The organism is Sphingomonas sp. (assembly GCF_036731925.1).
In the GTDB taxonomy this organism is placed as follows: Bacteria; Pseudomonadota; Alphaproteobacteria; order Sphingomonadales; family Sphingomonadaceae; genus Sphingomonas.
Genome location: NZ_DAINDJ010000004.1, coordinates 1 through 57,531, shown reverse-complemented (window position 1 = coordinate 57,531; position 57,531 = coordinate 1). Strand labels below are relative to the sequence as shown.

The window sequence follows — 57,531 nt, the reverse complement described above, 5'->3', positions numbered from 1 at the left end:
CCTCGCCGCCGCCCTCCAGGCAGAAGCGCCATTGCCCCAGGTCGACGCGCTCGACGCCCTCGATGCACGGCGCGTCGATATGCGCGAGATAAAAGCTTTCGACATGGGGTATCAGCCGCCCGGCGGACGGTTGAAAAAGGATGTCGAATGGTCGGCGTGCCCCGGCGCGACTGCGCGCTGCAACCGCCACCTGGCCCTCGTCGGCGCCACGCATGCGAAGCTGTTCCCCTGTGCTTCGGTTCGTCGCACAGCGAGAGCATGGCCGCGCGAAAAGCGCAACGGAAAAGAGGCCCGGCCGGTTGCCCGGCCGGGCCAAAAGGAAAGGGTTCCCCCCGTTAAGCGGAACCCCTCGGGTCGCAGGGATGCTCTACCCGATTCGGGAGCCCCGGTATTGTACGGAATCGACATTCCGGCCTTTGACGACGTTTGCCTAGCGATGCATGAGCGGATCCATGGGCAAGATTTTTCGCGGCGCGGTCTATTCTCTCGATCCGGAGCAGGCGCATCGCGCGGCGATTCGCGCGCTCGCGTTGTGGGGCAGCATTGGCACCCCACTGGGCGGCGGACCCGAGTCGGCGGCGCCGGTCACGTTTGCAGGTGTCACCTTCCCCAATCGTGTCGGGCTGGCTGCAGGGCTCGACAAGGATGCCGAGGCGATCGCCGGCCTGTTCGGGCTGGGCTTCGGCGCGGTCGAGGTCGGCACGCTCACCCCGCGCCCGCAGCCGGGCAATCCCCGGCCCCGCCTGTTCCGGCTGGTCGAAGACGAAGCGGTGATCAATCGCATGGGCTTCAACAACGGCGGGATCGATGCGGCGCTGGCCCGCATCGCGGCATTGAAGAAGCGGCCCGGCGTGCTCGGCATCAATGTCGGCGCGAACAAGGATTCGACCGATCGCGTCGCCGATTATGCGCTGGGGGTGACCAAGGCGTCACGCCACGCGGACTATATCACGATCAACGTCAGCTCGCCCAACACCCCGGGCCTGCGCGACCTGCAATCGCGGCCCGCGCTCGACGAGCTGCTTGCGGCATCGCACGAGGCCCGGGGGAGCATCCCGTTGTTCCTGAAGGTCGCGCCTGACCTCGATCGCGCCGGGCTGGAGGGCGCGGTGCGCGCCGCGATCGACCATCATGTCGATGCGCTGATCGTCTCGAACACCACGATTTCGCGACCGCCGCTCAGGTCTCCCCACGCAAGCGAGGTGGGCGGCCTGTCGGGCAAGCCGCTCAAGGAACTGGCGCGCGCCAAGCTGATCGAGGCGGGCGAGATCTCCGGTGGGCAGCTGCCGCTGATTTCGGCCGGTGGAATCGACGGGCCGGACGAAGCGAAGCGACGCATCGACGCCGGCGCGGTGCTGGTGCAGGTCTATTCGGCGCTGGTCTATCGCGGCCCCGGCCTGGCACGCAGCATCGCAAGGGCGCTCGCCTGATCGCTTGCCTATGGGGCAAAGCGCGCTACCCCTAGGCGCATGAAGAAAACGGTCGCGCTGCTCCTCCTGCTGTTCACGCCGCTGCTCGCCCATGCCCAGGGCATGGTGAGCGCGGCCGATCCCCGCGCCGCCGCCGCCGGCGTCGAGATCCTGCGCGAAGGCGGCAGCGCCACCGACGCGGCGATCGCGACGATGCTGGCGCTAGGCGTGGTCGAGCCGCAGAGCTCGGGGCTGGGCGGCGGCAGCTTCCTGGTGCTGTACGACGCCAAGACCAAGGCAATGACGACGGTGGATGGCCGCGAGACCGCGCCGATGGCCGCCGACGATCACTGGTTCTACGATGCGGCGGGCAAGCCGCTCAGCCATTTCGCGGCGGTTCCGGGCGGGCGCAGCGTCGGCGTGCCGGGCGCGGTACGCGCGATGGCACTGGCGCACCGCACCTCGGGCAAGCTCGCCTGGGCGAGGCTGTTCGCCCCCGCGATTCGCCTTGCCCGCGACGGATTCGAGGTGACGCCGCGGCTCAACAATTCGCTTGCCCGCTTCTCCGGCCATGTCGATCCCGCCTATCGCGCGCTGTTCTTCGGCGCCGATGGCGCGCCGCTGCCGGCGGGGGCCAAGGTCCGAAACCCGGAGCAGGCGGCGCTGCTGGAGCGTCTCGCCACCCAGGGGCCGGACAGTTTCTATGTCGGCCCACAGGCGGCGAAGCTGGTCGCCACGGTCAACGGCGCAGCACGCAACCCGTCGAAGATGACCACGGGTGACCTCGCCGCCTATGATGCCAAGGCGCGGCCGGTGCTGTGCGGGCACTATCGCAGCTACAAGGTCTGCTCGATGGGGCCGCCCTCCTCCGGCGGGATCACGGTTCTGATGATCCTGGCGCAGCTCGAACGCTTCGACATGGCCAAGCTCGGCAAGGACTCGGCGACGGCCTGGCATCTCTTCGCCGAAAGCTCACGCTTGGCTTATGCCGATCGCGACCTCTATCTTGGCGACCCGGATTTCGTAGCCGTACCACTGAAGGGCCTGCTCGACCGCCGCTATCTGGCCAGCCGCTCGGCGCTGATCCATCCGGCGCGGACGATGGCGAGCATCGCCGCGGGCACGCCGCCGGGCGCACCGAAGCGCGTGCCCGCCAGGGTGCAGGAAGTCGCCGGCACCACCGATCTCGCCGTGGCGGACGGCGCCGGCAATGTGGTCGAAGTGACCACGACGGTGGAGGGGCCGTTCGGCTCCGGCCTGACCGTGGACGGCATGATCCTCAACAACCAGCTGACCGATTTCGACATCGTGCCGGTGAAGGACGGCAATCTCGTCGCCAACCGAGTCGAAGGCGGCAAGCGGCCGCGAAGCTCGATGGCGCCGACAATAGTGTTCGGGCCCGACGGCAAGGTGCGCCTCGCGGTGGGCGCGGCGGGCGGGTCGACGATCATCGCACAGGTGGCAAAGGCGATCGTCGGGGTGATCGACTGGAAGCTTTCGGCGCAGGACGCAATCGGCCTCGGCCTGCTCTATGCTCCGGGCAAGACCGGCATTGCCGAACAAGGCACCCAGCTCGATACCCTGCTGCCGGCATTGCGAGCGCTGGGCGAGGACGTTCGCTCGGCCCCGCTCGGCCTCAAGGCCAATGCGATCGAGCGGATCGGCGGTCGCTGGGTCGGCGCCGCGGATCCGCGCAGCGAAGGCGTGGCCATGGAGCAGGACGGCTCGACAACGGTTATACGGCGGGTGGGCGCGACGCCCAACCGCCCCTCGGAATGACGCGGGACGCTCGCAGGATAGAACGCGGCGCTCGCTGGGGAGAGAGAATGCGCAAGCTCGAACGTTTCGATAATCTGGTGGCGATGTTCTTCACGCGAGCCGCGGAGAAGGGCAATGCGCCGTTCCTGTGGCACAAGGCCGGCGGGACATGGCACCCGACCAGTTGGGCGGAAGCCGCGCGGCAGGTGGCGAGCCTCGCCTCCGCACTCAAGGCACTGGGCCTCAAGCCGGGCGACCGGGTGATGTTGGTCAGCGAGAACCGGCCCGAATTCTGCATCAGCGACCTGGCGATCATGGCGGCGGGCTGCGTGACGGTGCCGACCTACACCACCAACACCGAACGCGACCACCAGCACATCTTGGAGAATTCGGGCGCCTGTGCGGTGATCGTCTCGAACACCAAGCTCGCCAAGACGCTGCTGCCGGCGATGCTCCGCTCCTCCGCGGGGCGGATCGTGATCGGCATCGACGACGTCCGTCTCGGCCAGCAGGGCACGCTGGAGGTCCACGACTTCCGCGAACTGATCGCCGCGCACCCCACCGATGCCGCAACCGCCGCGGCCCAGGCGACGTTCCGACGCGAGGACCTCGCCTGCATCATCTACACCAGCGGCACCGGTGGATCGCCGCGCGGGGTGATGCAGCATCACGGCGCGATCCTGCACAATTGCCAGGGCTGCACCACGATCATCTCAGAGGATTTCGGCTGGGAGGACGAGGTGTTCCTATCCTTCCTCCCGCTCTCCCACGCCTATGAGCATACCGGCGGCCAGTTCTTCCCGATCGCGCTGGGCGGGCAGATCTATTATGCCGAAGGGCTGGAGAAGCTCGCCTCGAACATCGAGGAAGTGCGTCCGACGATCATGGTCGTGGTGCCCCGTTTGTTCGAGGTGCTGCGCACCCGCATCACCAAGCAGGTGGAGAAGCAGGGGAGCTTCGCCAGCTATCTGCTGGAGAAGGCGGTGGCGATCGGCGGGCGCAAGGCGGCGGGCAAGTCCGGCATTGCCGACGCACCGATGAACCTGCTGCTGAACGCCACACTGCGCCCCAAGCTCGCCAAGCGCTTCGGGGGCCGAATCAAGGCACTGGTCTCGGGCGGCGCGCCGCTCAACCCGGAAGTCGGCATCTTCTTCGAATCGCTCGGCCTCACTTTCCTTCAGGGCTATGGCCAGACCGAATCCGCGCCGGTCATCTCGTGCAACCGCCCCAAGGTCGGCCTCAAGATGGACACCGTTGGCCCGCCGATGGAAGACGTCGAGGTCCGCATTGCCGAGGACGGCGAGATCCTGGTGCGCGGCGAACTGGTGATGCACGGCTATTGGCGCAACGAGGCCGAAACCGAGCGCGTGCTGAAGGACGGCTGGCTACACACCGGTGACATTGGCGAGATCGACGCCAAGGGTCGCATCAAGATCACCGATCGCAAGAAGGACATCATCGTCAACGACAAGGGGGACAATGTCTCCCCCCAGAAAATCGAGGGCATGCTGACGCTGCAGCCGGAGATCCTGCAGGCAATGCTCTATGGCGATAAGCGCCCCTATATGACCGCGGTGATCGTCCCCGATCCCGAATGGGTGCAGGAATTCTGCGCCAAGACCGCGACGCCCTGCAAGTTCCGCAACCTCTCCCGCGACGCCGATTTCAAGGCAACGATCGGCGCGGCGGTGGAACGGGTGAACCGCGACCTTTCGGTGATCGAACGCGTGCGCAAGTTCATCCTCGCCGACGAGGCGTTCACCATCGAGAACGAGCAGCTGACGCCGAGCATGAAGATCCGGCGGCACGTGTTGAAGGCCGTCTATGCGGAGCGGCTGGACGGGCTGTACTGAGCGCCGTCCCGATTTGGGTATAGATTGGTATTTCATCAAACGGTCTTGATGTTGTCGCCGCGGCGTCATTGCGAACGTTTAGCCGCCCGGCCTGAGAAGCGTCCGCAGGACGCCCCGGCCACCAAGGGGGAAACCGATGAAGTTCCGCACCGGCAGCGCGCTGATCGCGCTGCAGCTCGCCTGCATGCCCGCCGCCTTCGCCCAGGCGCAGATGGACACCGCCACCACGCCGGATAGCGACGAGCAGATCGTCGTCACCGGCACCCGCGAGCGCGCACGCACCCAGTTCGACACGCTCGCCCCTGTCGACGTGCTGTCGAACGCGATGCTCGAATCGAGCGTCTCGGGGGACCTCAACGATACGCTGGCGCAGCTGCTGCCCTCGTTCAACGTCCAGCGCCTCCCCGCCGCCGACGGCCAGGCCTTCGTCCGCCCGGCGACGCTGCGCGGCCTGTCTGCCGACCAGACGCTGGTGCTGGTCAACGGCAAGCGCTTCCACCGCTCGGCGCTGCTCGGCACGCGCGGCGCGCAGGCGCCTGACCTGGCCGCGATCCCCGCCCACGGTATCGGCCGGGTCGAGGTGCTCCGCGACGGCGCCTCGGCGCAGTACGGCTCGGATGCGATCGCGGGCGTGATCAACATGCTGCTCGACGACAAGCCCGGCATGTCCGCCTATGGCCAGGCCTCGAGCTATTATGCCGGCGACGGCAACGAATATCAGGGCGGCCTGCGCGGCGGCATCGCGCTGGGCGATCGCGGCAGCATCGTCTTCACCGGCCAGTATGATCATGCCGAGGCGACCTCGCGCACCCGCCAGCGTCCCGACGCGATCGCCTTCCAGGCCGCCAACCCGCAGCTCGCTTTGCCCAACCCGGTGCAGCGCTGGGGCCAGCCCGATCAGGAGCGGATCGCCGGATCAGTCAACGCGCATGTCGACCTGGTCGAGGGCGCGACGCTCTACGCCTTCGGCACCGCGCAGAGCGGCGAGGGCGTGACCGACTTCAACTGGCGCAATCCCGCAGGCACCGCCTCGGTCTATGGCGCGAGCAGCGCGTTCCCGGGCTTCTCCTTCGCCAAGCTCTATCCCGCAGGCTTCACCCCGCGCTTCGGCACCCGCTTCGCCGATCATCAGGCGGTGGGCGGCGTACGCGGCGACGCCAGCGACCGCTTCCACTACGACCTCAGTGTCTCGCAGGGCAAAAGCCGGATCGACTATACGCTGGGCGAGAGCCTCAACGCCTCGCTGGGGCCCAACAGCCCGACCAGCTTCTATCTTGGCCGCCTGACCCAGCGCGAGTTCAACCTCAACGCGGATTTCGTCTACCGCCTGCCGGTGGGCCTCGGCGATCCGGTGAACGTCGCGTTCGGCGGTGAGCGGCGCGTCGAGACCTATCGCGTCGGCACCGGCGACCCCGCCTCCTACGCGGTCGGCCCGGGCGCGGCGACCGGCCTCGCCCCCAACTCCAACGGCTTCCCCGGCTTCAGCCCGGCACAGGCCGGCCAGTGGAGCCAGCGCAGCGTTGCCGGCTATGTCGATCTCGAATGGGCGCCGATCCAGAAGGTGACGCTCGGCGCCGCCGGCCGCTACGAGGATTTCTCGGCGTTTGGCGACACCTTCACCTACAAGCTGGCCGGCCGCTTCGAGCCGGTGCACGGCCTCGCCGCGCGACTGACCTATTCCACCGGCTTCCGCGCGCCCACCCCGGCGCAGCTCAACACCCGCCAGGTGACGCAGGGCCTCGACACCAAGACGCTGCAGGTGTTCAACCAGGGCCGCCTGTCGCCGACCGATCCGATCGCGGTGGCGCTGGGCGCCAAGCCGCTCAAGCCTGAAAAGTCCCGCACGCTGACCGCCGGCCTGGTCGGCCAGACCGATTTCGGCCTGGGCGCGACGGTGGACCTCTACCAGATCGACGTCGACGATCGCTTCGGCCAGTCGGCCACCTTTGCGGTGCCGGCGACCTTCGCCAACCCGGACCGGTTCACCTCGGTCAGCTATTTCACCAACGACTTCAACACCCGCACCCGCGGCGTCGACGTGGTGGTGAGCTATGCGCGCCAGGTCGGCCCGGGCAAGGCGAACGTCAGCCTCGCCTACAACTATAACCGCACGGAGGTGCGCGGCGGCAACAGCGCGTCGATCGCCAACGATACCCAGCGCCGCATCTTCCAGGAGCGCCTGCCGCAGCACAACGCGACCGGCACGCTCGGCTATGATCTCGGCAAGGTCGGCGTGATGCTGCGCGGCCGCTATTACGGCGCCTGGACCGACGTGACCGGCAATGCGACCGGCGAGCTGTTCCAGCGCTTCGGCGGCATCGCGCTCTTCGATGCCTCGGTGAGCGTCCACGTCACCAAGGCGCTGACGCTGCGCGCCGGCGCCGAGAATCTGTTCGACACCTATCCGGCGGAGGCGACCAACCAGGCCAATCGCGGCCTGATCTACTCGCGCAACGCCCCCTATGATACCGATGGCGGCCAGTATTATGGCCGGCTGGAGCTGCGCTTCTGATGCACCGCGTGGATCGTCGTTCGATATTGGCGGGGAGCCTAGTGCTCCCCGCCCTCGGCCTTTCCAGCGGAGCATGGGCAATGGACGACGACCCCTTTTGGCGCAGCATCGCGGCGCAGTTCACGCCGCCCACGGACGTGATCCAGCTGGAGAACGGCAATTGGGGAATGATGCCCCGGCCGGTGTTCGAGGCCTATCAGGCGCAGCTCGCCCGGGTGAACCGCGACACCAGCTTCTATGCCCGCCGGGGGCTGACCAAGGATCTGATGGCGGTACGCGACCGGGCTGCGGCGTCCATGGGCGTGGCGCCGGACGAACTGGTCCTCACGCGCAACGCCACCGAGGCACTGGAGACGTTGATCCTCGGCTACAACCGGCTCCAGCCGGGCGATGCGGTGCTGATCGCCGACCTTGATTACGACAGCGCCCAGGCATGCATGGCGAGCCTCGTCCGCACGCGTGGGGTGCAGCTGGTCAAGATCGACCTGCCCGAACCCGCGACCCGCCAGGCGGTGATCGACGCCTATGCGGCCGCGCTCGCCGCGAATCCTCGGCTGAAGCTGATCCTGCTGACGCATCTCAGCCACCGCACCGGGCTGGTGCTGCCGGTGCGCGAGATCGCCGCGCTGGCACGGGCGAAGGGCGCGGACGTGATCGTCGATGCCGCGCACAGCTGGTGCCAGCTCGACTTCGCGGTGCCCGATCTCGATTGCGACTTCGTTGCGGTCAACGGGCATAAATGGCTCGGCGCGCCGCTGGGCGTCGGCTTTCTCCACGTCCGCAAGGCGGCGCTCGGCAAGATCGACCGCCACCCCGCCAATGCGGCGGGCGGGCCGGACACGCTGTTCTCCAAGGTGCATCTCGGCACCTATGACTTCGCTGCAAGCATGACCGTACCGACCGCACTGGCGTTCCAGCAGGCGATCGGCAGCACCCGCCGGGCCGAGCGGCTGCGCGCCTTGCGGGACCGCTGGGTGATGCGCGCGCGGCAGATCGACGGGATCGAGGTGCTGACGCCTGACGATCCGGCATCGCACGGCGCGATCACTTCGTTCCGGGTGCGCGGCGTGGTGACGAGCGAAGCCAATGCCAGGCTCGCGGCACGCCTGCTCGACCAGCACAGGATCTTCACCGTCCACCGCGACGGGATCGCCGGCGGCGCCTGCGTGCGCGTCACGCCCGCACTGTTCAACAGCATGGCCGACATGGACCGCCTCGCCGAGGCGCTGCCCGACCTCGTCCGCTTCGCGCGCGGCTGACACGAAAAAGGCCGGAGGCGATCCGCTCGCCCCCGGCCTCTCTTCGTATTGTCGGTGTTACTTCGCGGCCTTTTCCGGCACCACCACCATGGTCCAGTCCTTGTCCGGCCGCAGATACTTGGCGGCCAGCGCCTGCAGTTCGGCGGGCATGGTTGCCGCATAGTCCTTCGCCAGGCTGCGCATGCCCGCGATCCGCGCCGGATCCTGGGTGCCGCCCTCGACCAGGCTCATCCAGAACATGTTGCCGCTCGACATGCGCAGCAGCTGCTGCTTGAGCGGGCTTAGCGCGCGGTTGAGCTCGTCGGCATCGATCGGCTTCGCCACCAGGTCCGCCGCGATGTCGCGGGCGAGCTTGAAGAAGAAGTCGGTCTTGTCCGGCGGCACCATGCCCAAAGCGGCCAGCTTGCCGCCGCTCGGCAGGCCCAGCGGCCAGTCGCTCATCACATTGGGCGAATAGCTCACGCCCGCCTGGATGCGCAGCTGCTCGATCAGCCGGTCGCGGAACACCGCGGTCAGAATCTCGAGCTTGCGGCTCTCGGCAAGACCCGAAGTGCCGCCGCCGGTGGGCCAGGCGATCACTGCCGCGGCCTGGTCCACGGCGCCGGTGTGCGTGCGCACCACCGGCGTGGTGACATGCGCGGGGAAGCGCACCGGGGCGCCGCTTTCCTTTCCATCCAAACGCGGCTTGAGCGCGCCGAAGCTCGCCGCCACCGCCTGCACCGTCGCATCGGCATTCATGTCGCCGAAGATTTCCACCTCGATCGGCCCGGTCTGGAGCAACGGCTCCCAGAAGGCGCGGAACGCCTGGGGGGTGAGCGCCGCCACTTCCTCGCGGCTCGGCACGCCCCAGCGCGGATCGCCGTCGTGGAGCAGTGCGTCCAGGTCGCGGCCGAGCACCGCGTCGGGCGAGGCCGACAAGCCCGCATAGGAGGCGAGCGTCGCCGCCTTGGCGCGGGTAATCGGGTTGGGATCCCAGCCGGGTGCAGCCAGCTTGGTCGCGAACAGGCGGAGCTGATCGGCCAGATCGTCCTTGTTGGTCTGGGCCTGGAAGACGAAAGCGTCTTCCTCGATGTCGAAGCCCAGGCCGATCTGACGGTTGCCGGTAAGTGCGTCGAGCTCTTCCTGGCCGAACTTGCCGATGCCGCTGGCCATCAGCGCCGTCTTGCCCGCCCAGCCCGGCACGCGCTTGTCGCCCGGCATTGCGCGCAGGCCGCGGCCGAAGCGGATGTTGACCCACACCTTGCCGGTTTCGGACGTGTCCTCGCGCATCAGCAGCTTGACGCCGTTCGCATAGGTGACCTGGTCGATCGCGAGATCGGGGTCCACCCGCTTGCGCTCCACCACCTTGCCCGGCGCGCCGATGCGCGGCAGCTGATCGAACTTCACGTTGAGCGCACGGCGCTTCATCGCCGCAACCTTCACGTCGGCCTGCAGCGCCGTCGTCACCTTGCGGACTACGTCCGGGTCCGGCGCATGGGTATTGACCAGCGCGCGGATCGCCGTGCCCTCGAATACCTTTCTGGCCGATGCCTGGACGGCGGCCGGCGTGAACATTCGGGCTGCGATCGCACCCTTGAAGATCGCGTAGGAGGCCTCGGGCGTCGTCACCGTCTCGTTGATGTCGACCGCCTGTACGAGGTCGTCCGCCAGCGACACGGCCGATTCCACCGGCGCGGTGGAGATGCGGTTGCGCATCACCGCGTCGATCTCGCCCAGTTCGCGGTCGATTTCGGCCTGGCTCGGCGGCGCGGCCATCAGCTCGGCGGCGGTGGCGCGCACGTCGCGCAGCGCGCTTTCCCAATCGTCGCCGGTCGGCAGCACGGTGAGCGTGGTGACGTTGGCCGAACGCGCGATATCGTCGAGATCCGCCCCTGCACCGATGAACGATGCTCCCGACCGCGCGCGCGATTCGAGGCGACGGTTGAGAATGCGGATCGCCGCCATGTCGATCATGCGCTTCTGGTTGAAGATCACCGTGTCGGCATAGACCGTCCAGGGTCGCACGATCGCCATCAGCGCCACCGGCTGGAGCGCCGGCTCGACAATGCTGGCGGCGATCGGGTGATCGGCCTCGGGCTTGCCGAAGTCGGGCGTCTTGGGCGCCTCGCCCTTGCCCTGCCAGCTCGAGAAATACTTGTTGATCATCGCCTCGAGCACCGCCGGATCGACATCGCCGATAGCGACCACCGTGGCGCGTTCGGGGCGATACCAGCGATCATGGAAGGCCTGCACACTGGCGGGGGTGGCAGCGTTGAGCGCCTCCACGGTCCCGATCGGCTCGCGGTCGGCGAGCAGCTGGCCGGCGAAGATCAGCTGGTAGAGCGCATCCTGCATCCGCTTCTGCGGCGCGGGCTGCTCGCGGCCTTCGGCCAGCACCACCGGGCGCTCGGCGGTCAGCGAGGCTTGCGTGATCGCCGGGTTGGCCATCATGCCGGAGAGGATCTTGAAGCTCTCGTCCAGCCCCTGCGGCGTCGCATTGGGCAGGTCGAGCTTGTAGGTGGTGCTGATGAAGGTGGTCGCAGCGTTGCTGTCCGAACCGAACGTCACGCCCAGGCGCTGCCAGATCCGCTTCGAATCGCCGTCGGGCACATAGGTCGAGCCGCGGAAGCTGAGATGTTCGAGCAGATGGGCGAAGCCGCGTTCGGAATCGCGCTCCATCAGCGAGCCGGCGTCGATGCGGACGCGGATCGAGATCTGCCCCGGCGGCACGCCGTTCTTGCGCACTGCATAGCGCACACCGTTGGAAAGCCGGCCGAACTTCCACTTGTCGTCATGGACGAGGTCGCTGCCCTTGTAGAGCCAGGGATCCTCGGCGGTCTGAACGCCCTCGGGCCGGCCTTGCGCCAGCACCGGCGTGGGCAGCGAGGGAGCAGCGAGTGCGAGGAGAAGCAGGGCGAAGCGCGGCGTGCGCGGACGTGAGAACATGAAGCCCTTTCTAGAGGCGAGTGGCGCGGCATGCCACCGGCAACCTTTCTGCCGGATGTACGCCACAAGAATCCATGGACCCGCCATGTTTTGGACCCAAGTGACCGCCTAGACCGGACGCGGAGATTGTTGCGTTGCAGCACCGAAGTTCGGGCCCAACGCGGAAGGTTCGGGGAAGTTGCGCGTGGATGTTGCCACCAGCGAGGTGCCGATCGAACGGAAGAGCGAGACTCGCTTCCGCGCCGAATCTTGCGCGCGTCCCCGTCCGCTGCTGCTGCGCTGGGGCAAGCATCTGCGCGGCACGTTCGACCGGCTGATCGCAACCTCGTCGCTGGTGCCGAACACGCCGGTGCTCGACATGCGCGCCTTCCCCTGGACGGCCGTGCTGCGCGCCGACTGGGAAGCCATTCGCGACGAGGCTGTCGCCGCGATCGCCTGCCAGCCGGGTGCCCCTTCGCTCGCCGCCATTTCTCCCGATCACCGTGCGATCGCGCCGCTCGGCAAATGGCGCAGCCTGTTCCTGTGGGGCTATGGCTACCGCGTCGACGAGAATCTCGCGCGCTGCCCGCGCACCTCGCGGCTGATCGAGCAGGTTCCCGGGCTGACCAGCGCGATGTTCTCGATCCTGGAACCCGGCACGCATATCCCGGCGCATCGCGGCGTCACCAAGGGGCTGATCACCTGCCATATGGGGCTGGTGGTGCCGCGCGACGGCGATGTGCGGATGCGGGTCGGCAACCGCACGGTTCGCTGGGCCGAGGGCGAGACGCTGGTGTTCGACGACACCTATGACCATGAGGTGTGGAACGACAGCGCCCATACCCGCATCGTGCTGCTCATCCAGTTCCGCCGGCCCTTGCGCAATCCGGGACGCTGGATCGCCGACACGCTGCTTGGTGTCCTGCGGCGCTCGGCCTTCGTGCAGGAGGCGCGGGCGAATCTGCGCCGCTGGAATCGCGGCGAGATGCCGGCCGACGCCTGAACGTTGTAGGGGCCGCCGAGCGCGGCTAAGCATGGGCCCATGCCACGCCCCTTCCATCTCGCCTTCCCGGTGCACGACCTCGCCGCAGCGCGCGCCTTCTACGGCGATCTGCTCGGCTGCCCCGAGGGGCGATCGTCCGAGCATTGGATCGACTTCGACCTGTTCGGCCATCAGATCGTCGCCCACCTTGATCCCGCCGCCAAGCCGGCCGCGATGACCAACCCGGTGGACGGCCACGACGTGCCCGTACCGCATTTCGGCGTGGTGCTGACGATGAAGGACTGGCATGCGCTCGCCGCGAAGCTGGAAGCCGCCGGCATCGCCTTTGGCATCGCGCCGCACATCCGCTTCCAGGGCCAGGTGGGCGAGCAGGCGACGATGTTCTTCCGTGATCCCAGCGGGAACGCCCTGGAGTTCAAGGCGTTCGCCGATGACGCCATGGTATTCGCAAAATGATCCCGCAGACGATCAGCGTCGACATTCCGCACCAGCTCGGCCGCGCAGGCGCCCGTGCGCGAATCGATTCGAAAATCGGCCGCCTTGCCGACAAGATCCCCGGCGGGGCCACGGTCGAGCATCGCTGGGAGGGCGACAGCCTGCATTTCACCGTCGCAGCGATGGGCCAGCAGGTGGTCAGCCGCCTCGACGTGCAGGATGCGCAGGTTCACGCGGAAATAGCGCTGCCCGGCATGCTCGCGCTGTTCGCCGGCAAGATCCGCGAAATGCTGGCCAAGGAAGGCCCGCGGCTGCTCGCCTGAGGCGGTCGCGGATCAGCGCGCCGCGATCACCCGCCAGATCGTGTTGCCGACATCGTCCGCTACCAGCAGCGCGCCGCCCGCGCCGGTGATCACGCCGACCGGGCGGCCCTGCGCTTCTCCCTTGGCGTTGAGGAAGCCGGTCAGCACATCCTGCAGCTTGGCGCCCTTGGCCGGGAAGCCGTTGTCGCCGAACGGCACGAACACGACCTTGTAGCCCGAAGGCGGCTGGCGGTTCCACGAGCCGTGCAGGCCGACGAAGGCGCCATTGGCATAGGCGTCGCCCAGCCGCGCGCCATCCGCGAAGGTCAGGCCCAGCGGCGCGGTGTGCGCGCCGAGCGCGAAATCGGGACGGCGAACATATTCGCGCAGGTCCGGACGGCCGGGCTCGACCCGCCGGTCCTCATACCCGCCCCAATATTGCCAGGGCCAGCCGAAGAAGGCGCCGAGATCGACGCGGCTCATATAGTCGGGCGGCATGTCCGAACCGAGCATGTCGCGCTCGTTCACCACCGACCACAGCGCCTGCGTCCTGGGTTCGAAGGCCATGCCGTTGGCGTTGCGAATGCCCCAGGCGAAAATGCGGCTGGTCTTGCGCTCGGGATCGACCTCGAGGATCACGGCGCGATTGGTCGGCTGCGCGGCGGCTGCGGCCGTCTGGCTCGGGCTCTCCGCCGTGTAGATCGGCCCTTCGGCCTCCAGCCCGTCCTCGGCGATGTTCGAGGCCGATCCGATGCTGACATAGAGATGCTTGCCGTCGAGCGAGGCGACGACGTTGCGCGCCCAGTGATTGCCCCCGCCGGGCAGCGCAAGGATCTTCTGCGGTGCGGCAGTGATCCTGGTCTGCCCCTCGATATAGGGGTAGCGGACCAGCGAATCGGTGTTGGCGACGTAAAGCGACCCGTTCGCCAGCGCCATGCCGCTCGGCGAGTTCAGCCCGGTGAGGAAGACGGTCCGCACGTCTGCGACGCCGTCGCCATTGCTGTCGCGCAGCAGCGTGATGCGGTTGGCGGAGGCAACGCCCGCGCCGGCCTTGTTCATCAGGATGCCCATCACCCAGCCGGTGATGCCGCCCTTTTCGCGCGGCGGCGAGTTGGTCTCCGCGACGAGGATGTCACCATTGGGAAGCTGGTACAGCCAGCGCGGATGCGCAAGCTTGTCCGCAAAGGCCTGCACCTTGAGACCCGCCGCCGGCTTCGGCATCGCGCCCGCCGGCCAGCCGACCGCCTTTGCGACGCCCACGGTCGGCACCGTCTGATAGCGCGGCTCGGTGATCTCCGGCGTGCGGCCGGTGACGGCGATCTCCTGGAGGGTGGCGACGTCCGGGCGGCTGAGCCAGTACCAGGCGGCACTACCGGCGACGACCAGGATAGCGAGGGCGATCAGAAGGCGCTTGAGCATGCCCCAGCGATAGGGGGCGGCGCAGCCGAAGCCAATGCGATTCTGCGACCCCGCTTGCGCCGGCCGGCGCGCTCCGTCGATGTCGGGGGTGACGATCGGCGACGGCGGCGGACGCGCTGAAGCCGTAATCCTCGCGGAACCTGCCACCCTGCTCGCCGGTTGGCCGCGGCATGTCCGACTCCGAAAGCCCGCTCCAGCGCTATCCGCTGCTCGCTACCCCGCATGTGCGGCTGCAGGGCACCGTGGACGACGCGATGTACCAGAATTTCCGCGATCAGCTGCTGGGTGCGCCGAGCGACGGCCCGCTGGTGGTGACGCTGTCGACGCTGGGCGGCGACCCCGAGGTCGCCCGGCTGATGGCGGACGAACTGCGCCTCCTCGGCGAAGCGACGGGGCGCGAGCTGCTGTTCCTGGGCAAGGTTGCGGTCTATTCGGCCGGGGCGACCTTCATGTCCGGCTTCCCCGTCGACAAGCGCTTTCTAACCCGCGGCACCCGGCTGATGCTCCACGAGCGGCAGATGCATTCTTCGGTCGACCTGTCCGGACCGCTGCGGATGCTGCCGGCGATCCTCAAGGCCAAGCTCAACGAGATCGAGCATTCGATCGCGATCGAGGAAGAGGGCTTCCGCGCCCTTGTCGCCGGATCGCACGTCGATTTCGAGGAACTCCGCCGCCGGGCGCCCTATAACTGGTATATCGAGGCGCAAGAGGCGCGCGATCTGGGGCTGGTGCTGGACGTCATCTGAGGGGCTTGGCCCAAAGGGCACTTGCGCTGCGCCCGCGAAAGGCATAGCCCGCGCCGCAAAACCGACGCGTCGCGCCGAAGCGAAAGAGGAAGTTTCAGGAATGGCCGAATTCCGCCTGCCCAAGAACAGCCGTATCACCAAGGGCCAGGAGCACAAGGCAAGCCCCGAAGCCACCCGGGTGAAGAAGTTCAAGATCTACCGCTACGATCCGGATTCGGGCGAGAACCCCCGCTATGACACGTTCGAGGTAGACCTCGACGATTGCGGCCCGATGGTTCTCGACGCGCTGATCAAGATCAAGGGCGAGCAGGATTCGTCGCTGACGTTCCGCCGCTCGTGCCGCGAAGGCATCTGCGGTTCCTGCTCGATGAACATCGGCGGCAAGAACGGCCTCGCCTGCACCACGGCGATCGAGGACATCAAGGGCGAGGTGCAGATCACCCCGCTGCCGCACATGGACGTGATCAAGGACCTGGTTCCCGATTTCACGCACTTCTATGCGCAATATGCCTCGATCAAGCCCTGGCTGCAGACCGTCACCACCACGCCTTCGGGCAAGGAGCGCCTGCAGAGCCCCAAGGACCGCGAGAAGCTGGACGGCCTCTACGAGTGCATCCTGTGCGCCTGCTGCTCGACCTCGTGCCCGAGCTATTGGTGGAACAGCGACAAGTTCCTGGGCCCGGCGATCCTGCTCCAGGCCTATCGCTGGCTGGCCGACTCGCGTGACGAGATGACCGGCGAGCGGCTCGACCAGCTCGAGGATCCGTTCCGCCTGTATCGCTGCCACACGATCATGAACTGCGCGAACGCCTGCCCGAAGGGGCTGAACCCGGCCAAGGCGATCGCCGAAGTGAAGAAGCTCGAAGCCGAGCGCGTGCTCTGACGATCCTGTGACCCCCTTCCGCGCAGCGGGAGGGGGTTGGTGGATCAGTCCACCTTCTCGATCCCGCCATCGCGCATGTGAATGCGCTGGTCGGCCGCCGCTGCGACGTCCGGATCGTGCGTCACGCAGATCACCGCCCGGCCCTCATCATGCGCCAGTGCCTGGAAGATCTCGACCACGCGGTGGGAATTGACGCTGTCGAGATTGCCCGTCGGCTCATCCCCCAGCACCAGCGACGGATCATTGGCGAGCGCGCGGGCGATCGCCACCCGCTGGCGCTGCCCGCCGGACATGCGATCGGGCGTCTTGTCGGCCTGTTCCTCCAGCCCCATCGCCTGCAGCAGTTCCAGCGCGCGCGTTCGTGCCGCGCTTCCCGAAAGCCGCCCCAGCCGTCGGATCGGGATCAGCACATTCTCGATCGCGGTAAACTCGGGCAGCAGGAAGTGGAACTGGAACACGAAGCCGAACCGCGCCAGCCGCAGCGCCGCGCGGGCATCGCCGCCCATCGGCACGGTGTCGATACCGTCAAAGGTCAGGCTGCCCGCCGTCGGCCGGTCGAGCAGCCCGAGCAGATAGAGCAACGACGATTTTCCGCAGCCCGACGGACCGATTACCGCGACGAAGGTGCCCGGCTCCACCGCCAGGTCGAGGCCGTGCACCAGCGGCACCGGCGGATCGCCCGGCAGGATGCGGGTGAGGCCCTGGGCCTGGATCAGCGCGCTCATGCAGCGCCTCGCAGGATGTCGACCGGATCGACTCGCGCCGCCTTGCGCGCCGGCAGCCACGCCGCGACCACCGCGCACAGGAGCGACGCGCCGCCCGCGATCAGGAACTGGCGGGGCCGGCGGTCCAGCGGGATATGCTCCACCCGTCCGCTCACCGGAAATTCCAGGCTACCGAGGATCTGCATGAGCACCAGCCCCAGGCCGAAGCCGAGCACGACTCCGACCACCGCCAGCACCAGCCCCTCGGCGATGAAGATGCCCTGCAGATCGCCCTGCGAGAAGCCGATCGACCGCAGGATGGCGATGTCCCGTCTTTTGTCCGCCACGGCGTTCGAAACGACGGTGTAGATGCCGAAACTCGCCACCAGCAAAATTGCCGAGACCACCGTGTACATGATGATGTTGCGGGTGAGCAGCAGCGTCAGGAAATCGGCGGAGCGCTCCTGCCAGCTCTCCGCCTTGTAGGTGAAGCGCGCCTCCAGCCCGCGCGCGATCGTCTCGGCGCGATAGGGATCGGCGATCTTCACCCCGATCCGGTTGATGATGAAGGGCTGGCCGGTGAGCGACTGCGCCTCGCGCAGCAGCACATACCCGGTCGCGCTGCTGCCGCCCGGGCTGCGGCCGCGCGCGAACAGCCCGACGATCCGAAGCGACCGCGTGCCGCCGCGTGCAGAGGTCGCGCCGACCACATCGCCCATGTTCACTCCAAGCCGCCGCGCCAGCTCCTCGGCGACGATCAGCCCGCCCTGGTTGGTCTCCAGCGCGCGCAGGCTGCCCGCCTGAAGATTCTCCTCGATATTGCTGACATGCGACTCGACGGCAGGGTCCACGCCGATCACCGACAGCGCCTCTTCATGGCCGCCGACGCGCAGCGTCACGGCGCCGGAGAGCGAAGGCGAGGCGATCGCCCCCGGCATCGCGTTCACCGCCCCGACGATCTGCTGCCAGCCCTTGATCCCGCGCGTTTCGGTGCGGGGCTTGTAGCCATGCACCGCCACCGCCCCGCCGGGATAGGCCTGGACGGCCGGCTGCGGCGAGGGGCTGCGCACTTCGTCCGAGACAAGGATGTGCGGCGCGGCGTCGATCAGCTTGTTCACGAAATCGTCCTGGCTGCCGACCATCAGCGCCGACACTGCGAGGAAGAAGCCGACGCCGACGCCAACTCCCGCCACCGCGACAATCGTCTGCCGCCGCCGCTTGGCGAGATGCTGGAAAGCGATCGACAGCAGCAGGCCGAGCTGGCGCATCTCAGCAGCCCGTGACCTTGAGGCGCGTTCCCTCGCCAAGGTCGGCCGGCGGATCAGCGAGGATGCAGGTACCCCGCGCGACGCCGGCGCGAACCTCCACCGTGTCGCCGCCTTCGATGCCGGTCTGCACCGCCACCCGCGCCGCGCGATCCCCTTGCGCGATCCACAGCTTGCCGTCGCGCACCGCCTTGGCCGGAATCAGCAGCGCCTGCGGGTGCACCGCCGTCTCGATGTTGAGCTCGAGCGTGAGCCCCATCGGCAGGTCGGGCGCGTCCGGCGCCACCCGCACGCGGAAGGCGCGCTGCGTCGGGTCGCCGGCGGGAGTGATCTCGTACACCCGCCCGCGATAGACATGGCCCTTGTACGCATCCGAGGTCATCGCCACGCGCTGGCCTGGCACGACGCGGGGAATGTCCCGCTCGTCGACGGTGGCGGTGACCCGCATCAGCTTCGGGTTCCCCAGCGTGAACAGCACCTTGGTCGGCGTGGCGAGCGCGCCGGGATAGGCATCGCGCCGCAGCACCACACCGGAAATGCCCGCCCGCACGACATATTGGTCGAGCCGTGCCCGCGCCGCCGCCTCTGCCGCCCGCGCCGCCTGCGCGCTCGTCACCGCGCGGTCCCGCGCCGCCGCGGTGGCGAAGCCGCGGCGGAAGATCGCGACCGTCCGCTGCTCGTCGAGCGCCGCTGCCCGGGACTGCGCGGCAAGCTGGGCAATCGCTTCGCGCTGCTCGCCATTCTCCAGCCGGGCGAGCGGCTGGCCGCGCACGACCTGCGCGCCCTCGTCCACCAGCACCTGGGTGATCGGCGCGGTCACCCGCGCCGCGACCTCGACCGGCTCGCGCGCCTCCACGAACCCTGTTGCGTAGACCACATCCGCGGCGGGCCCGGCCCGCACCGGCGTGCCGACGACCGCCAGCGGCCGCGCCCACCAATAAGCGCCGGCGCCCGCCCCCGCGAGCGCCACCGGCAGCAGCAGATAGATGCGTCGAAACCGCATGCTCTTCTCCCCGTCCCCGCCGGCGTATCAAGGCCGGGGGTGGGCTGTAACTAGGGAGGCTTCCGAAGCTTCCCTTGGGGGCCTGCCGTCGCTATGCGCAATCGTTGACCGGGCTTTCGCCAGCGTCCGTCCGGCAGCCTGACCCCGACCCGGCGCTACGCCGGCGCAGCACGGATACCACCGCCCGGCATGACCCGCGTTCTCGATCGTTACCGCGCCCTCGTCTCCGCCGGCGAGCTTCGCCCCGATCGCGAGCAGGAAGCCGCTGCCGCCCGTCTCGATGCCCTCGCGCAGGAGCTTGAGGCCGCCCCCCGCAAGGGCAGCGTGCTGTGGAAGCTCACCGGCCGCAAGCCGGCCGTGCCGCGCGGCCTGTATGTCTGGGGCGATGTCGGGCGCGGAAAGTCGATGCTGATGGACCTGTTCTACGACAGCCTCGACATCCGCCGAAAGCGCCGCGTGCATTTCCACGAATTCATGATCGAGGTGCATGAGCGGCTGAACGTCGAGCGGCAGAAGGACACCGCGGATCCGGTCACAGCCGTCGCCGATGCGCTGGCCAGCGACACGCGGCTGCTCGCCTTCGACGAGCTGGTGGTGAACAACCCGCCCGATGCGATGATCCTCTCCCGGCTGTTCACCGCGATGATGGCCCATGGCCTCACGGTGGTCGCCACCTCGAACCGCCCGCCCAAGGATCTCTACAAGGACGGGCTCAACCGCGAGCTGTTCCTTCCCTTCATCACGCTGATCGGGGAGAGGATGGACGTGCTCGCGCTAAACGGTCCGGTCGATTACCGCCGCGACCGGCTCGGCAGCGTCGATACCTGGCTGGTGCCGAACGGTGCCGAGGCCACCGCCACACTCTCCGCCGCCTTCTTCCGGCTGACCGACTATCCGGTGGAGGACCGTGCCCGCGTTCCCACCTGCCAGGTGCCGATCGCGGGCGGCCGCGAGATCCTCGTGCCGAAATGCGTGAAGGGCGTCGCCGTCTTCTCGTTCAAGCGGCTGTGCGGCGAGGCGCGAGGGGCGCCCGATTACCTCGCCATCGCCCGGCGCTTCCACACCGTGATCCTGGTCGGCATTCCCAAGCTGGGGCGGGAGAACCGCAATGAGGCGGCGCGCTTCGTGACGCTGGTCGACGCCCTGTACGAGCACAAGGTCAAGCTGCTGGCCGCCGCCGATGCCGAGCCCGAGCACCTCTATGAAGCGGGTGACGGCCGCTTCGAGTTCGAGCGCACCATCTCCCGGCTCCTCGAGATGCAGTCGGACGACTATCTCGCCCAAGGCCACGGAGCGGATTGATCAGGCCACGTTGTAAGTCCATTCTCCTGTTCTACAATGACAATGGGCTCCGGGATTTACCGGAGGAACAGGGAGAAGATGATGCGGCGGTTACGCCTTCTCGCGGCCATCGGGCTCGCATGTCTCGGAATATCCTCGGCTTGGGCGCAGCCTGTGCTCGTTGCGGCGGACCTGCGCCAGCAGCAGAGCCTGGACGGGCCGTGGCACTGGTCGATCGATCCGTACCGCGATGGCCTGGCCGGTTTCCATGGCGAGCCGCCGAATCAGCGCACCCAGCGCGCCGCAGACGTCATCCAGGCAGAGGTGATGCAGGCCAAGCCGCGCACCTTCTTTGAATTCGACATGCAGCAGTCGCCGGTCGTCAGCCTGCCGGGCTCGTGGATCGGCCATTCGCCGGAGATGCGGCTGTACCAGGGCCTGGTCTGGTATCAGCGCGAGTTCACCGCCAAGACGCCCGCGGCGGGCAATCGTGTTTTCCTGCGCATCGGCGCGGCCGAATATCGCTCCTACGTCTATCTCAACGGCAAGCCGCTGGGCGAACATTGCGGCGGCTACACGCCCTTCGCCTACGACGTCACCAAGCTGCTGCGGCCCGGCCGCAACCAGGTGACGATCGGCGTCGATTCGGTCCGCACCGCCAATGACGTGCCGCCGCCGGTCACCGATTGGGAGACCTATGGCGGCATCACCCGCAGCGTCACCCTCGTCACCGTGCCGGACACTTATGTCGACGATGCCTTTGTGCGGCTGACGCCCGATGGCACGCGCATCGCGGTGTCGGTGAAGCTGGAAGGGCCGAAGGCGGCGAACACCGGCGTGAAGTTCCGCATCCCCCTCCTGGGCGCGACGCTCGACGGCAAGACCGATGGCGAGGGCAAGTGGGAGGCCACCCTGCCGGTGCCCCGCGCGCTGGTCCGCTGGTCGCCTGAGAACCCCAAGCTCTACGACATCAGCATCGATGCGGGCGCCGATCACTTCGCCGATCGCATGGGCTTCCGCACCATCGCGGTGAAGGGCGCCGACATCCTGCTCAACGGAAAACCCATCTTCCTGCGCGGCATCTCGATGCACGAGGAGGAACTCGGCGCCGATCCGGTGCGCGCGATGACGCCCGCCGCCGCCCGCGCGCTGCTCGGTGAAATCAAGTACGGCCTCCACGGCAACTTCGTGCGCCTTGCCCATTATCCGCACAGCGAGTCGACCACCCGCATGGCCGACGAGATGGGCCTGCTCGTGTGGAGCGAGATTCCGCTCTACTGGCTGGTCAACTGGTCCAATCCGGATACGCTGGCCGATGCCCGGCGAATCCTCGCCGAGAACATCCACCGCGACCGCAATCGCGCCTCGATCGTGCTGTGGAGCGTCGCCAACGAAACGCCCACCAACGATGCGCGCAACGCCTTCCTGCGCACGATGATCGCCGATGTCCGCAGCCTCGACTCGAGCCGGCTCGTCACTGCCGCGCTGCTGAGCGGGCGCGAGGGCAACAAGATCATGAAGATCGACGATCCGCTCGCCAACGAGCTCGATGTCATGGCGATCAACACCTACAATGGCTGGTACACCGACGATGCGCTGGAGGACCTGGCGAACCAGGAATGGCGCGGTCCCGCGAACAAGCCGCTGATCTTTTCCGAATTCGGGGCGGACGCGCGCGCCGGCTATCACGATGCGGTGGCAAGCCCGCACAAGTTCAGCGAGGAATATCAGGCCGACTATTACCGCGCGACACTGGCGATGGCCGCCAAGGTGCCGTTCCTGCGCGGCATGAGCCCCTGGATCCTCAAGGACTTCCGCTCGCCGCGGCGCCAGCACCCGATCTACCAGCAGGGCTGGAACCGCAAGGGGCTGATCTCCGAGACCGGCCAGCGCAAGCTCGCCTTCGACGTGCTCGCCAGCGACTATGCCAAGCGCGAAGCGGCTGACGCTGCCAAGCACTGAGCGTTCGGGCTGGAGCAGGAACGCCTTGCTCCAGCCTTTCCTCACGCCTCGCGCTCAGGCTCGGGGATGGGCGGCGCGGTAGACGTCGAGGAGATGCGCCGCATCCACCGCCGTGTAGACCTGGGTGGAACTGAGGCTCGCATGGCCAAGCAATTCCTGCAACGCGCGCAGATCCGCCCCGCGGCCCAGCAAATGGGTTGCGAAACTGTGGCGCAGCGCGTGCGGTGTGGTGCGATCGGACAACCCCAGGCTGGTGCGGGCGGAGCGCACTGCCTTGCGGATCGCTCCCGGCGGCAACGGCCCGCCCTTGGCGCCGCGGAACAGCGGCAGGTCGCGCGCCGTGCCCCAGGGGCAGGCCTCCACATAGGCTTCGATCGCGGCGCGGACTTCCGGCAGCAGCGGCACGTCACGGGTCTTGTCTCGCTTGCCGATGACACGCAGCGTCGCGCCCAGCGGCAGCGCCGCGCCGGTGAGCGCTACAGCCTCGCCGATGCGCAGGCCCGCGCCATAGAGGAGCAGCAGCACCGCCCAGTCGCGCGCGGCGATCCAGGGCTCGCTCGCCTCGTCCGACGCCCATTCGGCGAGTGCCACCGCCTCGTGCGGCGCGATGGGCCGCGGCAGTCCCTTCTTCACCTTGGGCCCGCGCAACCGCGGCAGTTCCGCATCGTCACCGCCGACGAAGCTCAGAAAGGCGCGGACGGCCGATAGCTCGCGCGCGGCGGAGGTGTTGGACAGGCCTTCGTTGCGGCGATGGGCAAGGTAGGCGCGAAGGTCGGCGGCACCTATCTTGGCCAGCGCGTCGTGCGCGACCGGGCCGCCCCAATGGCCCTGCAGAAAGCCGAGCAAGCGGATTGCAGTCGCCTCATAGGCACGGATCGTGTGCGCCGAGCGCCGCCGGTCGCGGCCGAGATGCTCGGCGAAACGGCGCGGCAGGGGGAGGTCGGTCATGGTGCTGCCCGGCGCCCGCCGCCTGCGCATCCCTCCCGCTTGCGGGAGGGGATGGGGGAGGGGTTGAACTTCACCGGACGTGCTGCCGCTTCCACGTCAGTCCCTCCCCTAGCCCCTCCCGCAAGCGGGAGGGGAATTTGCACTCAGATCAGCCTCAGCCGATCGTCTGGCCGGTCTTGGCCCAGTCCGCCATGAACGACTCGATGCCCTTGTCGGTCAGCGGGTGCTTGACCAGCTGCTTGATCACCGCCGGCGGCGCGGTCATCACGTCGGCACCGATCTTCGCCGCCTGGAGCACGTGGATCGGATGGCGGACGCTGGCGACCAGGATCTCGGTGCCGAAATCGTAATTGTCGTAGATGAGGCGGATGTCCTCGATCAGGTCCATGCCGTCGAAGCCGATGTCATCGTGACGGCCCACGAACGGCGAGATGAAGGTCGCGCCCGCCTTGGCGGCGAGCAGCGCCTGGTTCGCCGAGAAGCAGAGCGTGACGTTGACCATCGTGCCATCGTCGGTCAGCGCCTTGCACGCCTTGAGGCCGTCGATCGTCAGCGGCAGCTTCACCGCGACATTGTCGGCGATCTTCCGGACAATCTCCGCCTCGCGCATCATGCCCTCGAAATCGAGAGCGACGACCTCGGCCGAAACCGGGCCTTCGACGATACCGCAGATTTCCGCCACCACTTCGAGGAAGTTGCGGCCCGACTTGGCGATCAGCGACGGGTTGGTGGTGACGCCATCGAGCAGACCGGCATCGGCCAGGTCGCGGATGTCGTCGATGATGGCGGTGTCGGCGAAGAACTTCATGGCAGAACCTTCCAGTGGAATATGCTGCCCGCGCCTAGCCCAGCCGGCCCCGGCGAGCAAACCCCTGCGTGCGGTTGCCATAGACGAGCATCAGCTTCACTTGCGGCTTCTGGAGCTTGCCGACGGTTACCCGGTAGGTGCCGGGCTCAAGCCGGTAATAGACGATCTTGTCGATCTTCGCGCAGGGGACGCCGGGGCCGCGCGACGCCATGCGGAGCGGCCGCCCGTTGCCCTTCGCAACGTCGATCCAGCCGGGCTGATCGGCGGCGATGCCGAAGGTGCCCGCCTTGCGGATCGTCACCTGCGTCTCTGCCGCGCCGTTCCTGGCCGGAACCGTCGTGGCATGACGGGTGTCCAGCCCCTCGCCGCTGCGTTCCCAGCCCGAAAGTGATCGCGGAAGCTCGGTGCACTGCGGCACCGTCATTGCCAGTCCAGCTACGAATATCAGCATCGCCGACTCCCCTGTTCAGCGAGTCGCTGTTCTATATTCGTTCCAGTCGCGGAACAAGTGGATTCAGTTCGGCACCAGCATCAGCTTGGCCTTGGACTGCTGAAGACCGCTGGCGAACGCCCGATAGGTGCCGGGCGCGAGCTCGAACCGGACGATCTTGCGGATCGTCGAACAATCGGGCCCATGGCCATGCGCCACCGACTTCAGTGCCGCGCCGCCCGCCGAACCGGGCACCACGTCGATCCAGCCCGGCTGATCGAGCGCCACGCCATAGGTGCCGGCTTTGGCGATGCGAAACTCGACCATCGCCGCGCGGCCCGGCTTGGCGCCCTGGGGCAGCCCCTTGAGCGTCTTGCCGTCCACGGTCGCCAGCGATACCGCCTTGTCCGCCACCAGTTCGTCGCCCGGCGTGCTCCAGCCGGCGAGCGCCGCGGGCAGGCTGGCGTCGGGCGCCTTGCACGCCGTGGTTGCCTGGGCGGGAACAGTCTGGGCCAGCAGCAAGGCGAACAACAGCATTGGCGGGTCTCCTCGAACAACGAACCGGCGATACGGGATTCCCGTTCCGCGGAAAATGCCCATATGAGGGGCCGATCATGTCCCGCGCGCGCATTCTCGTCCTCCACCCGGCTCTGGGGCCGCTCGACTATCGCGTGCCGCCGGGCATGGCGGTGGAGCCGGGCAGCATCGTGATCGTGCCGATCGGCCCGCGCCAGTTCGCCGGCGTGGTGTGGGAGGCCGAACGGCTGCCCACCGAGGAGATCGGCGACAACCGGCTTCGTGCCATTCTCGCCGTCGCCGACGCGCCGCCGATCCCCGCGCCCGTGCGGCGCCTGATCGAGTGGACCGCCGATTACTATCTCGCCCCACCCTCCGCCGTGCTGGCGATGACGCTGCGCACCTCGGCAGCGTTCGAGGCCGCGCCGACGATCACCGAATATCGCGCGACCGGCGAGGTGCCGGCCCGCCTCACCCCGCAGCGCGCGCAGGCGCTGGAGCGGATCGGCGAGCGCCAGGGGCTGGTGCGCGAGCTCGCCGCGATCGCCGAAGTGTCCGACGCGGTGATCCGCGGGCTGGTGAAGACCGGCGCGATCGAAGCGGTGACCGTCGACACCCAGGCACCCTATCCCCTGCCCGACCCCGGCTTCGCGCCACCGCACCTCAACCCCGCTCAGGCGGCGGTGGCGGGTGGGCTGCGCTCTGCGGTGGAGACCGCCGCCTTCCAGCCCTTCCTGCTCGATGGCGTCACCGGATCGGGCAAGACCGAAGTCTATTTCGAAGCCGTCGCAGCGGCCATCGAGGCGGGCAGGCAGACGCTGGTGCTGCTCCCCGAGATCGCGCTCACCGAACCCTTCCTCACCCGCTTCGCCGGTCGTTTCGGCTGCGAGCCGGTGGCGTGGCACTCCGGCCTGCGCAGCTCCGAGCGTCGCCGCGCCTGGCGCGCGATTGCGAGCGGCGAGGCGATGGTGACGGTGGGCGCGCGCTCGGCGCTGTTCCTGCCCTATCCGAAGCTGGGCCTGATCGTGGTCGACGAGGCGCACGAGACCAGCTTCAAGCAGGAAGAGGGCGTGCATTACCATGCCCGCGACGTGGCGGTGATGCGCGGCATGTTCGAGCGCTGCCCGGTCGTCCTCGCCTCCGCCACGCCGGCGATCGAGACGCGGCACCAGGTCGAGGTCGGCCGCTATGCCGAACTCAAGCTGCCGGGCCGCTACGGCGCCGCCGAGCTGCCGAAGATCGAGGCGATCGACCTGATCCGCGAGCCGCCGGAGCGCGGCCGCTGGCTCGCCCCCAGGCTGGTCGCGGCGATCGAGGAGACGCTGAAGCGCGGCGAACAATCGCTCTTGTTCCTCAACCGGCGCGGCTATGCGCCGCTGACCTTGTGCCGCCACTGCGGCCACCGTTTCCAGTGCCCGAACTGCACGGCGTGGATGGTCGAGCACCGGCTGCTCCACCGCCTCTCCTGCCACCATTGCGGCCACACCATGCCGACGCCGAGCATGTGCCCGGAGTGCAAGTCCGACGACACGCTGGTCGCCTGCGGCCCCGGTGTCGAACGGATCGCCGACGAAGTTGCGACGCTGTGGCCGGAGGCGCGGACCGCCATCGTGACCTCGGACACGCTCTGGTCCCCCGCCAAGGCGGCCGAGTTCGTGTCGCGGATGGAGCATGGCGCGATCGACATCGTCGTCGGCACCCAGCTCGTCACCAAGGGCTATCACTTCCCTAACCTGACGCTGGTCGGCGTGGTCGATGCCGATCTGGGGCTCGACGGCGGCGACCTGCGCGCCTCCGAACGCACCTTTCAGCAGATCATGCAGGTATCCGGGCGGGCGGGCCGCGGCGAGAAGCCGGGTACCGTCTTCATCCAGACCCACGCGCCCGAGGCGCAGGTGATGCAGGCGCTGATCTCCGGCAATGCCGAGGCCTTTTATGCGGCGGAGACCGACGCGCGGCGGGAAGCCGATGCGCCCCCGTTCGGCCGCTACGCCGCGATCATCGTTTCGTCCGAGGACAAGGCCGCGGCGGAGGAGACTGCGCGGATGATCGGCCGCTCGGCACCGGAGCTGGCGGAGATGCATGTCTATGGCCCCGCTCCCGCGCCGCTCGCGATGCTGCGCGGGCGGCACCGTTTCCGGCTGCTCGTGCACGCCAGGCGCAGCTTCGCGGTGCAGGAAGTAATCCGCGACTGGCTGGGCGGCCTTAGCTGGAGCCCGCGCGTGCGCGTGGCAGTGGACGTGGATCCCTACAGCTTCGTCTGACGCCGGCGATTCAGCGATTGCCAATGCCTGCCGGCGGGATATCGTCCGTTCGGGGCAAAACGGGGGTTCACGATGAAATGGTTGGCGTTGCTGCTGAGCCTCGCGGCGTCCCTTGCTGCCGGGAGCCCGGCCTTCGCGGATTGGCGAGTCGCGGAAACGGCGCACTTCGTCGTCTACGCCAACACGTCGGATGCGACGCTGCGTCGCGATGCCGAACGGCTGGAGAAGTTCGACAAGGCGCTGCGGCTCGCGCGCGGCATCACCGAATCGCCGCTGGGCAAGGCGGGGCGCGTGACGGTCTACTTCGTGAGCGATGAAGATCGGGTGGCAAGCCTCGCCCGCCAGGCCAATGTGGCCGGCTTCTACGTCCCGCGTGCCGGGGCGTCGGTGGCGTTCGTGCCGGATGATCTGTCCGGCGACGGGCCCACTGCGCTTGGCTCGCAGCAGGTGCTGCAGCATGAATATGCCCATCATTTCATGTTCACCACCTGGCCCGATGCCGCCTTCCCCTCCTGGGTGGCGGAGGGCTGGGCGGAGTTCCACGCGACCGCCAGCTTCGATCGCGCGGGCAACCTTCAGTTCGGTGCCGCGCCCCAATATCGCGCCTATGGGCTGCTGACCGGCAACCCGCTGCCGATCCAGCAGATCCTGGCCGGCGCGGCGGGGAAGCTGCGGCCGGAGCAGCGGGACGCACTATATGGCCGCGGCTGGGCGCTGGTCCATTACCTCACCTTCGAGCCCAGCCGCAAAGGCCAGCTCGGCGCCTATCTCGACGCGATCACCAATGCGCGGAAATCGCCCGAAGCCGCGGCCTCGGTGTTCGGCGACCTGGGCGCCCTGCACAAGGAACTGGAGCGCTTCCTGGCGAAGCCCCGGATCAGCGGCTTTCGTGTCCGGGCGGAGAACCTGACGATTCCCCCCATCGCCACGAGGCTGCTCACCCCGGGCGAGGCTGCGATCATGCCGGTGCGGATTCGCTCCACGGCAGGCGTGGACGCGAAAAGCGCGCCTGGCGTCTATGCCGATGCGAAGAAGATCGCGGCGCGCTTCCCCGACGATGCGGCCGTGCAGCGCGCGCTGGCCGAGGCCGCCTATGATGCCGGCGACCATGCGGCCGCGCTCGCCGCCGCCGACCGGGCGATCGCCGCCGATCCGAAGTTCGTCGAGGCACATTGCTACCGCGCAATGGCACAGATGGCGATCGCCCTGGCCGCGAAGGACGACAGGATCGAGACCTGGGGTGAAATCCGTCGCACCATCGCGCGCGCAAACCGCCTGGATACCGAGGACCCGCGGCCGCTCATCCTGTTTTTCCGGAGCTATGCGGACCAGGGCCTGTGGCCGCCCAAAATTGCGCGCGACGGCCTGTTCCACGCCTATCAGCTGGCACCGCAGGACCGCGGGCTTCGCATGCAGACGGCATCGATGCTGATCGCGGAGAACAAGCTTGCGGAGGCACGGTCGATGCTGCTGGCACTCACCTACGATCCGCACGCCTCGGGAATGGGGGAAGCCGCCTCCAAGATGATCGACACGATCGACGCCCGGCTGAAACAGCCCCCGCCGGAGACGCCTGCTGCGAAATGACGAGCCCGCGCCGCGCGCGCTTGAACCCCCGCCACTTTTCGCCGAAAGCGCACCGCATGGCTAGAACCGGGGTGTTTCCGCACGTGCGGCAGATGATCATGCTGGTCGCGATGATGTTCGCCTGGATCGCGCCCGCGCGCGCCGACGACATTTCCGCGGCTGGGCGGGGCGTGGTGCGGATCGTCACCATTGCCGTCGCCGATGACGAAGTGGTCGGCTTTGGCCATGGCAGCGGCTTCGCGGTGGCACCCAATCGCGTCGTCACCAACGCCCATGTCGTCGAGCTCGCCTCGCGCTATCCCGGCAACGTCGTGATCGGCGTCGTGCCGTCCGAAGGCAGCAAGTCCTTTCAGGGCAAGCTGATCGCCATCGATACCAAGCGTGACCTGGCGTTGATCGAGTTCAGCGGCGCGAAGCTGCCGACGCTAGCCTTGTCCAGCGCGGCGGTCACCGATGGCGAGACGCTGATTGCGCTCGGCTATCCCGGCAATGTCGACATCGCCACGGCCCGTTCGGCGGCGGACTTCATCACCCCGCAGTCGCCGGTGCGCTCGCAGGGCGGCTTCGCCGGCACGCGGACCCTGGAAGGCATTTCGGTGCTGCTCCACACCGCCAACATCGCCCGCGGCAATTCGGGCGGACCGCTGCTGGATGCCTGCGGTCGGGTGCTCGGCGTCAACTCGGCCATCACGAATAGCGAGGAGGGCGATTCGACCTTCGCCTTCGCCATCTCGGACACCGAACTGACCGGCTTCCTCACCCAGGCAAAGCAGCCTTTCGTCTCGGTGGCCGCGCCGTGCATCAGCGTCGACCAGCGCAACGCGCTCGACAAGGCGGCGGAGGAGAAGGATCGCGCCGACGCGGCGAACCGCACCGCGCAGGCCGAATCCGCCGCCGCCCGTGCGCGTGAAGCCGCAGTCGACAAGGCGCGCGCGGCGAACGAGTCCACGCGCGAGACCTATATGGCAGGTGCGGCGGTGCTGCTCGTGTTCGGCGCGCTGGCCCTGGGCGCGGCCGGACTGCTGCTTTCCCGTGACAGGCAGCGGCCGGGAATCTGGACCGCGGTCGGCGGCGGCGCGCTGCTGCTGGGCGCGGTCGCGCTGTTCGTGCTCCGCCCGAGCTTCGACGAGGCGAGCATCACCGTGCCCGGCGACGGAAACGAGACCGCGGAGGCCAGGCTGCCCGCGGATGCCGCACAGGGTCCGCTGGTCTGCACGCTCCAGCCGGACCGCAGCCGCATCACGGTTTCGCCCGGCGAGGCGGTGAAGGTGGATGTCGGGCCGGACGGCTGTTTCGACGGCAAGACCCAATATGCCGAATCCGGCCGCCGCTGGCAGCGCGTGCTCGTCCCCGCGGACGAGCAGACGGTGACGGTGCGCGAATTCGATCCCGACAGCGAGACGCTGACCGACACCCGATACTTTCTTTCCGCCGCCGACATGCAGAAGGTTCGCGACGTGAAGCCGACGGCGCCGGTGAACCAGTGCACCGCCGATCAGGCGAAGCGCGCCAGCCTCGCCAGCCTGCAACAGCTGATGCGCGCGGCCCTGCCGCCTGCGTACAACGAGAAGCTGGTCTATCACTGCGCGGCGGCCGGCGCGCAGTAGGCTAGTTTCGTTCGCGTACGCCTTCGCGGGCGCGCAATACCCGCTTGCGGTCTAGCCCATAGGCATAGCCGCCCATGCTCCCGTCGCCCCGCTGGGCACGGTGACAGGGAATGGCAAGGGCCACCGGGTTGGCGCCGCACGCTGTGCCGGCCGCACGCACCGCGGCGGGATTGCCCGCCAATGCCGCGAGTTCGGCATAGCTGCGCGTCTCGCCCGGCGGGATCGTCCGCAGCGCCTGCCACACTGCCTCCTGGAAGGCGGTGCCCTGCACGTCGAGCGGCAGGTCGCGCTGGCGGCCGGGGTCCTCGACCAGCGCCACCACCTCCGCCGCAAGCGCCGCGAAATCGGCATCGCCGGGCACCACCGTCGCCGCGGGGAAGCGCCGCGCGAGCATCGCCGCGTCCTCGTCGAAGGCGATGCGGCAAAGGCCCTTGTCGGTCGCGGCGATCAGCAGCGGACCCAGGCTGGTCTCGGCCAGGGCCCAGCGGATCGTCACCCCTGCCCCACCGGCGCGCCACGCGCTCGGCGCCATGCCGAGCCGCGCGCCCGTCTCGGCATAGAAGCGGCTGGGGGCCGAATAGCCGGCGGCATAGATCGCCTGGGTCACGCTTTCCTCCTCGTCGAGGGCTGCCGCCGCCCGCCGTGCGCGCAGGCCTCGGGCATAGGCGGCGGGGGTCACGCCGGTCGCGCGCTTGAACAGCCGGTTGAAATGATGCGGCGCATAGCCGACCGCTGCCGCCAGCGCGTCGAGCCCGATCGTCTCCTCGGCCGCATCGAGCAGCGCGGTGGCGCGCGCTACGGCAGTCGCATCGCGCGCCGCTTCGTCGGGCTTGCAGCGCAGGCAGGCGCGGAAGCCCGCCGCCGCCGCGTCCGCTCCTGCATCGAAGAAGCGGACATTCTCCGGCCGCGGCCGCCGCGCCGGGCAGCTCGGCTTGCAGTAGATGCCAGTGGTGGTCACCGCGACGACGAAGCGTCCATCCTGTGCCCGGTCGCGCGCGGCGAAGGCATTCCAGCGGGCATCGTACAGGGCAGCGGCATCGGTCATGCCATCGCTATACGCCCATTGGCGTAGTTGCAGCATCCCGCAACCTGCGTTCAAAGACCCTGCGCTTGCAGTCCGGCCACTTTGCTGGCAACGTTAACGTTAACACACCGCGGTGGCGTGGAAGTTGGGAGAGTGCATGTCCTTCTGGCACCGCACGGGCGCGCTGCGCTGGTGGATCATCGGCATCGTCATGCTGGGCACGATGCTCAATTACCTGACGCGCAGCACCCTTGCCGTTGCCGCGCCGAGTTTCATGGCCGACCTGCATATCGACGAGCGCCAATATTCCTACATTACCGCAGCCTTCCAGGGCGGTATCATGCTGCAACCGGTGGTGGGCTATATCCTCGACGTGGTCGGCTTACGCTCGGGCCTGGCGCTGTTCGCCGCCGGCTGGGGGCTGCTGAGCATGGCGCATGGCCTGGCGTTCAGCTGGCAATGGCTGTTTGCGCTGCGCGGGCTTCTGGGCTTTGCCGAGGGCACCTCGCATACCGGCGGGCTCAAGGTCGTCTCGGAGTGGTTCCCCGCGCGCGAGCGGGGCTTTGCCGGGGGTATCTACAATCTCGGCGCCTCGGCGGGCGCGGCGCTGGCGGCGCCTTTGGTCGCGGGATCGATCGCCTTGTGGAACTGGCGCGCGGCCTTCGTCGTCACCGGCGTGCTGGCACTGCTCTGGGCGCTGCTGTGGCTCGCCAACTACCGCACCCCGCAGACTCATCCGGGCATCTCCGAGCAGGAGCGCGACCTGATCCTGAGCGGCCAGGAAGCGCATATCCAGGAGCGCGCCGAGCGGCCCTCGCCCCTCCGCCTGCTCACCCAGCGTAACTTCTGGGGCATCGCCCTGCCGCGCTTCCTTGCCGACCCGACCTGGGGGACGCTCACCTTCTGGATGCCGCTCTATCTGGTGAAGGTGCGCGGCTTCAACCTGGGCGAGATCGCGGTTTCCGCCTTCCTGCCCTTCATCGCCGCCGACCTGGGCTGCATGTTCGGTCCCGCGCTGGCGCTCTTCCTCCAGCGGCGCGGGATCAGCCTGATCAACGCGCGGCGCTGGACCTTTACCTTCGGCGCCCTGCTGATGACGTGCATGGTGCTCGTCGCCAGCGTCGAGAGCGCCTGGCTCGCCGTCGCGCTGCTCTGCCTGGGCGGCTTCGCGCACCAGACGCTCTCGGTCACCGTCATCACCATGGCCAGTGACCTGTTCCCGCGCAACGAACTCGGCACCGTCGCTGGGCTCGCCGGCACCTTTGCCAATGGCAGCATCCTGATCTTCTCGCTGCTGATCGGCGGGCTGGTCGCCTCCATCGGCTACGGCCCCTTCTTCGTCGCGCTCGGGCTGCTCGACCTCGTCGCCGCCCTTCTCCTCTGGACCCTCGTCAAGGCGCCCCGATGATCCGCAATCCGATCCTTCCCGGCTTCAACCCCGATCCGTCGATCTGCCGCGTCGGCGACGATTATTATATCGCGACATCGACCTTCGAGTGGTTTCCCGGCGTGCAGATCCACCACAGCCGCGATCTCGCCAACTGGACGCTGGTCACCCGCCCTTTGGTGCGCGCGTCGCAGCTCGACATGCGCGGCGATCCGGACAGCTGCGGGGTGTGGGCGCCGTGCCTCACCCATGACGGTGCGCGCTTCCACCTACTCTACACCGATGTGAAGCGCTATGGCCGCACGACGATGGGCGGCGCCTCGGGCGCGTCGCTGCGCGATTTCCACAATTATCTCGTCACCTGCGAGACGATCGACGGCACCTGGTCCGATCCGGTCCACCTCAACTCCAGCGGGTTCGACCCGTCGCTGTTTCACGACGAGGATGGCCGCAAATGGGTGGTGAACCAGCTCTGGGACCATCGCCCCGGCCGCAACCGCTTCGCCGGCATCGTGCTGCAGGAATATGATCCTGCGACGGAGAAGCTGGTCGGCCCGCGCACCAACATCTTCCCCGGCACCGCGCTGGGGCTGACCGAGGCCCCGCACCTCTATCGCCGCGGCGCGTTCTACTATCTGCTCACCGCCGAGGGCGGCACCGGCTGGAACCATGCCGTCACCATGGCGCGGTCACGTGAGATTACCGGGCCGTACGAACTGCATCCGGACACGTACATTCTCTCCAGCCGCACCCGCCCCGATGCGGTGCTGGCGCGCGCCGGCCATGCCGATCTGGTCCACACGGCGGAGGGCGAACCCTGGCTCGCCTATCTGTGCGGCCGCCCGCTGCCGGGGCGCGGGCGCTGCGTGCTCGGCCGCGAAACCGCGATCCAGCCGATGCGCTGGGGCGAGGATGGCTGGCTCTACACCCGCAACGGCATGGGACTGCCCGAACTGGACATGCAGGGGCTGCCCGGCGCCCCCTCGCCCGCACGTGCCACCGAGGAACGCCACGACTTCGACTCGGCCGCGCTGCCGATCGACCTGCAATGGCTGCGCACCCCCGAGCCCGAGCGGATCTTCAGCCTCACTGCGCGGCCCGGCCATCTCCGCCTGTTCGGGCGCGAGACGATCGGCAGCGTCTTCACCCAGGCGCTGGTCGCCCGGCGGCTCCAGGCCTTCTGCACCTCGACCCGCTGCGTGCTCGACTTTGAGCCGCAGGACTTCCAGCAGGCGGCGGGGCTGGTCGCCTACTACAACGGCACCAAGTTCCATTACCTGCATGTCAGCCATGACGAGGACGTGGGCCGCCATCTCCGCGTGATGACAGCGCTGCCCGACGCCCCCCAGGGCGACGCCTTCACCGCGCCGATCCCGCTGCCGGCGGGGCCGGTCGAGCTACGCTGCGAGGTGGACTACGAGCGGCTGCGCTTCGGCTGGCGGATGGCGGGGGCGGAGGCCTGGCACTGGCTCCTCGAACTGTTCGACGCCTCGATCCTCTCCGACGAGGCGAGCGCGCCCGGCCTGCCCAACTTCACCGGTGCGTTCATCGGCATGGCCTGTCAGGACATCGGCGGCACGGGGATGTCGGCGGACTTCGACTGGTTTGCGTATCGCGAGCGGGAGTATGTGGCGGATCCGACTATAAGCTAGATCATGACCATCGATGTCATCTCTGCACGCGCCCTTGCCGAGACGCACGCTCGCGACTGCCTGCGGAGCCTCGCAGGGGATCGGGACGCATATCTTCGCGAGGAGCATGCAGAGGCGCCCAACTGCTGGTTCTTCTTCCGTGCAAAGGACGTTTTGGTATCGTCCGAGCAGTCGCTAGATGCCGACTGGGCGTATGCCGTAAGCAAGTGGGGTGACGTGCGGATGATCGTCGACTTGTCCGACGATAGGGAGGCACTTTCAAAGTACCTGTCCGTGATGTCCGACTTCTTCGAACGATCCAGGGCCTATATAGATATTTAGTACACGCTCAAAGCCCGCTCGTGCAGCGGCCTCGCGCCGCACAGTCCAAGACTTTTGCCGACAGCGGCAACTCAGCTGGCGACAACCTCTCCCGTCTCGGGGTCTACCCAACCAATCCCAGGGCAACGCGCAGGATCGTAGAAGAAGGGAATCTCCTCCGGACCTGGGGAGTTTGGATCACCATCAGGCCAGTTCCGCCGAACGAAAGCGATCATTTCCTGATGGGAGACATCCCAGATGGAATCTGCGCCTCCTTGAACGCGCGCTTTCAACGCGACACCATTCGGAATAAAAAACACGATCTTGCCGTCGTCGAGAAGCTTCTGAGCCAAGCCAAGGAACGCTTCCTTTCGCTCGACCAAGTTCAGTTCTGGAACGTCTACCACGCCGTAGAGCGCGTTAATCCAAAGCCCAAAAGGCCATTCTTCCGGGTTGACGCATTCTGCATAGGCTCGATCTATAATGTCACCATTCATTTTCGACAGATATCCTCGTGCTGCGGAATCGCATGCTCCGGCGTTGTCCATCAAGCATCCCCCCGGCGTCTGGTAAAGGTGCTGAGGCTCACTGCCGATACGGTAGCCTGCCCTCTGGATGCTCAACCTTAACTACCCAGCCCACTACTCTCCCTCGCGCAACATGCTCGCTCGCCGCAGCCGCGCCTCCAGGTCCTCCACCATCCGCTCCCGGCTGCGGAACGCATGCTGCAGGTCGCTCTGGCTGAGCGGCATCAGGAATTCGCAGCCGTGCCGCGTCTCCTCGCGCCACACCACCCGTGCCTCGCGCGCGCCGGCGCCGGACATGCCGATCCAGATCAGCGTCCCCTCGGGCAGCGCGACATCGGCGTTGAACAGGAAGCCGGTGCGCGAGAAATTCTCCACCACTGCGTCGAACGGGCGCCCGTCCATGCCGCGCACCGTGGTTTCCCGATTCACCAGGAAGCGCACCGCGCCGCGCGCGTCCATGCTTCCCCAAACTTCGAGTCTCGCGACGAGCACCAGCACCTGTTCCCTTGCCCCAGGGCACCGGCTCTACGACAAACGGGGTTAACGCCTGACCAACGCGCGTCCGCTTCTTGACGCGGCGCAGCATCACTGCCATATGCGACATCACGACGAGGCATTTACATGCAGCGTGATCGGCGGCGCGCCCCAGTTGGGAACCTGCTCCGCTAGGCTCTGCTTCGTCGCTTATCGGCTTCCCAAATCACGCGGGGCGTCACTTGTTGACCCCGCCTTCGCGTGCGCCCTTTGAAGATGCGTGCGCGCCGGCCGCATCCATAAGGTACTGTCATGCAATTCAAAGAACTCGGCCTTTCCGAGACCGTCCTGGCTGCGCTCGCCGCCAAGGGCTATACCGACGCGACGCCGATCCAGGCGCAGTCGATCCCCGCGCTGCTCGAAGGTCGCGACCTGCTCGGCATCGCGCAGACCGGCACCGGCAAGACCGCGGCGTTCATGCTGCCCTCGATCGATCGCCTGATCGCCAGCGGCAAGCGCCCGCAGCCGCGCGGCTGCCGCATGCTCGTCCTCGCGCCGACCCGTGAGCTCGCCGCGCAGATCGCCGACAATGCCAAGCATTATGCCAGCGGCACCGGCCTGCGCATCGCCACCGTGTTCGGCGGCACCTCGGTCCACAAGAACAAGACCGATCTGGCGCGCGGCGTCGACATCCTCGTCGCCACGCCGGGCCGCCTCGTCGACCTGCTCGACCAGCATTTCCTGATCCTGCTGGGCATCGAGATCCTGGTGCTCGACGAAGCCGACCAGATGCTCGACCTCGGCTTCATCCATGCGCTGCGCCGCATCGTGAAGGAGCTGCCGTCGAAGCGCCAGTCGCTGTTCTTCTCGGCCACCATGCCGAAGACCATCCGCGAGCTGGCCAGCCAGTTCATCCACAATCCGGTCGAAGTGAAGGTGACCCCGGTCGCCACCACGGCGGAACGTGTCGAGCAGTTCGTCACCTATGTGACGCAGGCCGAGAAGCAGGCGCTGCTGACGATCCAGCTGCGCAACCCGGAGATCGACCGCGCGCTGATCTTCACCCGCACCAAGCATGGTGCCGACCGCGTCGTGCGGCTGCTCGCCGGCAACGGCATCGCGGCGAACGCGATCCACGGCAACAAGAGCCAGCCGCAGCGCGAGCGTGCGCTGGGCGAGTTCCGTTCGGGCAAGGTCAAGCTGATGGTGGCGACCGACATCGCCGCGCGCGGCATCGACGTGTCGGGCGTTAGCCATGTGTTCAACTTCGAGCTGCCCAACGTGCCGGAGCAATATGTCCACCGCATCGGCCGCACCGCGCGCGCCGGCGCCGACGGCATCGCGATCAGCTACTGCGCCGATGACGAGCGTCCGTACCTGAAGGACATCGAGCGGCTGACACGTCAGAAGCTCACCGTGCAGCCGCTGCCGGAGAACTTCACGGCCGAGGCCGACAAGATCAAGTCGACCCGTTCGCCGATGCCGGCGAGCCGCGACGAGCAGAACGGCCGTAACGGCCGCGCGATGCAGCATGCGTCGGGTCGTCGCGGTGACGGCCAGCCGGCGCGCGGCGGTCGCGGTGGTCCGCGCGGCGATGCCCCGCGTGGTGGCGAGCAGCGCCGGGCCGAAGGCGGTCCGCGCAGCGATCAGCCGCGTCGCCAGGAAGGCGCCGGCCATGCCGGTGCCGGGGCTGGCGCCGGTCGCGGCCCGGGTGCACCGAAGCGCAAGTTCAACGCCCGTCCGGCCGGCAGCGGCCAGGGCCGTCCCGGCGGCGGCAATCGCGGCCAGGGCGGCGGCGCAGGTCGCTCGCGCTGAGCTGAGAACAACGGGCGCCGTGGCTTGCTTCTGCAGGTGACGGCGCCCACCATTACGATCGTCATCCCCGCGAAGGCGGGGATCCATTAGTGGGACCGGCCCGGCGCTAGCTGAATGGTCCTGGCAAATGGATCCCCGCCTTCGCGGGGATGACGCTTCTGAGGTATGGGCAGGACTACCCGTCCCAACCCGGCACGGCTGTGCCAAAGCCGGCCATTCACCAATTTCGATAAGCTGGCGGCGTCCCCCGCGCACCCGCTAGCGCTCATGCCCACAACAGGTGGGAACAGACGATGATGCGCAATGCCCTGATGGCCGCAGCTCTGGCGCTCGGCGCGGTGGTGCCGGCAACCGCCAATGCCACGGTGGTGATCACCGGCTATGACGACGATCCCGGCTATCTGGCCGCGGACAAGATGGTCTACACCCCCACCGGCTTCACCGGCTATTGGCCGGGCATGAGCCGCTTCCGGTTCACCGGCACCGAAAACGGCAAGACGGTCGACTTCCTCACTTATTGCGCCGACGCCTTCACCGCGATCGGCACCGGCAGCTTCGAGCGCACCGGCATTTCGGCGGTGCTGAGCGACACCACCCGCCAGCAACAGCTGCTGACCCTGCTCACCCATTCCGATCTGCTGCTCGGCAGCGAAAAGGATCTGCTCGCCCGCAAGACCATCTCCGCCGCCACCCAGCTGGCGGTATGGGAGATCATCAGCGAGCATGGCGGAAGCTATGACACCACTGGCGGCCAGTTCTACACGGTCGGCGGCAACAGCGACGATGCGCGCGCGCTGGCCAATAGCTATCTCACCCAGATCACCACCGGCGGCTGGACCGCGACTGCGGGCCACAAGCTGCAGCTGCTCTTCTCGAAGGACCAGCAGAGCCAGGTATTCCTGAGCGCCGTCCCCGAGCCGGCCAGCTGGGCGACGATGATCGGCGGCTTCGCACTGGTCGGCGGCATGTTCCGGCGGCGGCGGGCAGCGACCTACCGAGTCGCCTGACACCGGCCATGTCGATGATTTTCGGGCGGGTGACGCGTTCGCCTGCCCTTTTTCTTGGACGCGTCCGGACACGCCGAAACGCAAACATGAAATGGGCGTGTGACGTTTCGGCGACTCGGGTTGCATCCCTTCCACCGCGATGCTAGCAGCCCGGCAACCCATCGGGGGCGCAGGTTGTGTCGCCCCCCTTTTGTGCATGGGGTCACTTCCGACCCTCCGAGAGGAAACGAATCGCGTGGAGAATTCCGGCGGTATTCAGGCCAGCCTAAGCGGACGCTACGCAACCGCGCTGTTCGAGCTGGCACGTGACGCCAAGGCCATCGAGGCCGTCGAAGCCAGCCTTGCGACCGTGCGAGCGGCGCTCGACGAATCGCCCGAGTTCAAGGCGCTGACCACCAGCCCGCTGATCGGCCGCCAGGCCGCCGGCAAGGCCGTGGCCGCTGCGGCGGGCGCGATGGGCCTGGATGCGACGACGACCAAGTTCCTCGGCGTGCTCGCCGAGAACCGCCGTCTGGCGCAGCTGCCGGCGATCATCCGCACCTTCCGCGCGCTGGCCACCAGCCACCGCGGCGAGACGACGGCGGAAGTGACCTCGGCACACCCGCTCGATGCCGACCAGGTGGACGCGCTCAAGCAGCAGCTGCGCACCCGTATCGGCCGCGAGGTCTCGGTCGACCTGTCGGTGGACCCCTCGCTGCTCGGCGGCCTGGTCGTGAAGATCGGCAGCCAGATGATCGATTCGTCGATCAAGACCCGACTGAACTCCCTCGCGCACGCGATGAAAGGCTGAAGGCTCAAGAAGATGGATATCCGCGCCGCAGAAATCTCGAAGGTCATCAAGGACCAGATCGCCAATTTCGGCACCGAAGCGCAGGTTTCGGAAATCGGCCAGGTGCTGTCCGTCGGCGACGGCATCGCGCGCATCCACGGGCTGGACAATGTCCAGGCCGGTGAGATGGTGGAATTCGCCAATGGCGTGCAGGGCATGGCGCTCAACCTCGAGGCCGACAATGTCGGCGTCGTGATCTTCGGCTCGGACGCCGAGATCCGCGAGGGCGACACCGTCAAGCGCACCGGCACGATCGTGGACGTCCCCGTCGGCAAGGGCCTGCTCGGCCGCGTCGTCGACGGCCTCGGCAACCCGATCGATGGCAAGGGCCCGATCGAATATACCGAGCGTCGCCGCGTCGAAGTGAAGGCCCCGGGCATCATCCCGCGCAAGTCGGTGCACGAGCCCGTGCAGACCGGCCTGAAGGCGATCGACGCCCTGGTGCCGATCGGCCGTGGCCAGCGCGAGCTGATCATCGGTGACCGCCAGACCGGCAAGACCGCCGTCGCGATCGATACCTTCATCAATCAGAAGGGCCCGAACGCTTCGGACGACGAGACGAAGAAGCTGTTCTGCATCTACGTCGCCGTTGGCCAGAAGCGCTCGACCGTCGCGCAGATCGTCCGCCAGCTCGAAGAGAATGGCGCGATGGAGTATTCGATCGTCGTCGCCGCGACCGCGTCGGAGCCCGCGCCGCTGCAGTTCCTCGCGCCCTACACCGGCTGCGCGATGGGCGAGTTCTTCCGCGACAACGGCATGCACGCCGTGATTGTGTATGACGATCTCTCCAAGCAGGCCGTCGCCTATCGCCAGATGTCGCTGCTGCTCCGCCGTCCGCCGGGCCGCGAAGCCTATCCGGGCGACGTGTTCTATCTCCACAGCCGCCTGCTCGAGCGCGCCGCGAAGATGAACGACGCGAACGGCAACGGCTCGCTGACCGCGCTGCCGATCATCGAGACCCAGGCAGGCGACGTGTCGGCCTACATCCCGACCAACGTGATCTCGATCACCGACGGCCAGATCTTCCTCGAGACCAACCTGTTCTACCAGGGCATCCGCCCGGCGATCAACGTGGGCCTTTCGGTGTCGCGCGTGGGTTCGTCGGCGCAGACCAAGGCGATGAAGAAGGTGTCGGGCTCGATCAAGCTCGAGCTGGCCCAGTATCGCGAAATGGCTGCCTTCGCGCAGTTCGGTTCGGACCTCGACGCCTCGACCCAGAAGCTGCTGAATCGTGGTGCGCGCCTGACCGAGCTGCTGAAGCAGCCGCAGTTCAGCCCGCTGCCGTTCGAAGAGCAGACCATCTCGATCTTCGCCGGCACCAACGGCTATCTCGACCAGGTCGCGGTGAACGACGTGGTCCGCTTCGAGGCCGCGATGCTCGCGCACTTCCGTTCGCAGCACGCTGCGGTGCTGGCGGAAATCCGCGACACCAAGGCGTTCGAGAACGGCACGCGAGACAAGGTGAAGGCCGTGCTCGACGCCTTCACCAAGACCTTCGCCTAAGGGACCGCCGCCGGATGGCCAGCCTCAAGGAACTCAAGGGCCGGATCGCCTCGGTCAAGTCGACCCAGAAGATCACCAAGGCCAAGCAGATGGTCGCGGCGGCGAAACTGCGGAAGGCGCAAGCCGCCGCAGAAGCCGCGCGTCCCTATGCGCAGCGCCTGGAAGGCGTGGTCGCCAGCCTGGCGAGCAAGGTCGGGGCCAGCGACAACGCCCCCCGCCTCCTCGCCAGCACCGGCAAGGCGGACACGCACCTGCTGCTCGTCGCCAATGGCGACAAGGGCCTGTCGGGCGCGTTCAACGCCAACATCGTCAAGGCGGCGATCCTCAAGGCGCGCACGCTGATCGCCCAGGGCAAGACGGTGAAGTTCTACCTCGTGGGCCGCAAGGGCCGCGCGGTGATCGCCCGCACCTTCCCCGGCATGATCGTCGCCCAGTACGACACCACGACGGTGCGTACCCCCGGCTATGACGAGGCACGCGCCATCGCCAAGGACGTGACCGACCGCTTCTTCGCGGGCGAGTTCGACGTCGCGACGCTGTTCTACTCGCACTTTCGCTCGGCACTGGCGCAGGAGCCGACCGAGCAGCAGCTGATCCCGGTCTCGGTTCCCGAAACCACGGTGGCGAGCTCGGGTGCAGCGGTGGAATATGAGCCCGACGAAGAGACGATCCTTGCCGATCTGCTGCCGCGCAACCTGACGGTGCAGATCTTCAAGGCGCTGCTGGAGAACCAGGCCAGCGAGCAGGGCGCATCGATGACCGCGATGGACAATGCCACGCGCAACGCCGGCGACCTGATCAGCAAGCTGACGATCCAGTATAACCGTTCCCGCCAAGCCGCGATCACGACCGAGCTGGTGGAAATCATTTCGGGCGCCGAAGCCCTCTAAAAGCTGCACGAAGCAAGGAAAGCAACGATGGCAACCGCCGCTGTAGACACCCGCCCGGCCACGGGCACCAACAATGTCGGCCGCATCAGCCAGGTGATCGGCGCGGTCGTCGACGTGACGTTCGACAACAACCTGCCCGCGATCCTTTCGGCGCTGGAGACCCAGAACAACGGCCAGCGCCTGGTTCTGGAGGTCGCGCAGCACCTGGGCGAGAACACCGTCCGCACCATCGCGATGGACTCGACCGAGGGCCTGACCCGCGGCCAGACCGTGACCGACACCGGCGCGCAGATCCAGGTTCCGGTGGGCCCGGCGACGCTCGGCCGCATCCTCAACGTCGTCGGCGAGCCGATTGACGAGCGTGGGCCCGTGGGCACCGACCTCAAGGCGCCGATCCACGCCAAGGCCCCCGAGTTCATCGACCAGTCGACCGACAGCGCGATTCTCGTCACCGGCATCAAGGTGATCGACCTGCTCGCGCCGTACGCGAAGGGCGGCAAGATCGGCCTGTTCGGCGGCGCCGGGGTGGGCAAGACCGTGCTCATCCAGGAGCTGATCAACAACATCGCGAAGGGCCATGGCGGCACCTCGGTGTTCGCAGGCGTGGGCGAGCGTACCCGTGAGGGCAACGATCTCTACCACGAGTTCCTCGACGCCGGCGTTATCGCCAAGGACGCCGACGGCAACGCCATCAGCGAAGGCTCGAAGGTTGCCCTGGTTTATGGCCAGATGAACGAGCCGCCGGGCGCCCGTGCCCGCGTCGCGCTCTCGGGCCTGACGATCGCCGAATATTTCCGCGACGTCGAAGGCCAGGACGTGCTGTTCTTCGTCGACAACATCTTCCGCTTCACCCAGGCGGGTGCGGAAGTGTCGGCACTGCTCGGCCGTATTCCGTCGGCGGTGGGCTATCAGCCGACCCTGTCGACCGACATGGGCGCGCTGCAGGAGCGCATCACCTCGACCAACAAGGGTTCGATCACCTCGGTGCAGGCCGTGTACGTGCCCGCCGACGATCTTACCGACCCGGCGCCGGCAACCTCGTTCGCCCACCTGGACGCGACGACCGTGCTCAACCGCGCCATCTCCGAGCTGGGCATCTACCCGGCCGTCGATCCGCTCGACTCGACCAGCCGCGTGCTCGAGCCGCGCGTCGTCGGCCAGGAGCATTACGAGACGGCCCGCGCGGTGCAGGCCATCCTGCAGAAGTACAAGTCGCTGCAGGACATCATCGCGATCCTGGGCATGGACGAGCTTTCCGAAGAGGATAAGCTGACCGTCGCCCGCGCCCGCAAGATCCAGCGCTTCCTCAGCCAGCCGTTCCACGTCGCCGAAGTGTTCACCGGCATTCCGGGCGCCTTCGTGCAGCTGGAAGACACGGTGCGCTCGTTCAAGGCGGTGGTCGACGGTGAGTATGACCATCTGCCGGAGGCGGCCTTCTACATGGTCGGCGGCATCGAGGATGCGATCGCCAAGGCCAAGAAGCTCGCCGACGAGGCGTAAGCCTACCTAAAGCCCCTCCCCTTCAGGGAGGGGTTGGGGGTGGGGCGCGAGCGAAGCGAGCGTCCTGTGGCCCCAGCCAATACCGACGTCGGGGGCGGCGTCCCCCACCCCAACCCCTCCCCTAAGGAGGAGGGGCTCAGGAAGAACCGAGATGCTGCACTTCGAACTCGTCACCCCGGAACGTCTCGTCCGCTCGGAAGAGGTTCACATGGTCGTCGTCCCCGGCAGCGAGGGCGATTTCGGCGTGCTCGAAGGCCATGCGCCGATCATGTCGACCATCCGCGACGGCAATATCGAGCTCTACAAGGCCGGTGCGACCACGCCCGAGCTGATCCGCGTCGAAGGCGGTTTCGCCGAGGTCAACGAGCGCGGCCTCACCGTGCTGGCCGAACGCGCCGAATAAGCCCGGCCTATCGCCGCTGGCCTGCAACAGCCCCGCGCAAGCGGGGCTGTTTGCGTTTGGGGCCTCCGCATAGTTAGCCAAATCGCAAGGCTTCTCCTTTAGTCCTCAGGCTTTCCAGGAGGACTGAAGGGTCAATGAGCGCGTTCGGGCGTCGTGGCGGCATAGGAAGCGGGTCCGGAGGGCGCCCCGCCTTCGGAGTCGCGCGGCCGATGCAAGGCGGCGGCTTCCAGCGCGCGGAGCCCTTGCCACTGGGCGGCGAGCAGTTCCCGCCGCTCGATTCCGTTCCCCTCCCCGGCCAGCATCTCGCCGACCCGATGCTCGAGCGCGATCCGCTGGGCCCCAGCGCCGCCAGTGCCGATGCGATGCAGCGGCTCGCCGACCGGCAGGCCGCCCCTGCGGACCAGGGCAGCTCGCGCAACGAGGGCTTCGAGGCCTCGATCCACCGGATCAAGGAACAGGTGCTGCCGCGCCTGCTGGAGCGCGTCGATCCGGAGGCCGCGGCGACGCTGACCAAGGACGAGCTGGCGGAGGAATTCCGCCCGATCATCGGCGAAGTGCTCGCCGAGCTGAAGCTGACCCTCAACCGGCGCGAGCAATTCGCGCTGGAAAAGGTGCTGGTCGACGAGCTCCTGGGGCTCGGGCCGCTCGAGGAATTGCTCGCCGACGCAGCCATCACCGACATCATGGTCAACGGTCCCGAGCAGACCTATGTCGAGCGCAAGGGCAAGCTCGAGCTCGCCAACATCCAGTTCCGCGACGAGGAGCATCTGTTCCAGATCGCACAGCGCATCTGCAACTCGGTGGGCCGCCGCGTCGACCAGACCACCCCGCTGGCCGACGCGCGCCTCAAGGACGGCAGCCGCGTCAATGTGATCGTCCCGCCGCTCAGCTTGCGCGGCACCGCCATCTCCATCCGCAAATTCTCGGCCAAGCCGATCACGCTGGACATGATGGCCAAGGGCGGATCGATGTCCGAGAAGATGGCAACGGCGCTCAAGATCGCCGGCGCCAGCCGGTTCAACATCGTCGTCTCGGGCGGCACGGGCTCGGGCAAGACGACGATGCTCAACGCCATCTCGAAAATGATCGACCCGGGCGAGCGCGTGCTGACGATCGAGGACGCCGCAGAGCTTCAGCTGCAGCAGCCGCACTGGCTGCCGCTGGAAACGCGGCCGGCCAATCTGGAAGGCCAGGGCGAAATCTCGATCCGTGATCTCGTCAAGAACGCGCTGCGCATGCGGCCGGATCGCATCATTCTGGGCGAAATCCGCGGCGCCGAGTGTTTCGACATGCTCGCCGCGATGAACACCGGTCACGACGGCTCGATGTGCACCCTCCACTCGAACAGCCCCCGCGAGGCGCTGGCGCGCATGGAGAACATGGTGATGATGTCGGACATCAAGGTGCCCAAGGAAGCCATCAGCCGCCAGATCGCCGATTCGGTGGACCTGATCATCCAGGTGAAGCGCCTGCGCGACGGCAGCCGCCGGGTTACCAACATCACCGAGGTGATCGGCATGGAAGGCCCGGTGATCGTCACCCAGGAGCTGTTCAAGTTCGAATATCTCGACGAGGGTACCGACGGGAAGATCATCGGCGAATATCGCTCGATGGGCCTGCGTCCCTACACGCTCGACAAGGCCAAGCAGTTCGGCTTCGACCAGGCGCTGCTGGAGGCGTGCCTCTAACCCACCCTCCGCCTGCGGGACGGACGTCAGGCGTGCAGCGCCACGCTGGCCAGCACCAGCGCGGCGAACAGGCCCGCCATCTGGATCGCCATCCACGGCACCCAACCGACCCGCTCCAGGTCCCGCCGCTTGCGCCGGCGATGCTCGGCCACCCCCGCCACGATCGCGATCAGCAGCGCCACCCCTGCTGCTATCCAGAATTGTAGTTGCATCGTCATCCTGTTGCGTCACAGTCGCGCCCGGATAGCAGGGAGCCATTGCCAATGCGCCATCGTCTTATCGCCGTCGCCGCCGTCACCACCCTCGCCGCCGTCGCCAGCGTTGCTGCGCAGCAACCCGCATCGCTTCGCCAGGCGATCGAGAGCGCGGTTGCCGCCCCGAGCCGTTCGCCCGCCAATACGGCCCGCGACAAATATCGCCACCCCGCCGAAACGCTGGCCTTTTTCGGAGTGAAGCCCGGGGACACGGTGGTCGAGATCTGGCCGAGCGGCGGCTGGTACACCGAAATCCTCGCGCCGCTCACCAAGGGCAAGGGCACGCTGTACGCCGCGGTGCCGAGCGGCAACGCCAAGGGCATCGAGGCGCTGAAGGCAAAGGACGCGGCGCTCTATGGCCCGATCCGCGTCGTCAGCTTCCCCGCCGCGGCGGGCCAGGCCAAGGTGCCCGACGGCACGGCGGACGTCGTGCTCACCTTCCGCAACGTCCACAACTGGCGGATGGGCTATCAGCAGAGCGGGCAGGATTATTCGCCGGAAGCCTTCAAGCAGATGTACGCCATGCTCAAGAAGGGCGGCACGCTGGGCATCGAGGACCATCGCCTGCCGGAGAGCGCCAGCGAGGAGCGCGAGACCAAGAGCGGCTATATCAAGGTCTCGACCGTCCGCCGGCTGGCAGAGGCGGCGGGCTTCAAGTTCGTCGGCGCATCGGAAGTAAACGCCAACAAGGCGGACACTGCCGACTGGCCGAACGGCGTGTGGACCCTGCCGCCCACCTATGCGCTGAAGGATCAGGACCGCGCCAAATATGCCGCGATCGGCGAGAGCGACCGCATGACGCTCAAGTTCCGCAAGCCGTGACGAAGCGCCCTGCGCCATCTGTCTGCCGCGGATGGTGCAGCGGCGATCCTAAGGCTGCTTCCTCGGAGCGACCGTAACGGCCCCGAAGGTCATGTAGACCAGCGTTGCCCCGGATTTACCGCGATACGTGCCCGTTGCACCGGCCAGGTATGCGGCCACCGCGGTGAATTGCCACGCCTCGGCTTCGGTACAGGACAGCTTGCGCGTGGTGTACTGGGAGAGCCCCTGCAATTGCCCAAATTGCCGCGCGAGCTTCGCGTCTGCGCGCCGACTTTCCGGGATCGAGGGATGATCCCACGCCCAGAGAAACGTGCCGTCGCGGGTGTTATAGGTGCCGATGACCTGAACCGGCGCGCTCGCAACAGAGCTGGCGGAGGTGAACGCGATCACGCCCTTGTCGAGGTCCACGCTCCAGTCGAACGCATCTTGCCCCACCGTGTGCTGGAAGATGTCGGTCTTGAGGGCGATTTCTTCCCTGGCCCTGGCGAAAACCAGTTCCCTAGATTGATGGACCCGCTCCTGCGGGTCCTCCGGCACGGCCGGGGCGCCGATCAGAAGCGTTGCCAGCGCACTGAGCCACAGCGTCATGTCCGCACCTCCGAACCCAGGCCTGCGCGGTCCGGTGCGCGCCGCGCCCGGTCCGCGATGCCCTTACTTCCCCAGCTTCTCGATCTTTTCCTGGAGTCGCGCGAGCTCGGCCTTCAGCGCCGAGACGTCACCGTCGCTCGATTCCGCAGGTGCCGGGGCCGCCGCAGGCGCAGCCCCCGGAGCCGGATTCGCCGCGCCGCCGGGCTGGAACGCGCTCGCCGCCGCCTCGAACATCGCCATGTTGCGCTTGGCGATCTCCGCAAAGGGCGAATTGGCGAAGGCGCCCTCGACCGCCGACTTGAACTGCTCCTGGTTGCGCCGGAAGCTGTCCATCGAGGCCTCGAGATAGCCCGGGACCATCGCCTGCATCGAATCGCCGTACAGCGAGATCAGCTGACGCAGGAAGTTGACCGGCAGCATGGTCTGCCCGCGCGCTTCCTCCTCCATGATGATCTGGGTGAGGACGTTGTGGGTGATGTCCTCCTCGCTCTTGGCGTCGACGACCTTGAAGTCGCGGCCTTCGCGCGTCATCGCTGCGAGATGCTCGAGCGTGATGTAGGACGAAGTCTCGGTATTGTAGAGGCGGCGGTTCGCGTATTTCTTGATGATGACCGGCCCGCTTCCAGGTGCAGCTTTCTTCATGGGAACCCCCGCACGTGACAGATGCGCACCTAACAACAGTTTCTGACGCGCCGCAACACGGACCACGTCCTTTGCCGCTTTTTCTTGCAATGCTGCGCAACGAAACGGCAGCATCGCCCGAAAAGCGTGCGGCGGCGCTGACGGGCCTCGCCGCCTATCAGCGCGCGCCGCGCCCGAAGCCGCGGCCGGAAAAGCCGATCCTCGCGCGCGCCGGTCGCGCGGTGCTGCGCGATTATGGCGGGCATGGGCAGCCGGTGGTGTTCGTTCCCTCGCTGATCAACCCACCGCTGGTGCTGGACCTGGCACGCGGCAATTCGCTGCTGCGCTGGCTTGCGCGTCAGGGCGTGCGACCGTTGCTGGTCGACTGGGGAAGCCCCGAGCGGGACGAGGCCGGGCTGGACGTCAACGGCCATGTCGAACAGCTGCTGCTGCCCCTGCTCCGCCAGTTGCGCCGTCCCCCGGTGCTGGCGGGCTATTGCCTGGGCGGCACGATGGCGGTTGCTGCGGCGCAGGCGACCGAGGCCGCGGGCCTGGTGACGATCGCCGCACCGTGGCATTTCGCCGGCTATGGCGCGGCGCTCGAGGGCTTCGCGGCGCTTTGGGACCAGGCCTATCCCACCTGTGAGCGGCTGGGGCTGGTGCCGATGGAGGTGCTGCAGGCCGGGTTCTGGCAGCTCGATCCCCGCCGCACGATCCTGAAATATGAGCGATTCGGCCGTTTGCGCGCCAACCATCCCGAAGCGCGGGCCTTCATCGCGCTGGAGGATTGGGCCAATGCCGGCGCGCCGCTGACCTTCGCCACCGGCCGCCAGCTGTTCGACGACTTCCTCTCCGCCGACCTGCCCGGCCGCGGCCGCTGGGAGGTGGCGGGCGCGGTGGTGCGGCCGGAGAGCCTGGACATCCCCATGCTCTCGCTCGTCTCCACCACCGATCGCATCGTGCCGGCGGCCAGCGCCGCGCGGCTGGGCGAGGTGCGCGAGATGGCGCTGGGCCATGTCGGCATGATCGTCGGCGGCCGGGCGCGCAAGGCGGTGTGGGAACCGCTGGCCCACTGGTTAACTGCGTTGCGGTGCACTAGATAGCCGGCAAACACACTCCCAGGAGACCAGCATGACCGACGTCGTGATCACCGCCGCCAAGCGTACCCCGGTGGGCAGCTTCCTCGGCGCCTTCGCCGCTACCCCCGCGCACGAGCTGGGCCGCGTCGCGATCGAGGCCGCGCTTGCCGAAGCGGGCGTCAAGGGCGAGGAGGTCTCTGAAGTTATCCTGGGCCAGGTGCTCACGGCCGCACAGGGCCAGAACCCGGCCCGCCAGGCCTCGATGAACGCCGGCGTCCCCAAGGAAGTGCCGGCATGGAGCGTGCAGCAGGTCTGCGGTTCGGGCCTCCGCGCAGTGGCGCTCGGCTTCCAGTCGATCCGCAACGGCGATGCGACGATCATTGTCGCGGGCGGCCAGGAATCGATGTCAATGAGCCCGCACGCCCAGTCGCTGCGCCCCGGCACCAAGATGGGCGACCTGAGCCTCGTCGACACGATGATCAAGGACGGCCTGACCGATGTGTTCAATGGCTATCACATGGGTATCACGGCGGAGAACCTTGCCGAGCAATATCAGGTGACGCGCGTCGAGCAGGACAGCTTCGCCGTCCGCTCGCAGAACCTTGCGGAGAAGGCCCGCGCCGACGGCCGCTTCAAGGACGAGATCGCGCCGGTGACGATCAAGACCCGCAAGGGCGAGACGATCGTCGCCGACGACGAATATATCCGTGCCGGTGCGACGGTCGATGGCGTGTCGGGCCTCAAGCCGGCCTTCAAGAAGGACGGCACCGTCACCGCCGCCAATGCCTCGGGCCTCAACGACGGCGCCGCGGCGCTGGTGCTGATGAGCCGGGAGGAAGCCGAGAAGCGCGGCGCGCCGATCCTCGCCACGATCAAGAGCTGGGCGAGCACCGGGGTGGATCCGTCGGTGATGGGCATCGGCCCGGTCACCGCCAGCCGCAAGGCGCTGGAAAAGGCCGGCTGGACCGTCGCCGATCTCGACCTGATCGAAGCCAATGAAGCCTTCGCCGCGCAGGCATTGTCGGTCGGCAAGGAACTGGGCTGGGACGCGGACAAGGTGAACGTCAACGGCGGCGCAATCGCGATCGGCCACCCGATCGGCGCATCGGGCGCGCGCATCCTCACCACGCTGATCCACGAGATGGGCAAGCGCGACGCCAAGAAGGGCCTGGCGACGCTGTGCATCGGCGGCGGCATGGGCATCGCGCTCTGCGTCGAGCGCGACTGATCCTATCTTCCTTCAAGCGATTGCAGGAGGGCCGGAGCTGAGTCTCCGGCCCTTTTTTTGTTCAGCTGGCCGGCATGCCTGATTTATCAGCGGACGCTGCTTCCACGCCCCTTCAAAAGTTTCCTGAACGACGGGTTAATGGACACATAGTTGCAACGTGTGTAACAATATTGCCACAGCCGCTTTCATTCTGCGGCAATGTTCCGAACCCCTATTGTAATTTTAGTGCGCAATATCGTGAAATCGCGCCATCAGGCATTCCGCCTGGTGGGGCAAAAATCATGAAACAATCCCGTTGGCTGGGAGCGTCTGCGCTTGCCAGCATTTCCCTGTTGTTTCCGGTCGCTAGTTTTGCACAGACTGCCGCTACGGATTCCGCGCAAACCGCCACTGGCGTGCAGCGGAACGACCGCGTCAACATTCCGGCCGAAGATCAGCAGACGGTCGTCGTCACCGGCTCGCGAATCGCGCGTCCCGAATATGAAGGCGCGCTCCCCGGCGTGCAGATCCGCGCCGACACGATCGACACGCGCGGCTTCACCAACGTGCTCGAAGCACTGCAGGACATTCCGCTGGTGGGGGCCGGCGCCAGCCCGCTCAACGGCAACAATGGCGGCCAGACGGCCAGCCTCGGCGCCGCCTTCGTCGACCTGCTTGATCTCGGCACCGCGCGCACGCTGACGCTGGTCAACGGCCGCCGCTTCGTCTCCGGCAACTCGGCCTCGCTGTTCGTCGCCGGCAACGAGACGGGCAGCCAGGTGGACGTGAACGCCATTCCGTCGTCGCTGATCGACCGGATCGACATCGTCACCGCCGGCGGCTCCGCCGTCTATGGTGCGGACGCGATCGCGGGCGTGGTGAACTATATCCTCAAGACCGACTTTCAGGGCTACCGCCTTAACGCACGCGGCGGCATGACGACGCGTGGCGATTCGGGCCAGTACCAGCTCAGCGGCGTCGCCGGCTGGAACTTCCTGGGCGATCGCGCCAATGTGACGGTCTCCGGCGAATACAGCCGCAACGACGGCCTTCAGGCGGTCGCGCGCAACTTCCGCAACGTGCGCGCCGGCAGCTATACCAACCCGTTCAACGGCGGTGTGCGCAACCCGAACTTCACCGGCACCGCGCTGATCGACGTGACCGGCGCCAACAACGGCGCCTTCCTGCGCGCCTCGGACGACGGCCAGCCTTCGTCGCTGTACGGCTTCGGTTTGGTAACCCAGACGCTGAGCAACCCGGGCACCGTGCTGAATGTGAACAGCACCAGCTTCTACCCGACCTACACCCCGATCACCTCGGGCACCGGCGCGGCGCTGCGGACCAGCAACTATATCACCTTCGCGAACGGCCTCGCACCCGTCGGCTTCGCGATCAACGCGACCAACGCCTCGGGCGCGCGCACGACGATCAGCACCAGCAACAACGGCTACTGGGTCACCAGCGCCCAGGCGATTCCGGGCACGCCCGGCGTGGGGCTGAGCTACAATAATGGGACGCCGATCGGCAATCTGAGCGGCAACGGCCTGAACGGCCGCACCACCCAGGCGACCAACGTCCCGTTCACCACCTTCGCGCCCACCGCGCTGCCGACCAACGTTACCGCAGCTCAGGTGCTCGCAGCCTATGGCGTGACGGCGCCGACCGGTTCTACGGCAGCCCAGCAGAGCCTGCTCGCCGTGAACCTGCTGCAGGCGAACCGCTTCACCGCGCGCGAATTCCTCTCGGCCAACCCGAACGTCAACCTGAACTACTTCCTCGGCACCTTCGCGCCGGACGTGCCGCGGGTCGCCAACACCGATACCTCGCTGGTCAACGTGAAGGTGAACGGCACCACCGTGCAGGTGCCGGTGAACCAGGTGCTGCCCTATGTCGCGGTGCCGCTGGAGTTCACCGACGCCGGCGTGCTGCGGCCCTACACCTTCTCCGGCCCGATCACCGGCGCGATGCCGATCACGATCGGCTCGGCGGCGGGCGGCAATGGCGGCTTCCGTCGCAGCCTGGAGAACACGGTGCTGCGCACCCAGCAGGACCGCTACGTCTTCAACGGCAACGCCAACTTCAAGATCAACGACTCGCTGACCTTCTGGACCGAGAACATGTATGCCAATGTTCTCAACCGGTCGCTCGGCAACATCTCCGGCGCGCAGAACTTCCTGGCCAACACGCAGGAAAACGCGGCGCTGATGGTCAACTACAACAACCCGTATCTGTCGGCGGCGAACCGCGCCGTGCTGGATTCGGTCGGAATCAATCAGAACGCGGCCAATAAGGGCAACTTCCTGGTCACCCGCCAGAACCAGGACATCTTCGGCGCCAACCCCTATACCAACCGCCAGGAGACCTATCGCGTCTCGGCCGGCCTGAAGGCCAAGTTCGAGCTGCTGGGCAAGGCGTGGAACGCGGAAGTTTCGGGCACCTACGGCAACTCGAAGCAGAACACGCGCAGCTACGGCATCGGCGACATCGAATATCAGCTGGCGCTGGACGCGGTGGATCAGGGCCAGGAGACCTCCGGCCTGGCGAACGGCAAGATCATGTGCCGCTCGCAGATCTACCCCAACCAGTATCTGGGCAAGACCCCGATCGGCACTGCGGAGAACATCACCCGCGTGGCGGGCAAGGACGGCATGCCCACCGAAGTGCTCGTCACCCCGACGATCACGCAGGACATGATCAACAGCTGCAAGCCGCTCAATCCGTTCGGCTACAACCAGATGTCGCAGGAATCGAAGGATTACGTGACCAGCCCGTCGCTGTTCCGCAATCTTTCCGAACAGACCTACCTCAACGCCAATCTCGGCGGCGGTCTGTTCGATCTGCCGGCGGGCGAACTCGCTTTCAACGTCGCCGGCGAATATCGCCGCGAGCATCTGGCGTTCAGCACCAACGAGCTAAACCGTCTCGGCCGCTCGCGTTCGGCGCCCTCGGCGAGCACCGACGCGTTCACCAAGACCTATGAGTTCGGCGGCGAACTGTCGGTGCCGCTCACCAGCAGCGAGTTCCTGCCGTTCCTGGGCGACCTGACGTTCACGCCAGGCGGGCGCTTCACCAAGCAGAATGGCGAGGCGCAGACCTATCGCAGCCTCGCGGGCTCGGTGGTCACGCCGAAGGCCAGCGGCAAGTGGAACTCGATCTACAAGCTCGAGGGCCAGTGGCGTCCGATCCGCGACATCACCTTCCGCGGCAACTACACCAAGTCGGTACGCCAGCCGTCGATCGTCGAACTGTTCCTCGGCGGCCAGCCGGTGTTCAGCACGCCGACCGACTATTGCAGCCAGGGCAACATCGATTCGGGCTCCTTCCCGAAGAACCGGCGCGCAAACTGCATCGCGGCGGTGATCGCCAACGGCAACGCCACGGACAACGCATCGGCCACCAGCTTCCTGTCCAGCTACACCCCGGCGGGTGCAGGCCTGCAGGGCACCTATACCGGTGCGCCGAACCTGCGCGCTGAAAAGGGCACCAGCTGGATCGCCGGCGTCGCGCTGCGCCCCCGCTGGATCCGCGGCCTGAACCTCTCGGCCGATTATCTCGACGTCCGCGTCGACGATACCATCGTGCCGGTGGGCCTCAGCCAGATCCTGCAGACCTGCTATGACAGCCCCACCTACCCGGACACCACCGGCTCGGTCGGCCTGAACACCTGTGCGCAATTCTCGCGCGACAGCGCCTTCCAGCTCCAGAACGGCTATCGCGCCGGCTTCCTGAACCTGGGGGCAATCAAGGTGAAGGCGATCAACGCGTCGCTCGATTATTCGGTGAACTTCGGATCGGACAAGCTGCAGCTCTACGCGAACGGCTATTACCTGATCACCTATGACAGCTCGGCATCGGGCAAGTTCGACGACACGATAGCGAGCGCCGGCAGCCGGTCGCGGCCGAAGCTCAAGACCACCGCGCGCATCCGCTACGATCACAAGAACGTGTTCGGGCAGGTCGCCTGGTATCGCGAATCGGCGACGAACATCTTCGTCAGCGGTCTGGTCGCGACGACGGAACAGTATCCCTATTACCGCTACTCGCCGGTCAACGACGTCAGCGTCGCCGTCGGTGCGTCGGTGAACAGGAACTTCCGCATCCAGGCGACCGTGTCGAACATCCTCGACCAGACGTCGGTCGGCCAGCTCGGCTACGAGTTCGCCGATTATTACGACCAGATCGGCCGCCGCTTCCAGCTGTCGGTTACGACCAACTTCTGATCGAAAGATCGGAACACCCTTCGAGGGCCGCCCCACCGGGCGGCCCTTTCTTTATGCCCAGATGCGATCGAACCGCGCGCTCAACCCGGTGAGCAGCTCATATTGCGACAGGCCGCTCAGCGCCGCCGTCTCCGGCAGGGCATAGTCCATCGCCACCCAATCGCCCTCGCCCAGATCCGGTGCTGCATCGACGCAGATCGCGGTGAGGTCCATCGAGACGCGGCCGACGACCGGCAGCACCGCATCTCCTGCATGCGCACGCCCCTTGTTCGAGAAGCAGCGCAGATAGCCGTCGGCATAGCCGAGGTTGAGGATCGCCACTTCCATGTCGTGCGGTGCGGCATAGGTGGCGTTGTAGCCGATCGTTTCGCCGGCGCTGACGCGCCGCCGCTGAAGGATCTGCGCCTCGGGCGTTACCACCTGACGGATCGCGTCGTGCGCGCGGCGCTGGCGGCCGCCATACAGCGCGATGCCCGGCCGAGTGAGGTCGAAATGATAGTCCGCGCCCAGCGCGATCCCCGAACTGTTGGCAAGGCTCATCCGCCGTGCCGGGCTGCGGCCGGCAAGCGCGGCGAAGGCATCGCGCTGGCGGGCGTTCAGCGCCACGTCCTCGTCGGCGGAGACGAGGTGGCTCATCAGCGTCTCGACTGCGAGGCCGTCGAGCAGCCCCTCGGCCACCGCCTGCGGGGAAACTCCCAGCCGGTTCATGCCGGTGTCGACCATCACGTCGCACGTGCCCCCGCCGGTCTCGCGCCAGCGCGCGACCTGTTCGGGGCTCGCCAGCACCGGGCGCACATTGCCCGGGCGATCGGCCATGTCCTCGACGCGCGCGCCGTGCAGTACCGAGAGGGCTACCCCGAGATCGGCGAGCGCCCGCGCCTCCGCCCAGGTCGCCACGAAGAAGTCCCGGCACCCGGCGGCGGCCAGCCGCTCCACCACGCCGCGCGCGCCAAGCCCGTAGCCGTTCGCCTTCACCGCCGCGCCGCAGGCAGCACTGCCGCTCAGCCGCGACAGCAGCGTCCAGTTCGCGACGAGGGCGGCGGTATCGAGGCGAAGGCGCAGGGGAGCTTGAGTCATCCCCTGCCGGTTAGCGCTGCTGCCCGCGAAGCGCCACCGTCTCGCGCAGGCCGAGTATCGTCACCAGCAGCGCCATCGCCACCACCGCGAAGGTATACCACAGCCCCGCATAGGGATTGCCGGTGCGCGCGACGATATACTGGCTGATGAACGGCAGGAAGCCGCCGAAATACCCCGTGCCGATATGATAGGGGATCGACATCGACGAATAGCGGATGCGCGTCGGGAACATCTCGCTGAGCAGCGCCGCCACCGGCCCATAGGTAGCGCCGCACAGCGCCATCAGCACCGTCATTGCGACCAGGATCATCGCGATGTCGATCGGCTCGGGCACGATGCGATCGAAACGATAGCCCGCGTCCTTGAGCGCCGCCTCCACCACGGCGGGCGCGTTCTGCGGCACCACCTGCCCGCCGATCGTGACCACCACCGATGGCGCCTTCGCCGTCTTGTAGCTGACGCCCAGCTTGGAAAGATGGTCGAGCATGCGCCCGCACTCGTCCGCCTGGCTGATGGCGAACGGATCATAGGCGCAGTTCGGCCCGGCGACGACCACCGGCTGGCGGCGGGCCGCCTTGGCGAGGCCGGGATTGGCCGCGCTGCCGATCACGTAGAAGCAGGGGAACAGCAGCACCAGGGTAAGCGCATAGCCGATCACGATCGGCGGCTTGCGGCCGACCTTGTCCGAAAGCCGGCCGAACAGCACGAAGAAGCCGGTGCCGATCACCGCGCCCGCGCCGGTGATCAGCTGCGCCGCCGTCTGATCCAGCCGCATCGGGCCGGAGAGGAAGGCCAGCACGGAGAACATCGCGGTATACCACACCACCGTCAGCCCGGCGGCGATGCCGAACAGCGCGACGAAGAGGCGCTTCTTGTTCCCGGGATAGGTGAAGCTCTCGACAAGGGGGTTGCGCGCGGTCTGGCCGGCCGCCTTCATTGCCCGGAACACCGGGCTTTCGGACAGGCGAAAGCGCATCCACAGCGAGATGGCGAGCAGCACCAGCGAGAAGAGGAAGGGCAGCCGCCAGCCCCAGGCTTCCCACACCTCCGCCGCCGCGAACTTGAACAGCAGCACCACGGCGAGGCTGAGAATGAAGCCGCCGACCACGCTCGCCTGAATGAAGCTGGTGTGATAGCCGGCGCGGCCCTCCGGCGAATGCTCGGCCACGAAGATCGCGGCCCCGCCATATTCGCCGCCCAACGCCAGGCCCTGCGCCACCCGCAGCGCCAGGATCAGGATCGGCGCGGTCGCCCCGATCTCCCTGTAGCTCGGGATCAGGCCGATGCCGGCGGTGGCCAGGCCCATCACCGCGATGGTGACGAGGAAGGTGTATTTGCGCCCCATCCGGTCACCGAGGAAGCCGAACACCACCGCACCCAGCGGCCGGAAGCCGAAGCCGACCGCAAAGGTGGCCCAGGAGAGCAGGGTCGCCAGCGTCTCGTTGCCCGAGGGGAAGAAGGTGCGGCCCAGGATGCCGGTGGCGGTCAGCGTGCCCCAGATGAAGAAATCATACCATTCGAAGACCGTTCCCAGCGACGAAGCGCCGATCACCATGCGCATCTCGCGGGCGCTCGGCGCGCAAACCGCTTCCGTCATCCCCTGTGTTCCTCCCGGTGTTTGCCGCCGTTTCTACAGGATTTGCATCACGCGTCGAGCGGAACGGCCACGGTCCCGCAGCCGCACCTCGTTGCGAATTGGAAACAATTGTGCAATGTGGCGAACAGGCATGCGGCGGGGGCCGCAACGCGCTTCCGGAGGGCGTGGGGAAGGGGGCGTTCGCCCGCATCGCCGCCGCGAGGATGCTG

The 57,531-nt window shown here is 67.4% G+C and carries 48 protein-coding genes (1 of these 48 only partly in view); 30 read left to right on the top strand and 18 right to left on the bottom strand.

All coding sequences use genetic code 11. The features are described 5' to 3' along the window. A protein-coding gene (locus V7E00_RS18910; RefSeq protein ID WP_333574213.1) for an AraC family transcriptional regulator crosses the window boundary here: on the bottom strand, positions 1 to 214 show its start. 719 nt of this gene lie to the left of the window's left edge; only the first 214 of its 933 coding nucleotides appear in the window; its start codon is at positions 212 to 214; the stop codon falls past the left edge of the window. Positions 215 to 452: 238 nt separating this feature from the next. On the opposite strand from V7E00_RS18910, the gene V7E00_RS18905 reads away from it, so the two are divergent. From V7E00_RS18905 to V7E00_RS18885, 5 genes are all read left to right on the top strand, one after another. After that, a complete protein-coding gene (locus V7E00_RS18905; protein ID WP_333574212.1) occupies positions 453 to 1,430 on the top strand; it encodes a quinone-dependent dihydroorotate dehydrogenase in 978 nt (325 codons plus the stop codon). Between the two features lie 39 nt (positions 1,431 to 1,469). Next, positions 1,470 to 3,188 carry a gamma-glutamyltransferase gene (ggt, locus tag V7E00_RS18900; protein WP_333574211.1) on the top strand — a complete coding sequence of 573 codons (1,719 nt, stop codon included), beginning with the start codon at positions 1,470 to 1,472 and terminating at the stop codon, positions 3,186 to 3,188. A gap of 47 nt (positions 3,189 to 3,235) precedes the next feature. Continuing rightward, positions 3,236 to 5,020 (top strand): AMP-dependent synthetase/ligase, encoded by a 1,785-nt coding sequence (locus V7E00_RS18895; RefSeq protein WP_333574210.1) that lies wholly within the window; start codon positions 3,236 to 3,238, stop codon positions 5,018 to 5,020. Between the two features lie 136 nt (positions 5,021 to 5,156). Next, positions 5,157 to 7,532, top strand: a complete 2,376-nt coding sequence (locus V7E00_RS18890; RefSeq protein WP_333574209.1) for a TonB-dependent receptor plug domain-containing protein — start codon at positions 5,157 to 5,159, stop codon at positions 7,530 to 7,532. Continuing rightward, a complete protein-coding gene (locus V7E00_RS18885; protein ID WP_443019223.1) occupies positions 7,532 to 8,791 on the top strand; it encodes an aminotransferase class V-fold PLP-dependent enzyme in 1,260 nt (419 codons plus the stop codon). Before V7E00_RS18890 ends, V7E00_RS18885 begins: the two co-directional genes overlap by 1 nt. Before the next feature lie 57 nt (positions 8,792 to 8,848). Here V7E00_RS18885 and V7E00_RS18880 read toward each other — a convergent pair whose 3' ends face one another. Beyond that, positions 8,849 to 11,716 carry a M16 family metallopeptidase gene (locus V7E00_RS18880; RefSeq protein WP_333574207.1) on the bottom strand — a complete coding sequence of 956 codons (2,868 nt, stop codon included), beginning with the start codon at positions 11,714 to 11,716 and terminating at the stop codon, positions 8,849 to 8,851. A gap of 184 nt (positions 11,717 to 11,900) precedes the next feature. Here V7E00_RS18880 and V7E00_RS18875 point away from each other — a divergent pair, with 184 nt between their 5' ends. From V7E00_RS18875 to V7E00_RS18865, 3 genes are read left to right on the top strand one after another with little or no spacing between them, the layout of a single operon-like run. Next, a complete protein-coding gene (locus V7E00_RS18875) occupies positions 11,901 to 12,698 on the top strand; it encodes an aspartyl/asparaginyl beta-hydroxylase domain-containing protein (RefSeq protein ID WP_333574206.1) in 798 nt (265 codons plus the stop codon). Between the two features lie 39 nt (positions 12,699 to 12,737). After that, the gene (locus V7E00_RS18870) at positions 12,738 to 13,154 is read left to right on the top strand and encodes a VOC family protein (RefSeq protein WP_333574205.1); all 417 of its coding nucleotides are present in this window, start codon (positions 12,738 to 12,740) and stop codon (positions 13,152 to 13,154) included. After that, positions 13,151 to 13,456 (top strand): polyhydroxyalkanoic acid system family protein, encoded by a 306-nt coding sequence (locus tag V7E00_RS18865; RefSeq protein WP_333574204.1) that lies wholly within the window; start codon positions 13,151 to 13,153, stop codon positions 13,454 to 13,456. The genes V7E00_RS18870 and V7E00_RS18865 overlap by 4 nt, the downstream gene beginning before the upstream one ends. Positions 13,457 to 13,468: 12 nt before the next feature. On the opposite strand, the gene V7E00_RS18860 is transcribed toward V7E00_RS18865, so the two are convergent. After that, entirely contained in the window at positions 13,469 to 14,854 is a 1,386-nt protein-coding gene (locus V7E00_RS18860; protein ID WP_333574203.1) for a PQQ-dependent sugar dehydrogenase, read from the bottom strand. 170 nt (positions 14,855 to 15,024) lie between these two features. Between V7E00_RS18860 and V7E00_RS18855 the strand changes: the two genes are divergently transcribed. Continuing rightward, positions 15,025 to 15,600: an ATP-dependent Clp protease proteolytic subunit gene (locus tag V7E00_RS18855; RefSeq protein ID WP_333574202.1), complete on the top strand. Its 576-nt coding sequence runs from the start codon at positions 15,025 to 15,027 to the stop codon at positions 15,598 to 15,600. A 100-nt stretch (positions 15,601 to 15,700) separates the two neighbouring features. Beyond that, entirely contained in the window at positions 15,701 to 16,483 is a 783-nt protein-coding gene (locus V7E00_RS18850; RefSeq protein ID WP_333574201.1) for a succinate dehydrogenase iron-sulfur subunit, read from the top strand. Between the two features lie 44 nt (positions 16,484 to 16,527). Here V7E00_RS18850 and V7E00_RS18845 read toward each other — a convergent pair whose 3' ends face one another. From V7E00_RS18845 to V7E00_RS18835, 3 genes are read right to left on the bottom strand one after another with little or no spacing between them, the layout of a single operon-like run. Then, positions 16,528 to 17,208 carry an ABC transporter ATP-binding protein gene (locus tag V7E00_RS18845; RefSeq protein WP_333574200.1) on the bottom strand — a complete coding sequence of 227 codons (681 nt, stop codon included), beginning with the start codon at positions 17,206 to 17,208 and terminating at the stop codon, positions 16,528 to 16,530. After that, complete coding sequence (locus V7E00_RS18840; protein ID WP_333574199.1) at positions 17,205 to 18,455, bottom strand: ABC transporter permease; 1,251 nt, start codon at positions 18,453 to 18,455, stop codon at positions 17,205 to 17,207. The genes V7E00_RS18845 and V7E00_RS18840 overlap by 4 nt, the downstream gene beginning before the upstream one ends. Before the next feature lies 1 nt (position 18,456). Continuing rightward, positions 18,457 to 19,455: an efflux RND transporter periplasmic adaptor subunit gene (locus V7E00_RS18835; RefSeq protein ID WP_333574198.1), complete on the bottom strand. Its 999-nt coding sequence runs from the start codon at positions 19,453 to 19,455 to the stop codon at positions 18,457 to 18,459. Positions 19,456 to 19,644: 189 nt separating this feature from the next. Here V7E00_RS18835 and zapE point away from each other — a divergent pair, with 189 nt between their 5' ends. Continuing rightward, positions 19,645 to 20,757, top strand: coding sequence for a cell division protein ZapE (gene zapE / locus V7E00_RS18830; protein WP_333574197.1), 1,113 nt, complete (start codon positions 19,645 to 19,647; stop codon positions 20,755 to 20,757). 153 nt (positions 20,758 to 20,910) lie between these two features. Next, entirely contained in the window at positions 20,911 to 22,698 is a 1,788-nt protein-coding gene (locus tag V7E00_RS18825; protein ID WP_333574196.1) for a glycoside hydrolase family 2 protein, read from the top strand. Positions 22,699 to 22,752: 54 nt separating this feature from the next. On the opposite strand, the gene V7E00_RS18820 is transcribed toward V7E00_RS18825, so the two are convergent. The 4 genes from V7E00_RS18820 to V7E00_RS18805 all read right to left on the bottom strand — a co-directional run bounded on the left by V7E00_RS18820 (position 22,753) and on the right by V7E00_RS18805 (position 25,421). Continuing rightward, the gene (locus tag V7E00_RS18820; protein WP_333574195.1) at positions 22,753 to 23,646 is read right to left on the bottom strand and encodes a tyrosine recombinase XerC; all 894 of its coding nucleotides are present in this window, start codon (positions 23,644 to 23,646) and stop codon (positions 22,753 to 22,755) included. Between the two features lie 154 nt (positions 23,647 to 23,800). Next, on the bottom strand, positions 23,801 to 24,454 hold the full coding sequence (gene fsa / locus V7E00_RS18815; protein ID WP_333574194.1) for a fructose-6-phosphate aldolase: 654 nt from the start codon (positions 24,452 to 24,454) through the stop codon (positions 23,801 to 23,803). Positions 24,455 to 24,488: 34 nt separating this feature from the next. Then, positions 24,489 to 24,905, bottom strand: coding sequence for a hypothetical protein (locus V7E00_RS18810; protein WP_333574193.1), 417 nt, complete (start codon positions 24,903 to 24,905; stop codon positions 24,489 to 24,491). Positions 24,906 to 24,968: 63 nt separating this feature from the next. After that, positions 24,969 to 25,421: a hypothetical protein gene (locus V7E00_RS18805; protein ID WP_333574192.1), complete on the bottom strand. Its 453-nt coding sequence runs from the start codon at positions 25,419 to 25,421 to the stop codon at positions 24,969 to 24,971. Between the two features lie 77 nt (positions 25,422 to 25,498). Between V7E00_RS18805 and V7E00_RS18800 the strand changes: the two genes are divergently transcribed. From V7E00_RS18800 to V7E00_RS18790, 3 genes are all read left to right on the top strand, one after another. Next, positions 25,499 to 27,664: a primosomal protein N' gene (locus V7E00_RS18800; protein ID WP_333574191.1), complete on the top strand. Its 2,166-nt coding sequence runs from the start codon at positions 25,499 to 25,501 to the stop codon at positions 27,662 to 27,664. 72 nt (positions 27,665 to 27,736) lie between these two features. Next, positions 27,737 to 29,251, top strand: a complete 1,515-nt coding sequence (locus V7E00_RS18795) for a hypothetical protein (protein ID WP_333574190.1) — start codon at positions 27,737 to 27,739, stop codon at positions 29,249 to 29,251. Between the two features lie 56 nt (positions 29,252 to 29,307). Continuing rightward, the gene (locus tag V7E00_RS18790; protein WP_333574189.1) at positions 29,308 to 30,858 is read left to right on the top strand and encodes a S1C family serine protease; all 1,551 of its coding nucleotides are present in this window, start codon (positions 29,308 to 29,310) and stop codon (positions 30,856 to 30,858) included. A 1-nt stretch (position 30,859) separates the two neighbouring features. On the opposite strand, the gene ada is transcribed toward V7E00_RS18790, so the two are convergent. Further along, positions 30,860 to 31,903, bottom strand: coding sequence for a bifunctional DNA-binding transcriptional regulator/O6-methylguanine-DNA methyltransferase Ada (gene ada, locus V7E00_RS18785; protein ID WP_333574188.1), 1,044 nt, complete (start codon positions 31,901 to 31,903; stop codon positions 30,860 to 30,862). Between the two features lie 136 nt (positions 31,904 to 32,039). On the opposite strand from ada, the gene V7E00_RS18780 reads away from it, so the two are divergent. Genes V7E00_RS18780 through V7E00_RS18770 form a run of 3 tightly spaced genes read left to right on the top strand, consistent with a single transcriptional unit; the run spans position 32,040 to position 35,242 of the window. Continuing rightward, complete coding sequence (locus tag V7E00_RS18780) at positions 32,040 to 33,290, top strand: MFS transporter (protein WP_333574187.1); 1,251 nt, start codon at positions 32,040 to 32,042, stop codon at positions 33,288 to 33,290. Further along, complete coding sequence (locus V7E00_RS18775; protein WP_333574186.1) at positions 33,287 to 34,921, top strand: glycoside hydrolase family 43 protein; 1,635 nt, start codon at positions 33,287 to 33,289, stop codon at positions 34,919 to 34,921. The genes V7E00_RS18780 and V7E00_RS18775 overlap by 4 nt, the downstream gene beginning before the upstream one ends. 3 nt (positions 34,922 to 34,924) lie before the next feature. Next, positions 34,925 to 35,242 carry a hypothetical protein gene (locus V7E00_RS18770; RefSeq protein WP_333574185.1) on the top strand — a complete coding sequence of 106 codons (318 nt, stop codon included), beginning with the start codon at positions 34,925 to 34,927 and terminating at the stop codon, positions 35,240 to 35,242. A gap of 71 nt (positions 35,243 to 35,313) precedes the next feature. Here the strand turns inward: V7E00_RS18770 and V7E00_RS18765 are convergent, their stop codons facing one another. Further along, positions 35,314 to 35,769, bottom strand: a complete 456-nt coding sequence (locus V7E00_RS18765) for a hypothetical protein (RefSeq protein ID WP_333574184.1) — start codon at positions 35,767 to 35,769, stop codon at positions 35,314 to 35,316. A gap of 93 nt (positions 35,770 to 35,862) precedes the next feature. Then, a complete protein-coding gene (locus V7E00_RS18760) occupies positions 35,863 to 36,240 on the bottom strand; it encodes a PilZ domain-containing protein (RefSeq protein WP_333574183.1) in 378 nt (125 codons plus the stop codon). Between the two features lie 294 nt (positions 36,241 to 36,534). Here V7E00_RS18760 and V7E00_RS18755 point away from each other — a divergent pair, with 294 nt between their 5' ends. The 8 genes from V7E00_RS18755 to V7E00_RS18720 all read left to right on the top strand — a co-directional run bounded on the left by V7E00_RS18755 (position 36,535) and on the right by V7E00_RS18720 (position 45,857). Then, positions 36,535 to 38,037 (top strand): DEAD/DEAH box helicase, encoded by a 1,503-nt coding sequence (locus V7E00_RS18755; RefSeq protein WP_333574182.1) that lies wholly within the window; start codon positions 36,535 to 36,537, stop codon positions 38,035 to 38,037. Between the two features lie 293 nt (positions 38,038 to 38,330). Beyond that, positions 38,331 to 39,044 carry a PEPxxWA-CTERM sorting domain-containing protein gene (locus V7E00_RS18750; protein WP_333574181.1) on the top strand — a complete coding sequence of 238 codons (714 nt, stop codon included), beginning with the start codon at positions 38,331 to 38,333 and terminating at the stop codon, positions 39,042 to 39,044. A 235-nt stretch (positions 39,045 to 39,279) separates the two neighbouring features. Continuing rightward, positions 39,280 to 39,834 carry a F0F1 ATP synthase subunit delta gene (locus V7E00_RS18745; RefSeq protein ID WP_333574180.1) on the top strand — a complete coding sequence of 185 codons (555 nt, stop codon included), beginning with the start codon at positions 39,280 to 39,282 and terminating at the stop codon, positions 39,832 to 39,834. 12 nt (positions 39,835 to 39,846) lie between these two features. Continuing rightward, entirely contained in the window at positions 39,847 to 41,376 is a 1,530-nt protein-coding gene (gene atpA / locus V7E00_RS18740; protein WP_333574179.1) for a F0F1 ATP synthase subunit alpha, read from the top strand. A gap of 14 nt (positions 41,377 to 41,390) precedes the next feature. Beyond that, positions 41,391 to 42,266 carry a F0F1 ATP synthase subunit gamma gene (locus V7E00_RS18735; protein ID WP_333574178.1) on the top strand — a complete coding sequence of 292 codons (876 nt, stop codon included), beginning with the start codon at positions 41,391 to 41,393 and terminating at the stop codon, positions 42,264 to 42,266. A gap of 27 nt (positions 42,267 to 42,293) precedes the next feature. Then, entirely contained in the window at positions 42,294 to 43,766 is a 1,473-nt protein-coding gene (gene atpD, locus V7E00_RS18730; RefSeq protein WP_333574177.1) for a F0F1 ATP synthase subunit beta, read from the top strand. A gap of 151 nt (positions 43,767 to 43,917) precedes the next feature. Further along, a complete protein-coding gene (locus tag V7E00_RS18725) occupies positions 43,918 to 44,169 on the top strand; it encodes an ATP synthase F1 subunit epsilon (RefSeq protein ID WP_264607275.1) in 252 nt (83 codons plus the stop codon). 134 nt (positions 44,170 to 44,303) lie between these two features. Continuing rightward, a complete protein-coding gene (locus tag V7E00_RS18720) occupies positions 44,304 to 45,857 on the top strand; it encodes a CpaF family protein (RefSeq protein WP_333574176.1) in 1,554 nt (517 codons plus the stop codon). Between the two features lie 26 nt (positions 45,858 to 45,883). Here V7E00_RS18720 and V7E00_RS18715 read toward each other — a convergent pair whose 3' ends face one another. Beyond that, complete coding sequence (locus V7E00_RS18715; protein ID WP_333574175.1) at positions 45,884 to 46,069, bottom strand: hypothetical protein; 186 nt, start codon at positions 46,067 to 46,069, stop codon at positions 45,884 to 45,886. A 51-nt stretch (positions 46,070 to 46,120) separates the two neighbouring features. Between V7E00_RS18715 and V7E00_RS18710 the strand changes: the two genes are divergently transcribed. Next, complete coding sequence (locus V7E00_RS18710; protein WP_333574174.1) at positions 46,121 to 46,933, top strand: class I SAM-dependent methyltransferase; 813 nt, start codon at positions 46,121 to 46,123, stop codon at positions 46,931 to 46,933. Positions 46,934 to 46,981: 48 nt separating this feature from the next. On the opposite strand, the gene V7E00_RS18705 is transcribed toward V7E00_RS18710, so the two are convergent. Together V7E00_RS18705 and phaR are read right to left on the bottom strand one after the other, a co-directional pair. Continuing rightward, positions 46,982 to 47,521, bottom strand: a complete 540-nt coding sequence (locus V7E00_RS18705; protein WP_333574173.1) for a DUF6882 domain-containing protein — start codon at positions 47,519 to 47,521, stop codon at positions 46,982 to 46,984. A gap of 63 nt (positions 47,522 to 47,584) precedes the next feature. Further along, the gene (gene phaR / locus V7E00_RS18700; RefSeq protein ID WP_333574172.1) at positions 47,585 to 48,163 is read right to left on the bottom strand and encodes a polyhydroxyalkanoate synthesis repressor PhaR; all 579 of its coding nucleotides are present in this window, start codon (positions 48,161 to 48,163) and stop codon (positions 47,585 to 47,587) included. Positions 48,164 to 48,252: 89 nt separating this feature from the next. On the opposite strand from phaR, the gene V7E00_RS18695 reads away from it, so the two are divergent. The 3 genes from V7E00_RS18695 (at position 48,253) to V7E00_RS18685 (ending at position 54,648) form a co-directional block, all read left to right on the top strand. Next, the gene (locus tag V7E00_RS18695; RefSeq protein WP_333574171.1) at positions 48,253 to 49,245 is read left to right on the top strand and encodes an alpha/beta fold hydrolase; all 993 of its coding nucleotides are present in this window, start codon (positions 48,253 to 48,255) and stop codon (positions 49,243 to 49,245) included. Between the two features lie 28 nt (positions 49,246 to 49,273). Next, complete coding sequence (locus tag V7E00_RS18690; RefSeq protein ID WP_333574170.1) at positions 49,274 to 50,449, top strand: acetyl-CoA C-acetyltransferase; 1,176 nt, start codon at positions 49,274 to 49,276, stop codon at positions 50,447 to 50,449. A 395-nt stretch (positions 50,450 to 50,844) separates the two neighbouring features. Continuing rightward, the gene (locus tag V7E00_RS18685; protein ID WP_333574169.1) at positions 50,845 to 54,648 is read left to right on the top strand and encodes a TonB-dependent receptor domain-containing protein; all 3,804 of its coding nucleotides are present in this window, start codon (positions 50,845 to 50,847) and stop codon (positions 54,646 to 54,648) included. Between the two features lie 51 nt (positions 54,649 to 54,699). On the opposite strand, the gene V7E00_RS18680 is transcribed toward V7E00_RS18685, so the two are convergent. Next, complete coding sequence (locus V7E00_RS18680) at positions 54,700 to 55,725, bottom strand: alanine racemase (protein ID WP_333574168.1); 1,026 nt, start codon at positions 55,723 to 55,725, stop codon at positions 54,700 to 54,702. Positions 55,726 to 55,735: 10 nt separating this feature from the next. Further along, positions 55,736 to 57,322 carry an MFS transporter gene (locus V7E00_RS18675; protein ID WP_333574167.1) on the bottom strand — a complete coding sequence of 529 codons (1,587 nt, stop codon included), beginning with the start codon at positions 57,320 to 57,322 and terminating at the stop codon, positions 55,736 to 55,738. Between the last annotated feature and the right edge of the window lie 209 nt (positions 57,323 to 57,531).

Coding starts and splice junctions, on each gene's coding strand:
- V7E00_RS18905 (WP_333574212.1), top strand. CDS start 453: ATGGGCAAGATTTTTCGCGGCGCGGTCTATTCTCTCGATCCGGAGCAG.
- ggt (WP_333574211.1), top strand. CDS start 1,470: ATGAAGAAAACGGTCGCGCTGCTCCTCCTGCTGTTCACGCCGCTGCTC.
- V7E00_RS18895 (WP_333574210.1), top strand. CDS start 3,236: ATGCGCAAGCTCGAACGTTTCGATAATCTGGTGGCGATGTTCTTCACG.
- V7E00_RS18890 (WP_333574209.1), top strand. CDS start 5,157: ATGAAGTTCCGCACCGGCAGCGCGCTGATCGCGCTGCAGCTCGCCTGC.
- V7E00_RS18885 (WP_443019223.1), top strand. CDS start 7,532: ATGCACCGCGTGGATCGTCGTTCGATATTGGCGGGGAGCCTAGTGCTC.
- V7E00_RS18880 (WP_333574207.1), bottom strand. CDS start 11,716: ATGTTCTCACGTCCGCGCACGCCGCGCTTCGCCCTGCTTCTCCTCGCA.
- V7E00_RS18870 (WP_333574205.1), top strand. CDS start 12,738: ATGCCACGCCCCTTCCATCTCGCCTTCCCGGTGCACGACCTCGCCGCA.
- V7E00_RS18865 (WP_333574204.1), top strand. CDS start 13,151: ATGATCCCGCAGACGATCAGCGTCGACATTCCGCACCAGCTCGGCCGC.
- V7E00_RS18860 (WP_333574203.1), bottom strand. CDS start 14,854: ATGCTCAAGCGCCTTCTGATCGCCCTCGCTATCCTGGTCGTCGCCGGT.
- V7E00_RS18855 (WP_333574202.1), top strand. CDS start 15,025: ATGTCCGACTCCGAAAGCCCGCTCCAGCGCTATCCGCTGCTCGCTACC.
- V7E00_RS18850 (WP_333574201.1), top strand. CDS start 15,701: ATGGCCGAATTCCGCCTGCCCAAGAACAGCCGTATCACCAAGGGCCAG.
- V7E00_RS18845 (WP_333574200.1), bottom strand. CDS start 17,208: ATGAGCGCGCTGATCCAGGCCCAGGGCCTCACCCGCATCCTGCCGGGC.
- V7E00_RS18840 (WP_333574199.1), bottom strand. CDS start 18,455: ATGCGCCAGCTCGGCCTGCTGCTGTCGATCGCTTTCCAGCATCTCGCC.
- V7E00_RS18835 (WP_333574198.1), bottom strand. CDS start 19,455: ATGCGGTTTCGACGCATCTATCTGCTGCTGCCGGTGGCGCTCGCGGGG.
- zapE (WP_333574197.1), top strand. CDS start 19,645: ATGACCCGCGTTCTCGATCGTTACCGCGCCCTCGTCTCCGCCGGCGAG.
- V7E00_RS18820 (WP_333574195.1), bottom strand. CDS start 23,646: ATGACCGACCTCCCCCTGCCGCGCCGTTTCGCCGAGCATCTCGGCCGC.
- fsa (WP_333574194.1), bottom strand. CDS start 24,454: ATGAAGTTCTTCGCCGACACCGCCATCATCGACGACATCCGCGACCTG.
- V7E00_RS18810 (WP_333574193.1), bottom strand. CDS start 24,905: ATGCTGATATTCGTAGCTGGACTGGCAATGACGGTGCCGCAGTGCACC.
- V7E00_RS18805 (WP_333574192.1), bottom strand. CDS start 25,421: ATGCTGTTGTTCGCCTTGCTGCTGGCCCAGACTGTTCCCGCCCAGGCA.
- V7E00_RS18800 (WP_333574191.1), top strand. CDS start 25,499: ATGTCCCGCGCGCGCATTCTCGTCCTCCACCCGGCTCTGGGGCCGCTC.
- V7E00_RS18795 (WP_333574190.1), top strand. CDS start 27,737: ATGAAATGGTTGGCGTTGCTGCTGAGCCTCGCGGCGTCCCTTGCTGCC.
- V7E00_RS18790 (WP_333574189.1), top strand. CDS start 29,308: ATGGCTAGAACCGGGGTGTTTCCGCACGTGCGGCAGATGATCATGCTG.
- ada (WP_333574188.1), bottom strand. CDS start 31,903: ATGACCGATGCCGCTGCCCTGTACGATGCCCGCTGGAATGCCTTCGCC.
- V7E00_RS18780 (WP_333574187.1), top strand. CDS start 32,040: ATGTCCTTCTGGCACCGCACGGGCGCGCTGCGCTGGTGGATCATCGGC.
- V7E00_RS18775 (WP_333574186.1), top strand. CDS start 33,287: ATGATCCGCAATCCGATCCTTCCCGGCTTCAACCCCGATCCGTCGATC.
- V7E00_RS18770 (WP_333574185.1), top strand. CDS start 34,925: ATGACCATCGATGTCATCTCTGCACGCGCCCTTGCCGAGACGCACGCT.
- V7E00_RS18765 (WP_333574184.1), bottom strand. CDS start 35,769: ATGGACAACGCCGGAGCATGCGATTCCGCAGCACGAGGATATCTGTCG.
- V7E00_RS18755 (WP_333574182.1), top strand. CDS start 36,535: ATGCAATTCAAAGAACTCGGCCTTTCCGAGACCGTCCTGGCTGCGCTC.
- V7E00_RS18750 (WP_333574181.1), top strand. CDS start 38,331: ATGATGCGCAATGCCCTGATGGCCGCAGCTCTGGCGCTCGGCGCGGTG.
- atpA (WP_333574179.1), top strand. CDS start 39,847: ATGGATATCCGCGCCGCAGAAATCTCGAAGGTCATCAAGGACCAGATC.
- V7E00_RS18735 (WP_333574178.1), top strand. CDS start 41,391: ATGGCCAGCCTCAAGGAACTCAAGGGCCGGATCGCCTCGGTCAAGTCG.
- atpD (WP_333574177.1), top strand. CDS start 42,294: ATGGCAACCGCCGCTGTAGACACCCGCCCGGCCACGGGCACCAACAAT.
- V7E00_RS18725 (WP_264607275.1), top strand. CDS start 43,918: ATGCTGCACTTCGAACTCGTCACCCCGGAACGTCTCGTCCGCTCGGAA.
- V7E00_RS18720 (WP_333574176.1), top strand. CDS start 44,304: ATGAGCGCGTTCGGGCGTCGTGGCGGCATAGGAAGCGGGTCCGGAGGG.
- V7E00_RS18715 (WP_333574175.1), bottom strand. CDS start 46,069: ATGCAACTACAATTCTGGATAGCAGCAGGGGTGGCGCTGCTGATCGCG.
- V7E00_RS18710 (WP_333574174.1), top strand. CDS start 46,121: ATGCGCCATCGTCTTATCGCCGTCGCCGCCGTCACCACCCTCGCCGCC.
- V7E00_RS18705 (WP_333574173.1), bottom strand. CDS start 47,521: ATGACGCTGTGGCTCAGTGCGCTGGCAACGCTTCTGATCGGCGCCCCG.
- phaR (WP_333574172.1), bottom strand. CDS start 48,163: ATGAAGAAAGCTGCACCTGGAAGCGGGCCGGTCATCATCAAGAAATAC.
- V7E00_RS18695 (WP_333574171.1), top strand. CDS start 48,253: ATGCTGCGCAACGAAACGGCAGCATCGCCCGAAAAGCGTGCGGCGGCG.
- V7E00_RS18690 (WP_333574170.1), top strand. CDS start 49,274: ATGACCGACGTCGTGATCACCGCCGCCAAGCGTACCCCGGTGGGCAGC.
- V7E00_RS18680 (WP_333574168.1), bottom strand. CDS start 55,725: ATGACTCAAGCTCCCCTGCGCCTTCGCCTCGATACCGCCGCCCTCGTC.
- V7E00_RS18675 (WP_333574167.1), bottom strand. CDS start 57,322: ATGACGGAAGCGGTTTGCGCGCCGAGCGCCCGCGAGATGCGCATGGTG.